Annotated in this window: 50 protein-coding genes, 1 tRNA gene and 1 pseudogene; 31 read left to right on the top strand and 21 right to left on the bottom strand. The window is 69.4% G+C overall.

The features are described 5' to 3' along the window. Positions 1 to 189: 189 nt before the first annotated feature. From HPT28_RS02645 to HPT28_RS02625, 5 genes are all read right to left on the bottom strand, one after another. Positions 190 to 492, bottom strand: coding sequence for a DUF427 domain-containing protein (locus HPT28_RS02645; RefSeq protein ID WP_257577944.1), 303 nt, complete (start codon positions 490 to 492; stop codon positions 190 to 192). Between the two features lie 644 nt (positions 493 to 1136). Next, positions 1137 to 1201: transfer RNA gene (locus tag HPT28_RS02640), tRNA-Ser, on the bottom strand. Positions 1202 to 1618: 417 nt separating this feature from the next. Continuing rightward, the gene (locus HPT28_RS02635) at positions 1619 to 2602 is read right to left on the bottom strand and encodes a hypothetical protein (RefSeq protein WP_219088779.1); all 984 of its coding nucleotides are present in this window, start codon (positions 2600 to 2602) and stop codon (positions 1619 to 1621) included. Positions 2603 to 3771: 1169 nt separating this feature from the next. Next, the gene (locus tag HPT28_RS02630; RefSeq protein WP_219088777.1) at positions 3772 to 4170 is read right to left on the bottom strand and encodes a hypothetical protein; all 399 of its coding nucleotides are present in this window, start codon (positions 4168 to 4170) and stop codon (positions 3772 to 3774) included. Between the two features lie 549 nt (positions 4171 to 4719). Further along, on the bottom strand, positions 4720 to 6546 hold the full coding sequence (locus HPT28_RS02625; protein WP_219088776.1) for a hypothetical protein: 1827 nt from the start codon (positions 6544 to 6546) through the stop codon (positions 4720 to 4722). 547 nt (positions 6547 to 7093) lie between these two features. Here HPT28_RS02625 and HPT28_RS02620 point away from each other — a divergent pair. Beyond that, positions 7094 to 8029, top strand: coding sequence for a DUF5655 domain-containing protein (locus HPT28_RS02620; protein ID WP_219088774.1), 936 nt, complete (start codon positions 7094 to 7096; stop codon positions 8027 to 8029). Between the two features lie 99 nt (positions 8030 to 8128). Here HPT28_RS02620 and HPT28_RS02615 read toward each other — a convergent pair whose 3' ends face one another. Continuing rightward, positions 8129 to 8875, bottom strand: a complete 747-nt coding sequence (locus HPT28_RS02615; RefSeq protein ID WP_219088772.1) for a site-specific DNA-methyltransferase — start codon at positions 8873 to 8875, stop codon at positions 8129 to 8131. 571 nt (positions 8876 to 9446) lie between these two features. Here HPT28_RS02615 and HPT28_RS02610 point away from each other — a divergent pair. The 25 genes and pseudogenes from HPT28_RS02610 to HPT28_RS02495 all read left to right on the top strand — a co-directional run bounded on the left by HPT28_RS02610 (position 9447) and on the right by HPT28_RS02495 (position 30986). After that, positions 9447 to 10592 (top strand): C40 family peptidase, encoded by a 1146-nt coding sequence (locus HPT28_RS02610; protein ID WP_219088770.1) that lies wholly within the window; start codon positions 9447 to 9449, stop codon positions 10590 to 10592. A gap of 86 nt (positions 10593 to 10678) precedes the next feature. Then, positions 10679 to 10987 (top strand): DUF6112 family protein, encoded by a 309-nt coding sequence (locus HPT28_RS02605; protein ID WP_023421641.1) that lies wholly within the window; start codon positions 10679 to 10681, stop codon positions 10985 to 10987. Then, complete coding sequence (locus HPT28_RS02600; protein ID WP_219088768.1) at positions 10987 to 11667, top strand: hypothetical protein; 681 nt, start codon at positions 10987 to 10989, stop codon at positions 11665 to 11667. The genes HPT28_RS02605 and HPT28_RS02600 overlap by 1 nt, the downstream gene beginning before the upstream one ends. A 28-nt stretch (positions 11668 to 11695) precedes the next feature. Next, positions 11696 to 13105, top strand: coding sequence for an ATP-binding protein (locus tag HPT28_RS02595; protein ID WP_219088766.1), 1410 nt, complete (start codon positions 11696 to 11698; stop codon positions 13103 to 13105). A gap of 137 nt (positions 13106 to 13242) precedes the next feature. After that, positions 13243 to 14709, top strand: a complete 1467-nt coding sequence (locus HPT28_RS02590) for an SCO6880 family protein (protein WP_219088764.1) — start codon at positions 13243 to 13245, stop codon at positions 14707 to 14709. Positions 14710 to 14734: 25 nt separating this feature from the next. Further along, positions 14735 to 15187, top strand: a complete 453-nt coding sequence (locus tag HPT28_RS02585) for a DUF6238 family protein (protein ID WP_219088763.1) — start codon at positions 14735 to 14737, stop codon at positions 15185 to 15187. A gap of 26 nt (positions 15188 to 15213) precedes the next feature. After that, the gene (locus HPT28_RS02580; RefSeq protein WP_219088761.1) at positions 15214 to 16719 is read left to right on the top strand and encodes an ATP-binding protein; all 1506 of its coding nucleotides are present in this window, start codon (positions 15214 to 15216) and stop codon (positions 16717 to 16719) included. Between the two features lie 95 nt (positions 16720 to 16814). Next, the gene (locus HPT28_RS02575) at positions 16815 to 17450 is read left to right on the top strand and encodes a hypothetical protein (protein ID WP_219088807.1); all 636 of its coding nucleotides are present in this window, start codon (positions 16815 to 16817) and stop codon (positions 17448 to 17450) included. Positions 17451 to 18269: 819 nt separating this feature from the next. Further along, the gene (locus HPT28_RS02570) at positions 18270 to 19034 is read left to right on the top strand and encodes a hypothetical protein (RefSeq protein WP_219088759.1); all 765 of its coding nucleotides are present in this window, start codon (positions 18270 to 18272) and stop codon (positions 19032 to 19034) included. Positions 19035 to 19059: 25 nt separating this feature from the next. Next, positions 19060 to 19557, top strand: a complete 498-nt coding sequence (locus tag HPT28_RS02565; RefSeq protein WP_219088757.1) for a hypothetical protein — start codon at positions 19060 to 19062, stop codon at positions 19555 to 19557. Positions 19558 to 19658: 101 nt separating this feature from the next. Then, entirely contained in the window at positions 19659 to 20168 is a 510-nt protein-coding gene (locus HPT28_RS02560) for a hypothetical protein (protein WP_257577943.1), read from the top strand. A 92-nt stretch (positions 20169 to 20260) separates the two neighbouring features. Next, the gene (locus tag HPT28_RS02555) at positions 20261 to 20701 is read left to right on the top strand and encodes a hypothetical protein (protein ID WP_219088756.1); all 441 of its coding nucleotides are present in this window, start codon (positions 20261 to 20263) and stop codon (positions 20699 to 20701) included. Between the two features lie 79 nt (positions 20702 to 20780). Beyond that, positions 20781 to 22049, top strand: coding sequence for a type IV secretory system conjugative DNA transfer family protein (locus HPT28_RS02550; protein WP_257577942.1), 1269 nt, complete (start codon positions 20781 to 20783; stop codon positions 22047 to 22049). A 232-nt stretch (positions 22050 to 22281) separates the two neighbouring features. Then, positions 22282 to 23475, top strand: a complete 1194-nt coding sequence (locus HPT28_RS02545) for a DnaB-like helicase N-terminal domain-containing protein (RefSeq protein ID WP_219088752.1) — start codon at positions 22282 to 22284, stop codon at positions 23473 to 23475. Positions 23476 to 23504: 29 nt separating this feature from the next. Then, positions 23505 to 24044, top strand: a complete 540-nt coding sequence (locus HPT28_RS02540; RefSeq protein ID WP_219088750.1) for a DUF2937 family protein — start codon at positions 23505 to 23507, stop codon at positions 24042 to 24044. Beyond that, positions 24044 to 24208 (top strand): annotated as a pseudogene (locus tag HPT28_RS26540) (DNA methyltransferase); the annotation flags it as partial. The gene HPT28_RS02540 and the pseudogene HPT28_RS26540, both read left to right, overlap by 1 nt. A gap of 121 nt (positions 24209 to 24329) precedes the next feature. Beyond that, positions 24330 to 25226 carry a DNA cytosine methyltransferase gene (locus HPT28_RS02535; protein WP_374226907.1) on the top strand — a complete coding sequence of 299 codons (897 nt, stop codon included), beginning with the start codon at positions 24330 to 24332 and terminating at the stop codon, positions 25224 to 25226. Between the two features lie 93 nt (positions 25227 to 25319). Next, positions 25320 to 25913 (top strand): DUF4913 domain-containing protein, encoded by a 594-nt coding sequence (locus tag HPT28_RS02530; RefSeq protein WP_219088806.1) that lies wholly within the window; start codon positions 25320 to 25322, stop codon positions 25911 to 25913. Next, complete coding sequence (locus HPT28_RS02525) at positions 25910 to 26680, top strand: glycosyl hydrolase (protein WP_219088748.1); 771 nt, start codon at positions 25910 to 25912, stop codon at positions 26678 to 26680. The genes HPT28_RS02530 and HPT28_RS02525 overlap by 4 nt, the downstream gene beginning before the upstream one ends. Continuing rightward, positions 26677 to 27153: a type II toxin-antitoxin system RelE/ParE family toxin gene (locus tag HPT28_RS02520; protein WP_219088746.1), complete on the top strand. Its 477-nt coding sequence runs from the start codon at positions 26677 to 26679 to the stop codon at positions 27151 to 27153. The genes HPT28_RS02525 and HPT28_RS02520 overlap by 4 nt, the downstream gene beginning before the upstream one ends. Further along, the gene (locus HPT28_RS02515; RefSeq protein ID WP_219088744.1) at positions 27150 to 27815 is read left to right on the top strand and encodes a hypothetical protein; all 666 of its coding nucleotides are present in this window, start codon (positions 27150 to 27152) and stop codon (positions 27813 to 27815) included. Before HPT28_RS02520 ends, HPT28_RS02515 begins: the two co-directional genes overlap by 4 nt. Continuing rightward, the gene (locus HPT28_RS02510) at positions 27812 to 28639 is read left to right on the top strand and encodes a large ATP-binding protein (protein ID WP_308119044.1); all 828 of its coding nucleotides are present in this window, start codon (positions 27812 to 27814) and stop codon (positions 28637 to 28639) included. Before HPT28_RS02515 ends, HPT28_RS02510 begins: the two co-directional genes overlap by 4 nt. A gap of 24 nt (positions 28640 to 28663) precedes the next feature. Further along, complete coding sequence (locus tag HPT28_RS02505) at positions 28664 to 29515, top strand: winged helix-turn-helix transcriptional regulator (protein ID WP_219088742.1); 852 nt, start codon at positions 28664 to 28666, stop codon at positions 29513 to 29515. Positions 29516 to 29630: 115 nt separating this feature from the next. After that, entirely contained in the window at positions 29631 to 30581 is a 951-nt protein-coding gene (locus HPT28_RS02500; RefSeq protein ID WP_219088740.1) for a DUF317 domain-containing protein, read from the top strand. A 57-nt stretch (positions 30582 to 30638) separates the two neighbouring features. Then, on the top strand, positions 30639 to 30986 hold the full coding sequence (locus HPT28_RS02495) for a hypothetical protein (protein WP_257577941.1): 348 nt from the start codon (positions 30639 to 30641) through the stop codon (positions 30984 to 30986). 142 nt (positions 30987 to 31128) lie between these two features. Here HPT28_RS02495 and HPT28_RS02490 read toward each other — a convergent pair whose 3' ends face one another. Then, positions 31129 to 31392, bottom strand: a complete 264-nt coding sequence (locus HPT28_RS02490; protein ID WP_219088739.1) for a hypothetical protein — start codon at positions 31390 to 31392, stop codon at positions 31129 to 31131. Between the two features lie 214 nt (positions 31393 to 31606). Here HPT28_RS02490 and HPT28_RS02485 point away from each other — a divergent pair, with 214 nt between their 5' ends. The 3 genes from HPT28_RS02485 to HPT28_RS02475 all read left to right on the top strand — a co-directional run bounded on the left by HPT28_RS02485 (position 31607) and on the right by HPT28_RS02475 (position 32686). Continuing rightward, complete coding sequence (locus HPT28_RS02485) at positions 31607 to 31954, top strand: DUF317 domain-containing protein (protein ID WP_219088737.1); 348 nt, start codon at positions 31607 to 31609, stop codon at positions 31952 to 31954. A gap of 100 nt (positions 31955 to 32054) precedes the next feature. Beyond that, positions 32055 to 32267 (top strand): hypothetical protein, encoded by a 213-nt coding sequence (locus HPT28_RS02480; protein ID WP_219088735.1) that lies wholly within the window; start codon positions 32055 to 32057, stop codon positions 32265 to 32267. Positions 32268 to 32368: 101 nt separating this feature from the next. Further along, positions 32369 to 32686, top strand: a complete 318-nt coding sequence (locus tag HPT28_RS02475) for an esterase (protein ID WP_308119043.1) — start codon at positions 32369 to 32371, stop codon at positions 32684 to 32686. A 300-nt stretch (positions 32687 to 32986) separates the two neighbouring features. On the opposite strand, the gene HPT28_RS02470 is transcribed toward HPT28_RS02475, so the two are convergent. The 13 genes from HPT28_RS02470 to HPT28_RS02410 all read right to left on the bottom strand — a co-directional run bounded on the left by HPT28_RS02470 (position 32987) and on the right by HPT28_RS02410 (position 45408). Continuing rightward, positions 32987 to 33763, bottom strand: coding sequence for a TatD family hydrolase (locus HPT28_RS02470; RefSeq protein WP_219088732.1), 777 nt, complete (start codon positions 33761 to 33763; stop codon positions 32987 to 32989). Then, positions 33760 to 35049 carry a 7-cyano-7-deazaguanine synthase gene (locus tag HPT28_RS02465; protein ID WP_219088730.1) on the bottom strand — a complete coding sequence of 430 codons (1290 nt, stop codon included), beginning with the start codon at positions 35047 to 35049 and terminating at the stop codon, positions 33760 to 33762. Before HPT28_RS02465 ends, HPT28_RS02470 begins: the two co-directional genes overlap by 4 nt. Then, positions 35049 to 35816 carry a hypothetical protein gene (locus HPT28_RS02460; protein WP_219088727.1) on the bottom strand — a complete coding sequence of 256 codons (768 nt, stop codon included), beginning with the start codon at positions 35814 to 35816 and terminating at the stop codon, positions 35049 to 35051. Before HPT28_RS02460 ends, HPT28_RS02465 begins: the two co-directional genes overlap by 1 nt. Beyond that, entirely contained in the window at positions 35816 to 37726 is a 1911-nt protein-coding gene (locus HPT28_RS02455; RefSeq protein ID WP_219088725.1) for a P-loop NTPase fold protein, read from the bottom strand. The genes HPT28_RS02460 and HPT28_RS02455 overlap by 1 nt, the downstream gene beginning before the upstream one ends. A 612-nt stretch (positions 37727 to 38338) precedes the next feature. Continuing rightward, on the bottom strand, positions 38339 to 38743 hold the full coding sequence (locus HPT28_RS02450; protein WP_219088724.1) for a hypothetical protein: 405 nt from the start codon (positions 38741 to 38743) through the stop codon (positions 38339 to 38341). Between the two features lie 106 nt (positions 38744 to 38849). Further along, entirely contained in the window at positions 38850 to 40622 is a 1773-nt protein-coding gene (locus HPT28_RS02445) for a relaxase/mobilization nuclease domain-containing protein (protein ID WP_219088802.1), read from the bottom strand. Continuing rightward, positions 40622 to 41287 (bottom strand): MobC family plasmid mobilization relaxosome protein, encoded by a 666-nt coding sequence (locus HPT28_RS02440; RefSeq protein WP_219088722.1) that lies wholly within the window; start codon positions 41285 to 41287, stop codon positions 40622 to 40624. Before HPT28_RS02440 ends, HPT28_RS02445 begins: the two co-directional genes overlap by 1 nt. Then, positions 41284 to 41508, bottom strand: coding sequence for a hypothetical protein (locus tag HPT28_RS02435; protein WP_219088720.1), 225 nt, complete (start codon positions 41506 to 41508; stop codon positions 41284 to 41286). The genes HPT28_RS02440 and HPT28_RS02435 overlap by 4 nt, the downstream gene beginning before the upstream one ends. 102 nt (positions 41509 to 41610) lie before the next feature. Further along, positions 41611 to 42678 (bottom strand): DUF2637 domain-containing protein, encoded by a 1068-nt coding sequence (locus tag HPT28_RS02430; protein WP_219088718.1) that lies wholly within the window; start codon positions 42676 to 42678, stop codon positions 41611 to 41613. Next, positions 42675 to 43241, bottom strand: a complete 567-nt coding sequence (locus HPT28_RS02425; RefSeq protein ID WP_219088716.1) for a WhiB family transcriptional regulator — start codon at positions 43239 to 43241, stop codon at positions 42675 to 42677. The genes HPT28_RS02430 and HPT28_RS02425 overlap by 4 nt, the downstream gene beginning before the upstream one ends. A gap of 115 nt (positions 43242 to 43356) precedes the next feature. Next, a complete protein-coding gene (locus HPT28_RS02420; protein WP_219088715.1) occupies positions 43357 to 44061 on the bottom strand; it encodes an ATP-binding protein in 705 nt (234 codons plus the stop codon). Continuing rightward, positions 44061 to 45080: a hypothetical protein gene (locus HPT28_RS02415; RefSeq protein ID WP_219088713.1), complete on the bottom strand. Its 1020-nt coding sequence runs from the start codon at positions 45078 to 45080 to the stop codon at positions 44061 to 44063. Before HPT28_RS02415 ends, HPT28_RS02420 begins: the two co-directional genes overlap by 1 nt. 1 nt (position 45081) lies before the next feature. After that, positions 45082 to 45408, bottom strand: coding sequence for a transcriptional regulator (locus HPT28_RS02410; RefSeq protein ID WP_219088711.1), 327 nt, complete (start codon positions 45406 to 45408; stop codon positions 45082 to 45084). Between the two features lie 554 nt (positions 45409 to 45962). Here HPT28_RS02410 and HPT28_RS02405 point away from each other — a divergent pair. Then, entirely contained in the window at positions 45963 to 46835 is an 873-nt protein-coding gene (locus HPT28_RS02405; RefSeq protein ID WP_219088709.1) for a helix-turn-helix transcriptional regulator, read from the top strand. 237 nt (positions 46836 to 47072) lie between these two features. Beyond that, positions 47073 to 47837 carry a cyclopropane-fatty-acyl-phospholipid synthase family protein gene (locus HPT28_RS02400; RefSeq protein ID WP_219088707.1) on the top strand — a complete coding sequence of 255 codons (765 nt, stop codon included), beginning with the start codon at positions 47073 to 47075 and terminating at the stop codon, positions 47835 to 47837. 173 nt (positions 47838 to 48010) lie between these two features. On the opposite strand, the gene HPT28_RS02395 is transcribed toward HPT28_RS02400, so the two are convergent. Beyond that, positions 48011 to 48640 carry an HAD-IA family hydrolase gene (locus HPT28_RS02395; protein WP_219088705.1) on the bottom strand — a complete coding sequence of 210 codons (630 nt, stop codon included), beginning with the start codon at positions 48638 to 48640 and terminating at the stop codon, positions 48011 to 48013. Positions 48641 to 48772: the final 132 nt, after the last annotated feature.

Below are 48772 nucleotides of genomic sequence, written 5' to 3'. Positions count from 1 at the left end.
GGCCTGCCACCCCGTCGAACACCGTCTCCCTCGGCGCCGCGATCTCCACGACGAGCGGCCCCAGGGCCCGGGTCCGCCGCCCCACACCCAGATCGACCGGGACAGCCCCGGTCACCAGCCCCAGATACCCGGCGGCCAGCGCGCCGCCCACCCCGGCACCCCAGACGGCACCCCGCAGCCCCCGGCCCCTCACCGGCCCTCCCTCGTCACAGCAGCCTCCACCGCGACACCCGGCCCGGGGAAGGCCACATGGCCCCTGATCCTCCTGGCCAGCGGACTGGGGTGCGGATGGTACCAGGCACCGTTCACCAGCGTCCGCCCGCCGACCGACACCGTGTGGTAGCGGGCCACCCCCTTCCGGAAGCACAGCGACCTGGCTCTGCTGTCCGTGAACCACTCCCCGTACAGCAACTCCGGTGGGAAGTGGTGATTCCCCTCGACGACGGTCCGTTCCGCTTCCGCGGGCACGGTGCCGTTCCACACAGCGCACATGATGACCCACCACCTCCGACGGCATCCTCGGAATCCACGCTCCCCACGCTACGCGCCGCCCACCGCCCCGACGGTGATCCCGCTTACGTCCGAGCCGAAAACGGACGGCGGCGCCAACACCATCGCCCTCGGCAGCACGAACGTCGCGATGCCGCCGGCGGCAGAGGACACGTCAGGACCGGGACCTGAGAAGTGGGGCGACGCCTGGCAGGACACCGGCAAGGTCTTCACGCAGGAGGACGGCTCCTGGCTGCGTCCAGAGACCATCTCCCGGAGCTCCGCCGCGTTCTCGCGCCGACCAGCCTGCCGCCCATCAAGCTCCGGGATCCCGCGGCTCGTCGCCGCGACCCTCACGCACGGCGGCGGTGGTGGTGACGTCCTCACCGTCAAGGAGACGCCGCGGCACTCGACCATCGCGCTCACGCGGACACCTACACACGAGCCTGTTGCCCGAACTCGACCGCGACATCGCCGAGAAGGCCACCGGACTCGTTCCCAGAAAGCAGCGGGAGACCCCTGAGGACGCGGAGGAGAGCACCTCCGGTCACCCAGGAGCCGGGAAACGGAGCAGCGCCCGAGTCGGCCGAGGCCGATCCGGACGCTGCGTAGCAGGTCAGCGGGGACTACCCCCGACCCACGGGCGGTAGGCCGTGTGGGACTCGAACCCACAACCAATGGATTAAAAGTCCTGGTCAGGACCGTCCGGCCCCGTCCGGACGGTCCTCGTCCATCCGGGGACGCGAGGTCAGCGAGGGGGCATGGTGCCGAGTGATCCATTCGGTGACGGGTCCTCGCGTACCGTCCGCTCACGCATCGACGCATGCTGGCAGACGAACGGTACTGAGGCCGCGCACCGACTTCACACCGACGGTGCTTGGGCACGCGGGTCAAGCCAGAGCTGCGTCCCGATGCCCCTGCTATGCCTCGGCATCTTCACGCAGATGACACTCCGCGAATGGCCTCTCCTGCGGATGCCGAGCAAGCCGGGCGAGCACCCATGCGGTACGCGCGTCCATCCCAGCACCGTACTTGACTGCCAATCGGCGAGCGCGCCACGTGGTTCCCGGAGCCAGCAGCCAGCGGGTCGCAGAGAATCTGGGGGCTCTTGGGCGGCGGAACATGCGATTCACTGTCCGGGCTCACCAGCACCTTCAGCAGCGCTGTCAGCGGTCGGAGCGCTCGGAGGCTTCCGAAGTGGGCAGTCAGAACGTGAGCACTCAAAGTGATTGCAGGCGCGGAGATTAGCGAGGGTGAGCCGGGCGTCGACAAGCGCCGGGTCTTCGTGCTCCGGACTCCCGTAGAGGAAGCGGGACATCGCATCCACCGGAGTATGGGCGTTGCGTACGTCCGTGAGGATCTTGAAGGTGAAATCTCGGTCAACCTGCCCTTCATGGACAGCTCGCGCCCACCCAAGCAGAACCCGGTGCGCCTGCTCCCGCACATCCGGCTGTTGTAGCGTCGCACTCCAGCCGCCAATCAGGAAGTCGAGAATCCTGGGCGTCGTCCGAGCGATATCGATCAGGTTAGCCAGGACGCGGTTGTCGCTCGCAGGTTCGATCAGAGCGAGGAAAGCCCGTGGGCCAGCAGGGCTGGTCTCGTACCGGTCGAGCCAAGACTCGATCGTGTCCACTACGCGCGTGAGTCCGTCGGTGGTACGCGCGGCGTATGCGACGAGAGCGCTCGCCGCAACCTCGGTAGCCGCATCATCGCGATCCAGGATGTGCCGCAGCCTGACCAGGGCTCTGTGCGGCCACCGCCGTCCGTAGCTCCCGCTGCATACGTGAGCAACGACCTCGCGCTGTTGAGCGTTAACGTTCTTCGCCCAGTCCAGAAGCTTCTTGTGCGCATCACGGGCAAGCTGATCATCCTGAGCGGCTTCCGTCAGGAGGTGGGCAACAGTGTGGATCCGGTCGGCACCAGCACTGGCCGAACCCGAAGTCCATTTGTCCAGGATGGGCCAGAAGGGCGGGTCTACAGCTGTTCGGGACAGCCCCAAGAGCCGCTTACCGACCTGCAGGGTCCATCCCTCTGCTACTCCTCCAGGCGCAGTGATGCGATCGATCCAGGCCCTGGTCTCATCACGCTCATGAGCCCAGTGGTGCCAGTCCATGCGGATGGCAGATGCCGCGAGACCCGGCCGACTCTCGAAACTGGCTCTGTCGTCTGGAGTAACGTCTACCCCGACGTGACCCATTCGACGCCGAGGGCTGCGGCCTTCTCGGTATCGACGTCGAGCAGTCGGCTCATCACCAGGGCCAAATTCGGCTGCTGCCCTAATACATAGTTCAAGGGGCGCATTTTCGAGATAAGCGGCAGCCAAGAGCATCACCCGGTCCTGGCCTCGGGTTCCATTATCGGCGAGGGTACTTTCCAGGAAATTCTCCCAGAGAAGCACTTCCTCCCTGATACCTTTCAACTCCCTAAGCCCTTGCAGTTGGGCACCGGAGTCGCTTGCGTTGTCGCGTTGGCCAATGGCCCTGGCCAGACGGTCCGGCTTGATGCTGCGGAGGCGCTCAGCAATCGCTACGGCGTCAGACGGGCTGACACTGCGGGTTATGAGGTCAGCAAGGGCGCCAGCAGTCGGATCAGGCGAAGCCGACCCACGCAAGAGGCCACGGACGGCGCCCCGGCCGGGCTCTGGCTGTAGCCACTGCGCCTGCGCCGGGCTAGCGAGCCTCTCGACAAGATGGTTCCGTGCGACCTGTACGGCATCCGGCCGCACGGCCCGCACTTCGAACCTGGTGTCTCCTTGCCAACCGTTCTGATCACATGTGACGACCGCACACGAGCCAACGTCACGGAGTTCTTCGGCCCATACGGTGAGAGCGCGAGCCACTGCCGCAGGCAGGGGGCGCGACGTCGCTTCGATCAAATAGCCGTGTCCCGATACTGGATCCGGCAGCGTTTCGCGGTCAGGCGTCTCGTCGTCGTCCCAGTCTGCGGCAAGGTCGATAAGTTTCGGAGACTGGGGAGTCACCGAAGCATGCGCGTGCAGGGCCCGGACGGCTGAGATTCGCCGACCACTGCCACGCTCTCCTGCGACGACGGCGAGGCCATGTTCCGATAGCGTCTCGGCCGCGCGCTGGGGTGTAGGCGAATGAGCCCAGAGCGGATCGGATGCAGCAACGACATCGGAAGTGGGCACGGGAGACGTCGGAAGCTTCGGGCGCCGCAGAATGTTGATGGGCGCCGAGTTATTGCCGCCGATCTGAACTGTGCTGCCGTGGTTTCCGTGAGACCACTGCCGTGCGTGCGGGACGGTGGGGTCCTGCGACATGATCAGCGTCCTTCGGTGTTGAGGCCGCCGAAGTTGTCCCTTCCGACTTGGATGACCGGGCCGGTGTTGCCGATCGCACTCTGCCCGCCACTCCTGTGCTCATCCTCCGAGTGACGACTCGCAAGAGCCTTCAAGTCATCGACCGCGTCCGGGTAGTCCTCGACCAATGTCATCAGGCGCCGACGCCACCGGTCCCGGAGTTCCCCCTGGTCGAGCGACTCCGCCTGGACCTGATCAGCATCCAGTCGGGCTAGCTGACGCTGCTCCTCGACTTCCCCTCCATGCCGGAAGAACCGAGCAGCGATCTTCCGCATCCCAGCCCAGGTCTCCTTTGTCATCTCCATGGCCAGGGCCGCTGCAGCAGCACCGGCAACCGCCCACAGTTGTGCGTTCTCAGTCACGCGCCTTCGTTCCTCTCATCGGACCACGGCAGGTACGACAGCGTGCTCAGCACGGTCGACGCAGGATTACAGAACGCATGCCTACGGAAGACCGGTTTCTTGATTCCTGGCTAAAAATCGCCGTATGAGGACCCGTGTTCGGTAGACGGAGCCCTACCAACTGGGTACGCCCAAACGGGCGCGTGTGGCCGCTCGTCCTGGGAGTCAACACAGAAGCAGGATGGAGTCCCAGGAGGTGGCTGGGAGGATGAGAGTTCCAGCGTGGCCGACAAGGGTGAGGGCTGTGCCGGCGAGGCCGTTGAGGAGCCCTGGGGCAGCCGAGTGCGGCTGGGGAATCGTGACGCGGTGGGCCAGTTGGGGGTTCTGACGGGTGGCGGCTTGGAGGATGCCGGCTGTGCCGTGGCAGAGGGTGGGGCCTTCGGCGTCCCACTGGTCGGGGTGGGTGGCGACGTGCTCTTGGGCGGCGTTGGCCCTGTCGAGCCTGCCTGCCCCCGCGCCACTCCCCGGCGTACGGCTGATTTGATCGCTACGGCTGCCCGCTACCGCCTCTTAGCCTCGGTGAACCGGTTGGCTCGGAGCGGGGGCCAGAATGTCGGCCAGCTCGTCAGCCTGCTTCCTGAGCTGGTCTGCCTCTGTGGGTTCCATCGGATCGAGCACAGTAGCCTGCCCGGAGCTGAGCCATTGGCGGGCGAGGATTGGTGTGCCGTAGCGAGCCAGATGGCGCTCGACCTCGCGGTCGTAGTCGTCAACCGGGGCACCGGTGGCTGAGAGGTCCGCATCCACCAGGACGACACCGGAGCAATTGGCGGCGATCTTGCCGGACAGCTCGCGTTCGTGCCACCGTGCTGCGGCCAGGTCCGGGCTCAGCGCGAGGGTCGTACCAGCAGGGCCAGCGACGTGTCGTTCGAAGGAGCGTGACCGGTTGAGGGCGAGCGTCTGATCGGTGCACGACGCCAGGCCGGCCTCCATGTACCGGGTCGCGTCCACGGCGATGACTCGCTCGCAGCGGTCACGAGCCTCCTGGATCGCGTCCTTGACGTCGATCTGGATCGTGTCGACTTCTACGCGCCACAGCTCACCCGGAAACGGCGCGAGGCGGCTACGATGCCACCGCACAGGAGGTTCGGCGCCGCGATACGGCAGCGTCGTCACCCTCTTGCCCCAGCGACGGTTGCTGATATGTACGTCGCAGAACTCCGACCGCTCATCGGCCACGATCACCGCCACGCGGTATCCGTCGGCGGCCCAGGCCGCTGCGGTCTGCCTGGCGAAGCCCGTCGCGTCCCAGGAGGCCAGCCCCAGCGCACTCACGGACCGGACGCCGACAACAACTTGGTCGGCGGGGCGCCGCATTCGTCGGATGCGAGGCGCGTTGGGGTGGCTCGTGGGCTGCTCACCGAGCGCGAGCAGTGCGCGGGGTCGGCTCGATGAGCCCGCTTGGTTCGACGCGTGACGGCTCGTGATGAGCAGGCTTCCTTCTGATCTGGCCTGCCCGCCGTAGCTAGGGCGAACGTAGGCGGCTGTGCACTCCGTGGCCGTGCACGCGTGGTGGACGGGCCTGAGTCCGGGGCCGACGAGCGGATCTGTCAGGATCGCGTGGAGCCGCGCGTCGTGGAGGAGCGCTCCTGGAGACATGGTGCGGCTGACGGTCCACTCGAGCCCGTGGTCGACCATGGCCGGCTGCACGGTGAGACTCTGCTGCCCCGCCAGTGAGTCCCACAGGTGTGAACGACGCAGGAGGCTGCTGGCCAAGCCGCCGCCGGCGGCGTGCTGCTCCGCGATGCACCGCTCGATGGGCGGACGGCGGCCGGGCACGTGGAGCGCAATGTTCGGGCTCCATACGGGGGTGCCGCCCGCCGTGGTGACCTGCATCGTCAGCTCGTCCAACAGCTGGGCACTACAGGTGGCGCCGAGCAGTTGGACGTGGATCCCTGCCGTGAGGTGCCGGTTTCCGGCATAGAAGGGGTGTGGACTCGGCACACCACGCAAGCCCAGGAGGACGTCTTTGCCAACGGCCTCAGCGCTCAGCTCCCGAACTCCGCGCCGCGTGCCGCGGCGGGCTTTGACTGGGAGCATCCCCAGGATGGCCTGAACTGCGGACACGTCCTCGACGCGGAGTCGGAGACGATTCTCGTCAAGCCGGATTTCTTCGACGCCGAGCATTCGGCGCCGGTTCTCGGAGCCAGGACGCCCGAGTGCGCTCAAGACCAGGGACTCCAAGAGCGCCTGCTGTACGCCGGCGTCAGGGATAAGACCTGTATAGGTGTCAAAGCCGTGGAGACGCTGGCGTGCGTGGGTGAGTCGCTCTCCACTGAGCTGCGAGGCCGCCGTGGCGGCGCGGTCGAGTCCGTCGCATCCGGCGAAGGGGGTGTTCATCGTGTGCTCCTGAGCGCGCCAGCACCCGTTGCGTCCGACCCTGCGCCAGCGCAGTGCATCACGATTCGAGAAGGGGTTCGGCTCTCGGAGAGCACAGGTGTGCCCGCACTGCGACGTGGATTCTCGTGCTCGGGCCGTCAGGGTCGGTGGACGGCCCGGCAGAGCTGGCCGCATCAGAAGCCAGTTCCCGGTACTCTCCCGCGCGGTGGTGCCGCCACGCAACATCACCATCCTTTCGTGGCGTGCCGCGTCGTTCGGTTGACATGATGGCAATGCCGAGCACGGCACATGCCCTCCAGGTCGTCTACGGCTGAATGTGCGCATTACGGTTCCAAGGATCATGGGAGTGACACCGCCCCCACAAGAGTCGGTTCTGGGCGCCCTGCGGCGCCCCGAAGAGGTCGCGCAGGTCCATCCTGGACGTCTTGGCGCGACAACCCGGATAGGGCCCGATCCCGGACCGCGAGGACCGGTGTCTCGACATCCGGGGAATAGACGACGGTCTCCGTTGATTGCCCTCCTGCAGAGATCGCAGGAGGGGGGACTCGTGGCCGAGCTGATGTTGTTCCGGCGGGACGCGGACGGGCGGGATGCCGAGCTGGCCGGTTCGACGGTGGCGCTGGAGGTGGAGCTGCAGCGGCGGGTCGAAGCCGGGCTGGAGCAGATGCTGGGTATCCGGTTCCTGGCGTCGGAGTACGCGACGGGTCCGTGGCACCGCGGGCGGATAGACACCCTGGGGCTGGACGAGAACGGCAGCCCGGTGGTGATCGAGTTCAAGAAGGGCTCGGACAGCGGGGTGATGTCCCAGGCGGTCTCCTACCTGTCCTGGCTGGAATCGGCACGGCACGAGTTCGAGGCGCTCGTCCGGACGGTGCTGGGCGCGGAGGCCGCAGAGTCCGTCGACTGGCGTCGTCCGCGGATGATCTGCATCGCAGCGGGCTTCTCGCACCACGACCGGGTGGCGGTGCAGAGGTTGCCCGAGCGGATCGACCTGGTCCGCTACCGGATCTTCGACGGTGGCCTGCTGGGGCTGCTGCTCGTGGACTCCGCGACCGGTTTCCCGAGCGCTGCCTCGTCTCGCCGGGGCCAGGAGTGGGCACCCGTGGCGGACAGCGTGCCGACGGCTTCGGCGATCTCTCCGCCTGCGGGTGGCGGAGTGGTACCGGAGTGCCTGCGGCATCTGTACGCGGAACTGGACGAGGCACTCACGGCATGGGGCGAGGTGGAGGTGGCGCCGCTGCGGCACTACATCGCCTACCGGCGGTTGGTGAACGTGGCGTCGGTGATCTTCCGTCCGAAGCACGAGGCGATCCTGGTATACCTCAGACTCGACCCGGACTCGGTCGAGCCGGAGGAGGGCTTCACCCGGGACATGCGCGGCATCGGACACCTCGGGACCGGCGACCTGGAGGTCCGCGTCGTCTCGGCAGCCGACCTGGAGAAGGCGGCGCCGCTGATCCGGCGGGCGTTCGAGGCAGCCTGACGCAACAGGAGGGGCGGCTGGTGCATCGCTTAGTCGATGCACCAGCCGCCCCTTTGGCGTCTGCGGGCCGCCGGCCCCGGCCTCTCTTCGCTCTCACGCTCACGCCTCCGGTCCGGCCAGCTCAAAGTCGTCCTTCCCCAGTTCCGCGCGCAGCCGCTCCTCGGCGACGTCGGCATAGTGCGCGGACAGCTCGACGCCCACGAAGCGGCGCCCCTCCCGCAGGGCCGCGACCCCCGTGGAGCCGCTGCCCGTGAAGGGGTCGAGGACCGTGCCGCCCTCGGGGCAGACCTGGACGAGCTGCTGCATGACCTCGACCGGCTTCTGGGTGATGTGAACCCGGCCCTTGCGGGGCTGGGAGGCGATGTAGTGCCCCGGCAGGTAGAGGTCGCGGGTGTTGTCGAGGGAGCCCTTGACGCCCCAGACGATGAACTCCGAGTCCTGCTTCGGCCCACCCTTGCGGGGCCGACTGGACGGCTTGATCCACGGAATCGTGCCGCTCCAAGTCCACCCCGCCATCTGCAGGGCGTCGGAGGTGGTCGGCTCCTGGCGCCAGTCGGTGAAAACCATCGCGACCGCGTGCTCGGTCGAGGCCCTGTACGCCTCGGTGAGAAGTTCGGTGAGCCAGGAGCGGTAGGAGCGCTGGTCACGGTTCTCACCCGGGAAGTTGGCGAGGTCGTGCGCCGAGTTGCTCGTGACGTACTTGGCACGTGCGGTGCGGCCGGTTCGATCGGAGCTGGTGCGGCCACCGGAGTTGTACGGCGGGTCAGTGATCACCGCTTGGACGCTCTCGTCCGGGAGGGACTTCAGGACGTTCAGGGCGTCGCCTCGGTGCAGCGTGTAGCTCATGGGGAGGGCCTCTCTTCGGGCTCGGCAGAGTTTGGACCCGCTCCGGACAGCGCTCAACGGCATGCACCCGGCGCGAGGTTGCAGCGGAGGTTAACGGCGAATTCCGGCCGCGCCTAACGAGGTGGCTCCCCTCTGGCGGCAGTCGTTTGGTGCGGCCGGAATCCCGGTCTACTGTCTCGCCGTGCCACCGGGAAGGAGCACTGCTCCACCCCCGTTGAGCTGTGCTTATCCGTGTTGTCTCGTCCAATCGAGCAGCGTCGGAAGCATGTTGCCCATCTGCCCGCGAGCGCCATGAGGAGGTCCCGATGCGCTGCCTGAGATTACGAGCGCGGCTGGCTGCCGCGCGTGACCTGAAACCGGCGTCCGGGAGCTACCAACTCCTCTGCCCCGGGTCCGGCGAAAGGCGGACGCACATCGGCGCGGTGCCGACGGCTTTGCACGAGAAGTCGGCACCGCGCCTCCTACGAACACATCGAGGAGCCGCTGCGATGCAGCATGCCCTGACACACCCGCGCCCCGACCCACCCCCGTCACCCGGTCGGCACCGCCGTCGTGCCGAACGGCGGCGGCGATGAAGAAGACGACCGGAGCCCTCGTCGGTCTCTGCGCGACCGGACCGCTGCTCCTGGCGCTCCCGATCCTTGCCATCGGTGCCGGAACCGCCTCGGCCTCGTGCTCGACCGACGGTGCACAGGGTGTGGACACCTCCGCCGTCGCCAAGCAGGTGAAGGCCATCCTGGACGGCGACGACAAGGGCTCGGTCTCCGTGCCGGGCCTGGAGGCACCTGCCGATCAGGTGCCCAACGCCAAGACGATCCAGGCCACGGGCGTCGCGATGAACATCCCCGCCCGAGGGCAAGTCGTCGCCCTAGCCACGGCTCTGCAGGAGAGCGGCCTGCGAAACTTGACCTACGGAGACCGCGATTCTCTGGGTCTCTTCCAGCAGCGGCCGTCCATGGGCTGGGGCACAGCCAGCCAAATCCTCGACCCGGTGCACGCCTCGACGAAGTTCTACGAGGGGCTCAAGAAGGTCTCCGGCTGGCAGTCTCTGTCGGTCACCCAGGCCGCCCAGGCGGTGCAGCGGTCGGGCTTCCCGGAGGCGTACGCAAAGTGGGAGCCTCTGGCCACCGCCCTGCAGAAGGCCATCGAGCCCCTACTGCAGAAGACCGGCGACCCGTCGCCGAACCCTTCGCCGTCCGACTCTGCCGATGTCGGCAGTTCTTCGCCCGAACCCGCGGGCGGTTGTTCGGCGGACGGCGACGGGACGGACTTCGGCACCATCCCGGCCGGCGCCCTGCCGGACGAGTACAAGATCCCCGCCACTGCTCCGCGAGAGGTGCAGACGGCGATCCGGTGGGCGCTCGGCCAGCTCGGCACCCCGTATCAGTGGGGCGGGAACTGCACCGACTCCCACGGTAAGAACCCGATGGGCCGATGCGACTGCTCCTCCCTGATGCAGCAGGCGTACAAGGCCGCCGGGGTCAGCCTGACGCGGACCACCTACACGCAGGTCAAGGACGGCAAGTCGGTGTCGGTCGACGCCCTGGCGCCGGGCGACCTCCTCTTCACCGAGGGGACGGCCGCCGTGCCCGAGCACGTCGGGATGGCGATCGGGCAGGGCTTGATCGTCCACGCCCCGCACACCGGTGACGTCGTACGGATCACCACCGTCGCGTCCTGGAAATCGCAGATTCTCGCGGCCCGCCGAGTCGTCTGACCGGCGCTCCCCCTCCTCCCCTCTCCTCGCACCGCTGGTTCGCCCCTCCGGGCTTTGGCGTGCACTCATTCGTACTGGAGTTCCCCATGTATCTCGCTGACCAGGTCATACAGCTCGCCTACGATCCCGGGATCAAGCCGAACGAGGGCGGGCTGCCGGGCCTCAACGTCCTCAAGCAGGTGATGGGCTCGATCAACCTCTTCGGGCTCATCGCCGTGGTGGGCGCCCTCGCCGTCAGCGCCGGCGTGTGGGCCTGGGGCCATCACTCGGGCGGCCACCAGGCCGAGGCAAACGGCAAGAAGGGCGTGCTGGTCAGCGCGGGCGCGGCCCTTCTGCTCGGTGCGGCCAACGGCGTCGTCGCCTTCTTCTCGACGCTCGGGACGCAGGTCCACTGATGGCTCAGCACTCCACCCACCCCGGCGGCGCATCTCGCGTGCGCCGCCGGGCGTTGCTCGGCACCGTTGTCCTGGCGGTGCTCGTCGCCCTCGCCGGCCTGGTCGCCTACCTCACCCGCGAGGGCCGAAGCCCCTCCGATACTGCGGCGCCACCGCCGAGTTCGTCCCCGGCGTCCACGTCGTCCGCGGCGCCGTCCGGACCGCCTACCCGGCCCCGCGCTCTCCCCGTTCCGCCGAAGACCCATGATCCGATCACGTACGGGAAGGCAGCCGCAGCAGCGCTGTGGTCGTACGACACCCGGGCGTACTCGCAGCCGGAGCTCCGGAAGGCGCTGCGCGGCTGGCTGACCACGGAGTCGAAGTACGCCGATTCGGCCTCCGTCGACAAGGTGATCCCTTCACCCGTGCTGTGGAAGGAGATGGCCGCCAACAAGCAGGTCGCCACCGCCAAGATCAATGAGGGGCACTTCCCGCACGCCTTCACGCAGGCCCTCCAGGACGACCCCGGGGCGATCACTCAGGCGTACGTCTACGCCGTCACGGTCTCCGGCAAGCAGTCGATTCGCTGGAAGGGCTCACCCGCCGGCGGCGCGGAGAGCCGTTCCACCACCCTCGCGGTCCAGTGCCGACCCGACCGCCCCTGCGCCCTGGTCGGCGTCATGCCGTCCGTCGCGCCCTGACCCTCGCCCCAGAACGGAGGTACGACCCATGGGAGTCTGCGACTTCCCGCTGATGGACAAGGTGTGCGGCGCCGTCGACTTCGCCACCAACCCCGCCGGCACCGTCACTGACGGCCTCGGCGCGTGGATCGCGAAGTCGGCGGGCGAGCTGGCGGCCAGCGCGGCCGATTTGGCCGCCAAGGCTGTCAACGAAACGACGGCCATCGACCTCAACGCCGGATGGTTCCGGGACAACTACGAGCTGCTGCTGCCCATCGGCCTCGCCCTCACCGTCGGCATCTTCTGCATCCAGCTCATGACCGCGGCCTGGCGCCGCGACGAACGCGCCCTCGCCAAGGCGGCGTTCGGCACCATGACCGGAGTCCTGTTCAGCTTCTCCGCCATCGCCTTCACCACCGTCGCCATCACCGTGGTCGACGCGCTGTCCGACGGCCTCTTCAAAGCCGCCAACACCTCGATCGACGACGCGATCCGCCGCGTGATCAAGGTCGACCAGATGGGGGCCATGTATGGCCTCGGCTGGGGCGTTCCCACGCTGGTCGCCTTCGGGTGCGCGATCGGCGCCTTCCTCTACTGGGGCGTGATGGTCGCCCGCAAGGTCGGCGTCCTGATCATGGTCGCGGTCGCGGTGTTCGCCGGGGCCGGCGGCGGCTGGGAGGTCGCCAAGCGGTGGCGGCGCGGCTGGATGGAGGCCACCGGCACCCTGATCGTCTCCAAGCTCCTGATGACCGTCGTCTTCCTCATCGGCGTCTCCGCCATGGGTAAGAGCGACGCCAGCGACGGAATGGCAGCCCTGTCCGACGCGATGGCCGGCATCGTCGTGATGGTCCTCGTCTTGCTCTGCCCCTACGCGACGTACAAGTTCGTCCACTGGGCGAGCGACGGCGGGGGCCACGACGACATGCACCGCACCGGCGTCGCCGGCATGGCGGTCGCCGCAGGAGCGGCGAAGACCGCAGGCAGCCTCGCACTGCGGTCCGGCACCGGTGCCCCCGCCCCGCAGGGCCCGAACCAGGTTCCTGGTGCAGGAACCGATGGCGTCGCCTCCGGCATCAACCCCTCCGGCGGCAACCTCAGCAAGGAGGGCATCGACGCCGGACCGCCCAAGCAGCAGACCCGCTTCCGGTACGGCGAAACCCCGAACGCGACCGGCGACAAGGGCCGCGCCCTGATCCAGCGCCCCGGAATCCCGCCGCTGATCACGCGACCCGGCAAGGACGAACCGGAAGGGTCCGAGGTGACGGTCCGGGGCGTTGCGGGCGGCTCCGGTCACCGGGCAGGCGCATCAGCTCCGCGCGGCGACATGACCTCCATGCCGCCAGCCGGTCCCGCCCCTTCGGCCTCTGGCACTCCGGTGTCCGCGTCCGGACCATCGGCCACCGGCTCTTCGACGCCGACCAACTGGGTGTACCGCACCCAGCCGCCGTCGGGTTCCTGACCCACCACGTCCCCGGGGGCGGGCAGCACTCCACGGCCCGCCCCCACTTCCCCCGAACAGTAGGAAGGCTTCGCATTGACGCCCAGAAGAGCGCCGCGCACCCCGCCCTCCGCCCGCTCCCACCGTCTGGAACCACCATGTCCGGCAAGCACCAGCCCTCTACGCCCACCGTGAAGTTCCCCCACCGCAGCAGGCGCGGCGTCCTGCTCGGCCTGACCGTTCCCCAGTTGGTCGTCGCCGGGCTCACCGGCCTTCTCCTTCTCGCCGTGATCCTCGCCCGTGGGGTGGTCGGCGCTCTCCAGCTCATTCCGCTGTGGGCGGTCATCGCCCTGCTCGTCTTCGTCCGCCACCGAGGCCGCGCGCTGGCGGACTGGGCCCCGATCGTCGTCCGATACGTGCTGCGCCGGATGCGAGGCCAGCTCGTCTGGCTCACCCGGCCCTCCCGCCGACCGACCCGCGAGGGACTGCTCCACCTTCCCGGCACCGCTGCCAGCCTGCGCGTGACCACCGCTCCCGACGGCAAGTACGGCGCGGTCCACAACCCCCACACCGGAACGCTGACCGCAGTGGCCAAGGTCTCCTCCCGCGCCTACGCCCTGCTCGACCCCGGCACCCAGCAGGCCAACGTCGGCAGCTGGGGACGCGCGCTGGCAGCCCTCGCCCGCACCGGACAGATCGCCCGCATCCAGGTGATCGAGCGCACCGTCCCCGACTCCGGCGACGCGCTGCGCCGCTACTGGGAAGAGCACGGCCGACCCGACACCCCGATGGCCGGCGCGATCTACAACGAGCTGATCCAGAGCGCCGGCCCCGCAGCCGCCCCGCACGAGGCGTACGTCGCGGTGTCCCTGGATACCAAGGCGGCTCGCCGGCTGATCAACCAGGCCGGTGGCGGTCTCACCGGTGCCTTCAGCGTCCTCGCCCAGCTCACCTCGACGTTCGACCAGGCGGCGCGGACCGCCGGGCTCACCCCGACCGGCTGGCTCACCGCCCGCGAGATCGCCGCCGTGGTGCGCACCTCCTACGACCCGAAGGCGCTCGCGACACTCGACCGCTGGTCCACGGCTGGCCGCCCCGAGGCCGAGCCCGCCGCCGCTGGCCCCGTCGTGGTCGTCGAAAAGGCGGACCACATCGCCACCGACTCCGCCGTGCACGCCACCTACTGGGTGGAGAACTGGCCGCGCACCGAGACCAGCGCCGGCTTCCTGCACCAGCTCCTGTTCACCGGCGGAGTCCGGCGCACGCTGTCGCTCTCCTACGAGCCGAAGAGCCTCGACGCCGCCCTGCGCGACGTACAGCGCAAGAAGTCCAGCGTGATCGCCGCCGCCGCCGAGCGCGCCCGGCGCGGCCAGGTCGACTCCGAGGCCGACTCGATCGAGTACCAGGACATCAAGTCCCGCGAACGCCAGCTCATCGCCGGGCATGCCGACGTCGCCCTGACCGGTCTGCTGACCGTCTCGGCCGACACCGAGGAAGACCTGCGCACCGCCTGTGCCGTCGTGGAGACCGCCGCCGTCGGCGCCCAGCTCGACCTCCGGCCCCTGACCTGGCAGCAGGCCGAGGCATTCACCGCCGCCGCCCTGCCGCTCGCGCTCGCTGCCTGATCCTCCCCTCCGAAAGAGCACCCTCATGTCCCGCACCGCCAGGCCGACCGCGCAGGACTTCGTGCCCTTCGCCACCGCCGCACTCGACTTCCACCGCGCACTCAACCTCCCGGGCGGCCCGCTGGTCACCACTCGCGCCGAGCTGGACGCCCTGCACGCCCACCTCGTCTCGCTGTACGGACTACTCGACGCCCACGCCGGTCGCACCGGGCAGCTCGTCGCCATCGAGGGCGACCAGCTTCGCACCGCCCGCACCCGCATCTGGCAGGCCGCCGAGCACCTCCACGCCGCCTACCACGCGGCGCCCCGGCCGGACTCCGGCGAGATCCCCGGACCGGAGGCATGCCAGGCCGGCCTTCCAGAGGGGGCACCGGTACTGACCATCTGCCAGCGCCACCAGCGCACCACGCATCTCGTGCGGCGGCGCGCCACCCCGACCGACCTGCACGCGCCGTTCACCGGCCTCGTCCGCCGCTGATCCACCCCTCACCTGGAGAAACGATCATGCCCCGCACCCGCGCCACCGCCTCACCGCTGTTCGTACCTCGCAAGACGACACGCACCGAGCAACGGGCCGCCCGAGCCGGTTTCGCCGAAGCCCGCCGCCAAGCACGCCTCGCGGGAGCCCTGCCCAAGCATCGCGCCGAGCAGTCTCTCGACCCGGATCTGCGGCCCACCTACCCGCTCGCTGGTCGCCCCGGTCCGGCCTCCGCCCGCGGCGGCAAGCTCGACCTGCCCGCCCACCGGATGACCACCGCCACAGCCAGCGGCGCCTACCCCTTCGTCGCCGAGGGCGGCCTGGGCGCCGAAGGGGTGTTCATCGGCCGCGACGTGCACGCGGAGGCGGCCTTCTGCTTCGACCCGTTCTCCCTCTACAACAGCGGCCGGATCGAGGGCTTCACCAACCCCAATGCGGTCCTGGCCGGGATCATCGGCATGGGCAAGTCGGCGCTGGCGAAATCCATCGCCACCCGGTCGATCGCCCACGGCTACCGGATCTACATCCCCTGCGATCCCAAGGGTGAGTGGACCGGTGTCTCGCAGGCCCTCGGCGGCTACAGCATCGCCCTGGGCCCGGGGCTCCCTGGCCGGTTGAACCCGCTGGACGCCCCGGCCCGGCCCGCCTCCGTTAGCGAGGAGGACTGGTTTACGGAGGTTCGCAAGCGGCGCCTGCTGCTGCTGGCCGGCCTCGCCCGCACCGTGCTGAAGCGCGATCTGCTGCCGATGGAGCACACCGCCCTCGATTTGGCCCTGGACCTGGTCGTCGCTGACACCGCCGCCCGGGGCACGGTGCCGCTGCTCGGCGAGATCGCGCACGTACTCAGCTCCCACGAGCGTCTTGACCAGGCCCTCGGCCACCAAGCGGGGCACCTCGGTTCGGCCGCCCAGGACCTCGCGCACGCCCTGCGGCGTCTCGTGCACGGCGATCTGAGCGGCATGTTCGACGCGCCGAGCACCGTGTCGTTCGATCCGAGCACACCGATGCTGTCCATCGACCTTTCCCGTCTCGGCGGCTCCGGTGACGACACGGCTTTGGTGCTCGCGATGACGTGTGCGAGCGCGTGGATGGAGTCAGCCTTGTCCGACCCCGACGGCGGACGTCGGTGGGTGATCTACGACGAGGCGTGGAGGTTGATGCGGCACGTCGGGCTGCTGGAGCGGATGCAGAGCCAGTGGAAGCTCTCCCGGGGGCTGGGCATCGCGAACCTGATGGTGATCCACCGGTTGTCGGACCTGCTCTCGGCGGGCGACGTCGGCTCGCGCGGCCGAGTCCTGGCCGAGGGCCTGCTGGCCGACTGCTCCACCCGCATCATCTACCGCCAGGAGCCCGACCAGCTCGCCGCCGCCGCGTCGCTGCTCGGCCTGACCGGCGTCGAGACCCAGGCTGTGTCCGCCCTGACCAAGGGCCGAGGTCTGTGGAAGGTCGCCGGCCGCTCCTTCATCACTCAGCACATCCTCCACCCGGCCGAGCGGGAGCTGTTCGACACCGACGCCCGTATGGCGGCATAGCCCAACGACCGGCACAGCAAGAAGGATCGATCATGTCTGCTCCTGCCACTCCTCCCTCCTCCGGTGACAACCAGCCGTCGCGGGCCACCGACCCCTTGGCTTGGCGACGGCACCTCCCGGCACTGGCCTCGGCCGCCGCCGGCATCAACGAGGCGTCCAACGCCTGGGACGCGGTCTCGGACTCCCTCTGCGACGCGGAAGGCTGGCCGCTGGACGACAAGGTCTACGGGGACGGCAAGGCAAAGCGGGACGCCGAAGCGTGGAAGCACGCCGAAGTTTTCCTCGACCACGGACCCGAGGTGCTGGGCGGGGTCCGCGCCGCCGCCGACGGCCCCGACTATATCGAGGGACCGATCAGTGACGACCTCCGCCGGCTGCGCGGGATCGACACCACCCTGCTCCGGGCGGAGGAGCTGAGGCACGAATGGGACGGCGTCATGGCGCTCATGGACGGTTCGCAGCCGAGCGTGCTCCACCTCTACCAGGAGCGCGCCGAGGAGCACCGCAACACCGAAGGCTGGCACCACGCACACGAACTGGGCTACCAAGGTGCGGCCTTGGTGCGCGCCGGTGAATACCTGGCCCACCGGGCGGACACCGAACGGCTGGCGCAGACCGAACGGGCGCGCGTCGCCCTGACCCGGTCCACTCACAACACCCATGCTGTGCCGCCCACTTCACCCCCGTTCCCCCCGGCATCGCATCCGCCGACCCCCGGTCGCTCACGCTGACCCATAGCACGGAGTCACGGCAGCACCAAGCCGCCCGATAACCGGATCCTCATGGACCACCACACCCCTTCAAGCTCCACGCTCCCGGGGGCTCGCGCCGTCGGGCCGGGGCGTTCGGCAACGGAGAACCTCATGCACCACGAAAGCCTGCAAGCCCTCGCCGGGACCAGTGCCTGGGCCCCAGCTTCCTCGTCCGATCCGGGCCATTATCACGCCGCCCTCCGTTCCGCGCTCGGGCAGCGCGGCCTGGAGTGCACCATCGAGTACGGCCTCAGCGACTACATCGTCCACGCCGAGCTTCCCGACGGCAGTTCACTGATCATCTCGCCCCGCAGGAGCCGCCCTCCCAGACCCCCGAGTACCCCGAGAGCTGGATGGCTACCCGCCACTGGTCCACCGAGCCTGCCGTGTACGAAGTGATCTACGACTCCGAGCCCGACGGTCCGCATGCGCACCGCGGCGGCAGCGTGCCGGATCTCCTCACCGCCGTCGACGCCCGCCTGGACCAGCTTGGCGTTCCGCCACGCCAGGAGCAGGAACCATCCGCCCAGGAGCGCGCCGCCAACTTACTCTCGCCCGCCTCCGCTCCATCTCGGGCGAGTATCGCTCTCACCCCTTCGCTGTCGGTCGGGCAACACGTGCTCCCGACCGGTCCGCAGATGGAGTCCCCCGCGCGTGCCGCGCCGCCGCCTGCGCGACCCTCACCCGCCCTCGGCCGCTGACCAACCACCGCCCAGGAGCCCTCCATGTACCGCACCGCCAGAACTGATCCGCCTGTCGCCCGCACCTGCAACCGCACCCACCCCGGACGGATCCGCCATGCCCAGCCACTACGCCGTGCTGCCCGACCTGGCCTTCGGCCACCACCCCCTCTACGGCATCGTCGCCGCGAATCCGAAGAACCTCGCGGCCAGCACCTGGATGCTGAAGGGATTCGGCTTCCATCCCGTCCCCGACCAGCCGACCTTGTACGCGCTGGCCGACCAGAACCGTGACGGACAAGCCCGTACGACCCGAGCAGTCGCGCTGCTACGCCAGGCCGGATACCGGGTCGACGTGGACGCCGCACTCGACCCCGCGCTGGCGCCCGGGACGACACCCGTCCGCGACCGCGGTCCGCTCAGTGACCCCGACGTCGCCTTCGCCGATCACCCAAAGCTCGGCATCGTCGCGGCCCTCGACGACCGTGTCTCCGGCCTCAACGCGCTTGCACTGGAGGAGCACGGCTGGCGGCACAACGCAAGCCTGGACATCTACACACTCCCCACGACCACCGATCGCGTCGATGCGCTGGGGAAAGTGGCCGACGCCACGCTGACCCTGCACCGTTCGGGGCTCCAAGTCGCAGTGCAGCCCCGCCTCGCTCAAGAGGTGACAGCCCGGCCCCGCCCTGCTGCCACGCCGGCAGCTGGCCGTGAGCGCGGCCACGTTCCCGCTCGTGCGTCTCCGATGTGCGCCGCCGCGCTCACCGCCAGCCCGGCCCGTGCCTGTATTCCGGGCAAGGCACCGGACCCCGCCTCCGCCGTCACCACTGCGGCGGTCCGGCCCGTTGACCCCCGAATCGCCTACTCCCGCGACCGCTGATCCAACTCCTTGAGGATGCCCTCCCATGGCCGTGAAGACGATCTGGCCTATCGACCACATCTGCGGTCACCATGCCGACCGCGACCTGTCCGACCGACCGGCCGACCGCCGCGCCGGCTTCGCCGAATGGCTTGCCAGGCAGGTCTGCACCGACTGCTGGCGCGCCTCGAACGAGGGCGACCAGCGGGACAAGGCCGCCTGGCTCAAGGCGAAGCGCGCCGAGGAGCAGGCCGCGTCCGAAGCCTGGTCCGAGCAGTACCAGATGCCTCCCCTGGAGGGGACCGAGCGGGCCATTCCCTGGGGCGTGCGCTGCCGTCACCAGATTCTGGCCAACGCCTACACCGCACTGGTCACCGAAGGCACGACCAGCGAAGCGGAGTGGGCGGGGATCGAGGAGAGCGCTCGTACGGTGACCCGCGCCGGGTGGTGGATAGAGCAGAGGTCGTCCGAGCCCGAGGACCTCACCGAACTGCTCCGAGCCGCCACCGGGGCCGACCGACCCACAGAGAATCCTTTCTTCTGACCTACCGGATGCCCTGCTGCGGCGGGGCACCCAGCTCTGACAAGCCGCTGCAGGTCCGGCACCTGCCCAGTGCTTCCGCCGATCCGCACTCCGCCCGCGGGATGATCGCTCGTCTCCACGAGGACGCCACGCCCGAAAAAGTGGCCGGCATCATCAAGGAGGTCAACGGCGCACTGGTCGGGGCTCTGCCCGAGCTGACCGAACTCGTCGCCTCTGCCGCCGACTGGACTCGCGCCTGTCTCGGCTTCGACGACACGCTCCATAACCCGGCTTTCGAGACGTGGACGCACCTGGCCGCCGCTTACGGAATGCTCCAAGACGTCCGTGAGCAGTTGGAGGTCGCCGAGGACGGTGTCGCTGCCTGTCCTGCAGAGCGCACAGACCCCCGGCACCACCGAATGGTCAACGTCCTGCGCAGCCGGAAGTTGCTCGGCGATGTCCTCGGTGCCGAAGCTGCTCCTGCGCCGTCCACTGCCCGGAGTTCCGATTCAGACCGGCAGCGGGCCGCCCGCGCCTCCTCGCCGTGCGCCGGAACATCGCCGTCGACTGGCAGTCCGTCGGCCACCGCACCGCCGCCGCCGGCGTCTCGTCCTGTCGGCCAACCCCGCTGAAACGTTCCGCTTCACTCCCAGGAGTCTCCCCATGAGCTGCACGAGAGCCGGCGCGCCCCGCCCCCGCCCGCTCGCACACCCAAGGAACCGCCGTGGCATCCCCGCGCACCAACGCGCCCTCGACCACCACCGGGTCGGACGCGCTCCTCTACCTCCTGATCGGCGGCCTCGGCGCCGCCATAACCTTCGGCTCCCTCGCCTGGCTCACCGGCAACCTCACCAATGTTCTTGTCGGGAGCGGGACATGGGCCCCCTTCCGCGTCACGGAAGCGCTGCTGCACCCGGAGGTGCTGTGGCCGTCCTTGAGCACCAGCATGCTGATGGTCGGGGCCCGCGTCGTCCCCGGCTTGTTCACCGTGGCTCTGGTCGTCACGGCTGCGGTGCTGTGGATGCGCTGCCGTTCTGGGTCCAGGTCCGGCCTCGCCCGCAAGGCGGATCTGGCGCCGCTGCTGGACAAGGAGATCGTCGCCAAGGCGAAGAACCTGCGCCCGAGCCTGGGCGGCCGGGAGAGTAAAAGAGGTCCTGCCCGCTGACCGCGGCATCCTGCTCGGCACCCTCGATCCCGGTCGCGCGGAGGTCCGCGCGTCCTGGGAGGACGTGATCGTCGCGATCATGGCCCCGCGTTCCGGCAAGACGTCCGGGCTGGCGATCCCCGCGATCCTCTCGGCACCGGGTCCGGTCCTGCTCACCAGTAACAAGGCTGCGAACGACGCCTTCACCGCTACGGTGGACGCTCGCGCCGAGATCGGCACGATCTGGACCCTCGACCCGCAGCAGATCGCCCATCACCCGCGCGAGATGTGGTGGGACATCCTCGCTGACGCCCGCGATCTCGCCGGGGCGAAGAGGTTGGCGGGGCATTTCGTCACCGCGAGCGTGGACGAGTCCAGCGGTTCCGACTTCTGGTCCACCGCCGCGACCAACACCCTCGGAGCCCTCTTCCTCGCCGCCGCGTCCCACCGGCGGCCGATTACCGACGTCCTGGCCTGGCTCGCCATGCCGGCCGACCGCACCCCGGTGGACCTCCTCACCGACGCCGGGCACCACGCGGTCGCCGCCCAGCTCCAGGGCACCGTCTCCGGCGCGACCGAAACGCGCGATGGCATCTACGAGACAGCGAGGCAGTACGCGAGCTGCCTGCTCGACCCGGCCGTCGCCGCCTGGGTCACCCCGAACGAGGACCTCCCTGAGTTCCAGCCGTTGGCCTTCGCCACCTCCCGCGACACCCTGTACCTGCTGAGCAAGGACGGCGGCGGCAGCGCGAGCGCGATCATCGCGGCGGCGGCCGACGCCGTGATGCGCGCGGCCGTGATCGTCGCCGAGCGCTCCGGCGGACGACTCGACCCGCCCGCCCTGTGCGTCCTCGACGAGGCGGCGAACGTGTGCCGCATCTCGGATCTCCCCGACCTGTACTCGCACCTGGGCAGCCGGGGCGTCATCCCGATGACGATCTTGCAGTCGTACCGTCAGGGCCAGCGGTGCTGGGGCGAGGCAGGCATGGACGCTCTGTACTCCGCTGCCACCGTCAAGATCATCGGATCGGGCATCGACGATGCCGACTTCGCCGACCGCCTCAGCAGGCAGGTCGGTGACCACGATGTCCAGACCACCTCGGTGTCGAGGAGCGAGGGCGGCAAGTCCACCTCGGTAAGCATGCGCACCGAGCGGATCCTGCCGCCGGACGCCATCCGTGCCTTGCCCAAGGGCAAGGTGCTGCTGCTGGCCACCGGGATCCGGGTCGCCATGCTCAACCTCAAGCCCTGGTACAAGGAGCCCTCCGCCAAGGTGATCGGGCCGGACGCCGCTCGCGCCACGAAGGCGATCACCGAGCGGGCCCTCGCGAAGAGCATCGGCCAGGACGACCTGGGGCTGTCGGCATGAGCGCGCCCACACCGCCCACACCGCGCCCCCGACGGTTGGCCCACTCTCCGGTCATTCTGCGGGGCGGCCAGTGGTGGCTGGATGGCGGAGCCGGCTCGGTCCCAGCCTCCGATCCCGCCTTCACCGCCGTCCTGGACGACTTCGCCCAAGCGATGGCCGCTGCGGACCGGGCAGTCGCCAACCTCCGTATCCAGCAGGTTGAGCCCTCCACTCCTGACCCAGGAGGCCGTCTGTGGACCCGCTAACGAGCGCCGAGCAGGCGGTCCTCGGCGCCGTGTTCCTCGACCCCGACCAGCTCACGCACCTGGAGTGGCTCGCCCCTGACCACTTCTATCGACCCGTCCACCAGGCGCTGTTCGGCGCGCTCCGCAAGCTCCGCAACGACGGCCACCCCGCACTCTCGGCTCACGGTCCGTTGCCGCTGTCGTGGGTGACCGACGCGGTCGACGAGGCCGGACTGCACGTGCGAGGTCTGACCGCGGCGTACGCCCACACCGTGATCCAGGCGTGTCCCCGAACCGAGCACGCCCGGGTGTACGGCCGCATGGTGCTGGAGGGGGCGATTCACCGCACCGTCGCCCAGCACGCGATCCGTCTCCACCAGGCGGCGCGGGCCGACGCCACCCAGGGTGAGGTCGAGGAAGCGCTGCACACGGCGGACGTCCTGACCGGCGTGCTCACCGATCTAGCGCGGCGCTGGGGAACCGATCCACGTCCGGTCCCACCCGCCACTGCGCACGGTGCCGCCGCAGACGTCCCACCGTTGGCGCAATCCGACCAGGTCACCGAGGACGAGCGGTTTCTCCTGGCCGTCCTCACCGAACAGCCGGGGGCCATGGAGGAGGTGGTGACCTGGCTACGGCCGGGAGACTTCGCCGACCCGACCCACGGGCAGCTCTACCGGTGCCTGGGCGCGCTGCACCACCGCGGCGAACCCATCGACCGGATCACCCTCCTCTGGGAGGCCCAGCGGCGCGGCCTCCTGGCCGACGGCACCCTGTCGAGCGAGCAACTGACCGCCGTCTGCGAGGGCATGGTCCCGGGCACCGCCGACTGGTTCGGGAACCGGGTGGTGCGCTCCTCTCTCACCCGCACTGCAGCCGCCTCCGCGCGTGCCATCCGGGCTCTGGCCCAGGACGAGGTACTGGGCCCCGGCCGGCTGATCAACCACGCCTTGCACGCGCTCGGCCCGCTCGACGAGGTGCGCACCCGCTGGGAGACCGCGAATGGCTACTCCGCCCCAACCCGAACAGCCCCCACTGCACCACCCGCCGGACGGGCCCATGCCGCTCTCGCTCGCAGCACGTCTCATCTCGGCTCATCCAACAGCAGCACCCGGCTCGGACCGTCTACTCACACGCCGGATGACCACATCCCGCTTCCGATGCCACGTCCGTTCACGCCTGGCCGGCCCTCCCGCACCTAGAAGCCCGTTACGACTCCTTGGAGACGATCATGTCCCAGCTCCCTCACCCGAACAACTACCTGCATCGCACGGCACAGCAGTTGGAGGATCTCGCCAGTCAGGTTCCTCAAGCGGCCGACCAGTGCCAGCAGCCGGACCCTCACGCGACCCTCCGACTGGCTGGCCACATCGCGGAAGCGGCACAGCACATCACCGCCTTCGCGCAGCAAGGGATCCAAGAAACGAGCCGAGCATCGGAGGCTCTCGCCGCCGCGCTGGAGAATACAGGGGAGGCACTCTCCGCCCTGGGCAACGCCAGCCACCTACTCATCCAGCTCACCGACCCAGACGGATGCGATCCCGGCTTCCGCGAGATCGCGTCCGAAGGATTGGACAACACGCTCCGATACTCACGAACGAATCTGCAACACGCGGCGACCGACCTGCGCACAGCAGCCCGCGCCGCAGAAGTACAAGTCCGGTCCGATGCCGCGCTGCTGCGGACCACGACAGATCTGCAGCCCTCCGACTCCTCATCGCCTCCCCAAGCACCGTTGTCCTCCTTCCGCCGACTTCTCGGACGACGCTGATGCCGCACACCATCGGCTCGGTGTGCTCCGGGTACGGCGGCCTTGACCTGGGCGTGCAGGCCGCCCTCGGCGGCACGCTCGCCTGGCACGCGGAGGTCGATCCGAACGCCTCGCGCATCCTGGCCCGCCACTGGCCCGGCGTCCCCAACCTGGGCGACATCACGACCGTCGACTGGTCCACCGTGCCCCGGGTGTGCGTCCTGACGGCCGGCTTTCCCTGTCAAAGACGTCTCGGTCGCCGGCCGCCGGGCCGGACTCAACGCCCAGACCCGCTCCGGGCTCTGGCTGCACGTCGCCCGTGCGGTCGAGGCCCTCCGACCCTGCCTGGTTGTGATCGAGAATGTGCGCGGCCTCCTCACCTCCCCCGCCGGTTCCCCTGGCGACGTGGAACTCTGTCCGTGGTGTCTGGGAGACACCGCAGGTCAGCCTGCTCTGCGGGCACTCGGTGCCGTACTCGGATCCCTGGCCGACCTCGGGTACGACGCGAAGTGGCTCGTGCTTCGCGCCTCCGACGTCGGGGCCCCGCACCGCCGCGAGCGGACCTTCCTCGCCGCATGGCCCGCCGGGCACCCTGCTGAAGACGCCGACCAGCAACATCGGGAAGAACGGCGGCTCGCAGCATCCGTCGAAGCGGAAGAGCGGGGGGCACGGCCCGAACCTGGCCGACGAGGTCGAGTGGCTGCTGCTGCCGACCCCGAAGGCGTCGGACGGGATCAAGGGTTCGCCGAACCAGCGGCATGGCAATGGCGACATGACCCTGCCCAGTGCGGCGGCGTCTCTGTTGCCCACGCCGAGGGCCAGCGATACGGGCACCCCGGGCCGCCGACCCGGGAAGGGATGGCGGCCTCCCTTGTCGGCGGTGGTCCTGCCCCTCTGGGCGGAGGAGACGCCGGAGGCAGGAGTGCGGACCGGCGATGGGGAGCGTACGGACCCGCCATCACCCGATGGGAGAGGCTCACCCGTCCTGCCCCGGCCCCCACGGACGCGGCCGGTCGGCTCCGCTCGGACTTCGTGGAGTGGATGCAGGGCCTCGACGCCGGCTGGGTCACCGCGACTCCGGGGCTCGGCCGTCCAGCGCAGCTCACCGCGCTCGGCAACGGTGTCGTCCCACAACAGGCTGCGCGCGCCTTGAATTTGCTGGCACCACCCTTTCCCCACTGTCCCCACCGCGCCGACCCGTAGCGCTCCACTACCGCGTTCTTCCGGCCGGACCAAACCGCTGTTTCTCCGGATCCTCTCGGGCATGTCGCCGTCTCACAGATGGAGCACACCCTCATGGCCGACAACAGCTTTACCTTCCCCGACCCCGAGCCGTACCGCGTCCCCGACGCAGACCTTGACGACCTCGCCAGCACACTCGCCAAGACCATGGCCGAGGTCAGGCAGCACGGCGTCATCCTTGACCGCCTCGGCTCCGAGCCCGAGTCCGCCGCCGGCCAGTCGGCGGACGGCGCTCCGGAAGCCGAGGCGGCTGACGGCAAGAAGACCGACGGCCCCGCCTCGGTGTTCATCCTCGCCCTGGGCGGCGAGGCGTACGCCGTCGAACTCGCTGCCCTCAGCGACTGGGTGCACCACCTCTTCTTGCCGGTGTACGGCCGGGAGATCAGCACGAGCCGTCCCTGGTGCGCGCACTGGCACGAACACCCCGAGGCCGTCGCCCGGCTCCACGCACTCTGGCTCGCTTGGCAGCAGTTCACCGACACAGAGGCCGGCCTGTCCGGCCCGTCGACCTGGCACCGCGACCACTTGGACCAGACCCTGGCGCACCTACGTGCACCCGACGGACCCTTCGCGGCCTGCACGACCAGCACAACTCGCCCCAACCACCGGGTGCTGGCCACCCCGGCGCCCGAGCAGGCGGCGGCGTGATCGACACCCTCGACTTCGACCTCGACGACCTCTCGCCGACCGACGGTGCCTCCGAGGAGGCGATGGAGGCTCTCCGTGCTGGCGACTTGACGGTGCTGTCCCAACACCACACCACGCCCGCCGGTTCGCACAGCTTCGTCCTCGCCCACGACCGATCGGTCACGTGGGGGATCCCCGGCGAGCCGCAGCTCGTTGCGATCGCGGTCGCTCGGGATCTGCGGCAGTCCACGTTCACGTTCGAGACGAGCCGCCACGCCACGGCGTCCTTCGCCCAGAACTGGCTGGCAGAACGCGGCTGCCCCCTCGAAGAGCTCGCACTTCGCGGTGGCGACTTCATCGAGCCCGCCGACGACCTCACCGTCCAGGTGGAACACCAGATCCAGAAGTCGGGCACCCGCTACGAGGTCCTCGACACCTACACCTCGGACTACGACCCCAGCGAGGCGTGGGCACTCGTCCGCGACTCCCAGGTTACCCAGGCACCGATTCGCCTCTTCTACGAGGAGTGGAACCACGATGCCGGCACGTACACGATGCGCGAGGGCGCCTTCCCCGACGACGCCGTCGCCCAGACCTGGCTCGACAAGCGCAGCGAACCGCTGCCCGAGCCTCCGGAGTACAGCGACCACAACGGTGCTGCTGTCCGGTCCCGCGTCGCCCTCTCCCGGTCAGCCCGTACCTCTCCGACACCGCAGGCCCGTCTCCACGCGCCCCGCGCGACAGCGGCGGCACCGTTCCCGTGCCCGGTCCAGGGGAGGCTGCTGTGAGCCGCGCCCGCTTCGCCTTCGCCGCGCACCCTGACGCCATCGCCGATCTGCGGAAACTCCCCGATGGGATACGCGACTTGGCCTTGCTGGAGCTGCAGAACCTGGTCCACGGAAGCGACGACTGCCTGCCGTTGAAGGGCCGTCTCGCCGGCTTCCACAAGGTGTACGTCGACCCGGAGGTCTCTTACCGGCTGGTCATCCAGTTTCGCCAGGCGCCACCGACCTCGACCCACAAGCGCGAGATCTACCTCGTGGCGGCTGGCAGCCGGAAGGACTACGCGGTCTACCGCGCGGCCCACCTGCGGACCGGCCCCCAGCAAGAGGTCGGACCGGACTCCGCCACGGAGGCCCGCGTCCAGGCCGCCCGGTCCCGCTCGACGCTCACCGCCGAACGGCCGACAGCGGGCCGCGCGACTGCCCCGCCAACAGCGCCGCCCTCGGCCACTGCCCCCCGAAAGGCCGCCCAGCGATGACCACCGACCCTACTGCGCTGACCCGTTCAGAGCTGGCGGATCTCCTCACCGAGGCCGCTCAAAACGTCGTCGGCATCCCTGCCGCTGAATACCCGACGGCTGCCGCCCGCTCCTACCTGCATCCCGTCTTGGGTCCGCTGGCCGCTGGGCCCCGCGTGATCACCGGGCTGAACGACCGGTTCGAGGGCTTCGTGGCCGCCGAGCCACGCCCCGCTGGTTCGGCGGGCCTGTTCGCTCTGGCCTCCTACGCCTCCGCGCTGGGGTGGCTCACCGAGTCGTTCGCCGAGCTGACCTCCTCGGTCGACGAGATCTGTACCCGCGTGGGCATCCCTACGGAGCCCTGCGCCCCGATCGTCGCCGCGTCCGGCGGAACCGAGCAGGACGACGAGTTCGACTTCGCGTTCAGCGCGCTTGAGTTGGAGGCGGTCCGCAACGCAGCCGAGGCCGCCGGCCTCGCGCCGGAGGACTACATGGAGGTTCTCTCCCAGTCGCTGCTCGCCGCCGCCCGGATCACCGACGCCTGCATGGAGATCTCCAGCGGTCTGCTCGATGACGCCGATCTCCTCCGCGAAGCGACCAACCGCCCTCGGCTGGGCGACGACCCCGGGAGCCTGCCCGCTCTGGTCCGCTCCCTGCTCGCCCGGATGGAGGCGACGGAGTGAACCCGTACGACGCAGACACACACCCTGGGCCCTATCTCGTCGTCGAAGAGCTCGGTGCCGAGGATGCCAGCGTGCCCGCCCTCGCGCATGGTCCGGGGGAGCCGCTGCACCAGGCCGCTACGCGCGTCATCGGAGCCGCAGCGGCGTTGGACGAGCGACACGAGAGCGTGCTCGACGCGGTCCAGCGGACTCAGCGGCTGCTCGAAGGCATCGGTCGCGGTGAAGTCGGCCGCGCCCAGGTGTCGTACGTGTTGCTGCGGACCGCACTCCCCGAACTCGAAGACGTTCTGGCGCAGCAAGACCGGGCATACGGCCAGCTCGTCGAGTCCCTGTCCGCCTACCGTCGGCTTCTTTCCTCGCCTGAGCCTGCTCAACGCGCGACCAACAAGAGCCACAGGCAGGGCCAGAAGACGAGGCCCGACCGGGACGACGACTGGGCCGTCGCCGGGGAGCGCGGGCTGGTAGCCCTCGAAGCCGTTGCGGCCGGAGGCGTTCGCTTTCGTCGCAACGCGATCGGCGAGGACCCGTACATCTCGCGGGAGAAGGCCCAGCGGCAGGACCCGGCGGTCTTCCCGCAGACCGTGCAGCGGCTGGTCGCAGACGGGCTATTGCATCAGGACACCATCGAGAACGTGTATCGGCCCGGCCAGCTCCTCTCGCTCACTTCGCAGGGGGAAGCCGCCCTGCGTGATGGTCGCGCGACGACGTCACGGGTGTCCGCCGCCCTCGGCCGCACCACGACGCAGACGAAGTCAGGCGCGCTCGCCGACTCAGCCGACGTGCTCGTCGCCAGGACCTCCCTCGCGGCGCCCCGCTCCCGCTGACCCCCTCCCGACAAGGACGCCACCATGCCCACCCCCGGCCTGCCTCCCACCTTCTCCATCGCTTCCATCGATGCCCAGCGCGTCGAGGAGGCTCTCGCCCGGATCGGGCCCAAGTGGACCACCTGGACCGCGATGACCCTGGCCCAGGTGAACGGCCCCATACGCATCCGCGATGTTGCTGCGCAGCTGCCCTTCGTGAGCGAGCAGTTCGTCGGCAAACGGCTGGCCACGATGCTCGCTGACGGACTGGTCATCCGCGATGACGACCGGCGGGGAGCGCCGTACCGACTCAGCGCGCTCGGCACGTCTCTGGCCCCCGTACTCCGCACGGTGTCGGACTGGTCCCGCACCCACCTGACACAGGAGCCGATGGCCGAAGCCGAGCGTGTCGAGCATGCGCTGCGCCGCCTGCACCTTCGGCACTCGACTGCCGTGATCCAGGCCCTCGACTCGGCTGACGGCCCGATGCGGTTCGTTCACATTGCCGAGGCGGCCCGCCTGGACAACGGCCTCGCGCGGCAGCGACTCCTCCGGCTTCAGGCCGATGGCCTGGTCGCGCGGACGGGCTCCCGGCATGGAGACCCTTACGTGCTCACCGATGCCGGCCAGGCGTTGGGGGCCGTCTACGCGAGTGTCGAGCACTGGAGCCAGCCGTTCGCGCTACGAAGTGGAGCAGCGGCACCGCGTCCGGCAGCGGCAGCCACGCGCACCCCCGCCGGCATTCCGCTCGGGGCGGGGGTCAACGGCGCTCGGACCGCTGCGGCCCTGCGGCGGAGCGCCGCCGCGTCCAACGTCATGTTCAGCCACGCGCCTGAGCCGGAACCGCGGGTGCCGGCGGCCGTGACCGCTCAGTCGACACCGGGCCGGGGCCGGTGAGGGGAGTGAGAACCAGACACCAGTCGCCGCCGCCACGGCATCCAGGTGCGCTCCGCCGGCTCCCGCCGCTACTCACGCGGATCCGTTCCCCTCCTTCGCCTCCGGAGACTCGACCATGTACGCCCCTGATGACCCGAACCGATACCAAGAGGTGCTGGTCAGCCCCATGTATCTGGCTGGTTCCAACGGGACCGGTGAGGCTGGCTTCGCACCCGTCGCCCACTGGCCACACCAGTACCTCGATGAGGGCCCCTGCCAGCTCCTCGTAACCTCTCCCGACCAACGGATTCGGATCGGCTGGTTCGGCGACGACTTCGAACTGTGGAAGATCAGCGCAGCCGAGGACGCCTTCTCAGCGCCTCGCTGGACGGCAACGTTCAACCACGTCACCCCGGCCGAGATGGTCGCCGGCCTCACCACCGCACTGGTCCAGGACTACGACGAAGCGATCGCTACCGACACCCCCGGCCGCTTCTTGACAGGGCCAACCGTCCCTTGGAGGGACACCGTCCGGCCGCTGACCGATGCCGGCTGGAACCTTGACGGAGCTGCTGAACTCGGCACCGTCGAGATCATCGCTCCTGACGACCAAGCGGGCATCCATATCGATCGGCGCGGCTTCGGCTCCGACCGCAGGACCGTCGAGCTGTGGGCTGGCCCGCCGGGCTGGGGCACTCGTGCCGAAGCGACCTTTACGGCCTGCACCCCGTCCCATTTGATCGCCGCAACCGCCGCTGTGATGGCCAAGTCGACCCCGGTGGTCCGCGAACGCCACCAAATCGACCGGCGTATGCAGCACCTGGTCACGATGACCCCTGTCGCTTCGGTCACGCCGATCGCCGAGGCTCAGGTCTCCCGTGCTCCGACTCCGCTGGACGTACGACGCACCGCGGTCACCCAGGCCGTACACCGTGCCGCGCGGACACCACGCACAGCAGCCGACCTCCGGGTGATGGCCGCCCAGAGCCGCTCCACGGGTGCGGCGCAGAAACGGACGGGCCACCCCGCGCCCGCGACCTCTTCCCGGCTGCCAGCCAGCTCGCCGGCGCCACAGCGCGGGCGCTGACTCCCACCCCAAGCCGCGCTTCAATCGCGACCGTCCCTGCACAACAGGAGTTCCACCATGCCCACCACCACCATGCTCGACCAGGCCACAGCCATGATCGAGAACGCCTGGGGCCAGCCCATCAAAGCTCTTGAGGTCCTCGGGGTCCGCCGCCCCAGTGAGGACCCGCTCCTGCGCTGCGCCATGCACACCCGGACGGCCCTGGCCATCACGGACAACGCGGTAACCGTCCACCAGGACCGTCTTCACGCCCTGTCCCGGCATGGGTACGTGCCTGACTTCTACGAACTCGACCGGATCACCGACACGGCGGTCAGCCTCCGCGTCGCCACGCAGAGAGTCGTGCGTACCTCCAGGCGATCCGGCGCGTGGTGGAAGCTCGTGAGGCCGCCGCACCCGAGGTGAGGCGCCAACGGTTCGGCTGGCACAGCCCGCTGTCGCCCGCTCCGGACAGACGCGGCACGCCCCGGGGGCCGTGCCCGAACCGCCCTCTCCGGCGGCTGCCGTCGGGCCCCGGCGCCCGCAACGGGGTTCCGACGTTGAGCGGTTAGCTCTGATTCTCGTCGCAGTGGCCCTCTTCGGCGCGAGGGCCCACCATGCGGGCCAGCTCCTCCATCGTCAGCTCCACGCGCCGGCCTTCGGCGACCCGGCGCTCCACCGTCTCCTCGTCCGGCCACTGGTCGGGCTGTGCGCCGACTCCCCACTGGCCGTCGGCGACCATCGCGATGTCACCCACGGTCCACCGCCGCCCGGCCGCGCGGATCTTGCGCTCCAACCCGGCGCCGTCCCAGCGTCTGCTCGTCTCGGCCATCGCTGTCCCCCTTCTCTCACCTGCCCGTCACCGCAACCCATGCAGGACAACCGCGGCGGCCTGTCCATTCCCCGGTCTCCCGTGACCTGCCGACGACCCCCAGTTCGCCCACGGCAGACGTCCTTGCCGGGAAACAACTACGCACTTCGGCATGCCGCATGCCAACGTACGGGTGTCGGGAAAACCGCAGGTCAACGAAGGGATTCATCTAACCGTGAGCACCGCTGCCACCCTCCTTCCGGCCGTTGTCCGCCCCACGGCGGATGCTCTCCACTGGCTCTCCGCCGACCACGGTGCGGGCCCGGTGCTCGATCTCCTGGACGCACTCGGGTGGGCGATCGTCGACACCCCCGAGGCCAACGTCCACGCGACCAGCCCCGACGGCTGCGTCTACGTCGGCTGGCTCCCCGAGGACCCGTCGGCCTGGCAGCGCAACATCGTCTGGCACGTTCGGGTGCAGCCCGCCGATGGCGACGCATGGGTCCAGGAGTTCGGTCTCCACACCCCCTCCGAGGCCGTTACCGCATTCCTCGCCGCCCTGGTCGCCAACTTCTCGTGCTGACTGCCGATCAGGCTCCGCTCATACATCCACCGACGGCTCGACGACTCCCCGTCGTCGGGCCGACCAGCCCCGTCAATGTCCACCGTTCACGGAGACTCCCTTGCCCCAGTACCTGACCGTCGGCCACCTGCTCCGCCAGCTCCAGGAACTCGACCCCAACCTGCCGGTCCGTCTCGCCGTCAACCCCGACTTCCCCTTCGCTCACTTCGTGGGGGCCGAGGTCGTCGTCCGCGACGACAAGGCGTACATCGCCGACGACGGCCAGGAGGACTACCTCCCGGTGGGGGCGCGCGACGCCCTCACCTGGGCCTGATCGCTTCCCTACCATCACGGAGGCTTCCCATCTCGTCACTCTCGCGCCCCGCACCCCGCCTCGCACTGCACACTGTCGCGGCGCGCCCCATGCCGCACGGCGTGCACAGCGCGCTTGTCCAGCGCATCTCCACCCGTCCCGACGGCCCTCTCGACATCACCTGGCTCGCTACCGAAACTCCCAGACTCCCCCTCGGGCGCATCCGACTGCGCTGGGAGCCCGCATCGCGCAGCGGCTGGGACGTCACGGTGCATCTGGGCCTGACCTCTGCCGACGTGCTCCTCGGTTCCTGGCCCGCCGTCCCAGACGACTGGCCGCGCCTGATCCGTCCGACCCTCTACGAGGTGACCGGCCTGTGCGCCGCCCTCGCTTTCGCCACGGACGCCCTCGACCTCTCGAACCGTCTCGCCGGAGTCTGATTAGCCACCGAACGCGTAGGCCGCTGACCTGTACCGCGGCTGGGGCTCGTCAGTGATGTCCTACGGCGTGCTGACTGTGATCGACGCTGATGAGCTTGCCACTGACTCTCAGCCGCTCCCACGCCTCTGTGGCATCGAAATCGTTGTACATGTCCGGCGACGCTATCGGCTGATGGGCAGGGCCGCTCCTGGAATGACAAGACCGCATGCTGTAGGGAACTCCAGGCCTGGATCCCGGAGGGACCTTCCCCGCTACGTGGCAGCACTCTCCGGCGGCTCAGGCACCCACCCGCTGAGGGCTCAACGAGGCGGGAGCGATGCAAGATGAGACCGCACGTGCCGGCTGAAGTGTGCTGCGCAACGCGTGTCTCTCACGAGTGCAGCCAGGTTGTGCCATACGGTCTGGCGAATATCCCTGGGCGTTGTCCGATGATGGCGTGCCAGGGTCTGCTCCACGGCGGCGACGTTGCCGGGCAGTGGCTGAGCGGAGCTGCGGTCGCCGAAGGGGTGGTCGGTCTCGGTCAGCACACGATCGAGCGGGATGGTCTGCAGCAGAGCCGTCTTGCGTGCGGCGGAGACGTTGACGGAGAAGTAACAGCCCAGGCGGACGGCACGGGCGGTCTGTTCCGGGGCGCCAAGCCACCAGTGGAGGACCATGCCAGGGACCGGGGCACGTTCGAGTTCGTCGAGCACCTGCTCGCAGGCGCCGTAGCTGTGGATGCTGGCGATGCGCGGGGTGCGCTCCAGAACGCCGAGCACACTGCGGAGAGTGGTCTGCTGGCGCTCGAGCGGGACGCGGCTCTTGCCGTCGAGTCCGATCTCGCTGACCAGGGGCGTGTGGGCGATCAGCTGGGTGAAGGTGTCGGGGTCGAATGCGGTGTGGCTGCGGGCGAGTCCGGGATGAGCGCCGACTCCCCAGATGATCCGGTCGTCGTGCCGCTGGACGGCCTCAGTGGCCTCGGTCAGGGAGCGGGTGGCGGCGAAGATGACGGCGCCCAGGCCTGCGAGGTCGTCGGCCGGGACGCTGGTGTCGATGTGTGCGTGCAGGTCCAGCGGCGGCAGTGCGCTCGTCCTCATGGATACAGCAACTCCAGTTCTGCGACGCCCCGCGTGCACAGGTCGTAGGCCTGGCGGGTGGAGTAGTCGGAGGGCAGGTTCAGGGTCGTGATGTCGGCCGGGCGCAGCCCGCGAGCGAGGAAGGTGCGCAGGGAGGGTTCGACCGACTTGCCGGTCAGGTAGGCGCTGAGGTTCTCGGCGTGGCGGGTGTGAAGGTAGTCGGTCGTGTCCTCGATCTGGGCGGCGCGGAAGGAGGCGCGGCGCAGCAGGCAGCCGAAGCACACGCCGCAGTGGGTGCGTACGGGGATGCGGTGGGTGCGGTGTCCGGTGTGGGCGCAGGAGTGGGTGTTGCTGAGCAGCCGGGTGGCTGCGGCAGGGCCGACCAGTTCGGCGGCCCGCATGAACATTTCGCCTTTGGTGTGGGCGGCGAAGGGGTTGTGGATGTGTGCGTGAGCTCCGGCGTCGTGCGCGATGGCTGCCAGGGACTGCAGGAAGAGTGGGTGGGTGGTGCGGGTGGATACGGCGCCGCGCTGGTCGGCGGTGAGCGGCACGTTGAGGGAAGCGAAGCCGTTCTCCGGGATCCACAGCGGGACCTCTTCCACTGCTGCGGCCGCCAGGCCGAGGGCGAGGAAGAGCAGGGAGCGGGTGCGGGTGGAGTACTCGTTGGGCAGTTTCGTGCCGGTGGGCTGATGGCTTTTGCGGGAGAAGCGCAGGGCCTGGTGGGGCTGTGAGGGGCCGTCGATGAGGTGGGCAATGGTGTCGGCGACAGTTCGCTGGATGGGGGCGAGGGTGGTGGCGCCAACATGGGAGAGCAGCAGATGCTGCTCGGAGGCGAGGTCGTGGCGGGAGTGCAGGGCGCCGACGGCAGAGTCGGCGCCGCCGCTGAGCAGGACCACGCGCCGGATCCCGAGGTGTGGTGTGTCGTGAACGGCTTCGTGCGGGGCACCGGCGGTGTGGAAGCGGATTGACCATCGGTCTCCGGACAGGAAAGCCAAGAGGGCTTCGAGGCGTTCGCGCACCGCGGTCCAACGGGCCGGGTCGTAGACAGGGACGTCCAGTTCGAAGGTGCGCTGGTTCCAGTTGGAGCGGGCGGCGCGGCGGGGCGCGGTACGGTCGGCGGCGTAGACCAGGGTGGCCAGGCGGACCAGTTCGATATTGGGTTCGGGGACGGGGCCCAGGGCTCCCAGGGACGGTCCGAGGGTGGAGACGAAAGAGCCGCCGGCCCCGGCGGGCCACCAGAACACGGTGGTGTCGTCAGGCATGGGGTGGGTGGTGTCTGCGTCCAAGCGCAGGATGTAGGCGGGCATCAGGGCTCCATCCAGATGGACCGCATCGCGGTGATGCCCTCTTCGACGGCCTGGGTGATCTCGGTGGTGCTGGGGCCAGTGGTCGTGAGGAAGGCACGGTCCGCCAAGGCGCGTGCGGTCTCACGCAGTTGGCGTTCGCCGTTGGCAGTGGCCCAGGCAGGGCGGGAGCCGTCATTCATCGTCGCCGCGGTCTCGCTGATGACCGCCTCGAAGATGATCAGTGCCAGGGTTTCCCGGACGACTTCGTCGGGGCTGGGGGGTGTGCTGTCGCTGCCGGCTTCCAGGACCCATTGGGCCACTTCGCTGGCGACGAAGCGGCGTTCCTGGTCTTCGATGGTGCCGTCGGCGAGTGGCCCGCAGGCCGCGTCCACGATCCGGCGGGTCCAGTCGATCGGGTCGTCGGCGGCGGCCTGCAGTTGTGCGTAGTCGAGGCCGAGTTCCTGCAGAGCCTGCGCGTTGCCGGTGCGGTAGGCGTAGGCCGCGGCCGCGGCGCGGCCTGCGGTGCGTGAGGACCGGGCGATGCTGCGCTGTGCCCCTCCCCCGCTACGGCCTCCCCCGGCTCCCGCACCTCCGCCGCCGGGGCCGTCGGCGTGGCCGCCGGAGGGGCGGAACAGACCGAGGGCAGGGATCAACTGATCCGTGTTGAGCTGGGGTGAGGGCGCGCCGGGGCCGGAGCCGGCCAGAACGTCGAGCCACTGGGTGACGTTGTGCTGCAGTTGTTTGCTGGCCGGTGTGCCGTTTCCGGTGTAGGAGCCTTTGGTGCCCATCAGCGGCTGCTTCCTGTGCCCAGGGCGTGGTCGAGGGTGCGCCCGATTTGGTCCTGGCCGGCCGGGACATGGCTCTTCCAGTGCTCCAGCACGCCGCGGAAGACGGGGACGGCGGACGGGAGAACCAGGATGGTGGCCGGTTGCAATTCTCGGGCAGGAATGGACTGCAGGAGGCGGGTGGCCCGCTCGGTGCTGGCCGGGTAGGCAGTGGTGATGCGAACCAGGCTGCGCACGGCTGCGGTCTGTTCGGTAGGCCGGTCTCGGCCGGCCCGGCCGAGGTATTCGACCAGGCTCAGGGCGTCGTCCTCGCCGAGTGCGGTGATGTCGGCTTCGGTGACCCGGCGCTGGTCGAAGCGCACGCTGGACAGCAGGTTGGCCGCGATGTCGCGCAGCCGACCGGGCAGTCCGGCGTCGAGGAGTTGCTCGCCGGTGAACGCGGCTGCCAGGTAAAGGTAAGGGGCCAGGTCCACGGGGCCGAGGTCGGGGGGAAGTTTGGCCCATCGGATCAGGTCGTCGTCGAAGGTGACCGGCTCGCTCTCGCATTCGTCCGGCGTCGGTTGCTGTTCCGGGGAAGCGGCGTCGTCGGGAGCGGGGTCGGCGGCGATGTGGGGTTCGGGGGCGGGCCGGCCGGCGGTTGTTTCCAGTTTGGCCATGCGGGAGCGCAGTTCGCCGCGGGCCAGCCATCCCAGGACGGTGGCGAAGGCGTTGGGCAGCAGCTTCTCCAGAACCATGAGCTTGGCCACGATGTCCGGCTCGAGTTCGATGCCGCGATGGCCGGCGACGGACTGGCGCACCCGCAGGTCGTTGAGGAAGCGCTTGATGCGGCGGGGGCTGCCTTGGAGCTTCTCGTAGAGGATGGGTGTCATCCGTGAGGCAAAGGCCATTTCGGCGAAGATGTCGTTGCCGTTCACGGCCTCGGCCAGGTCGTCCAGCAGGCCCTTCTCCAGCCGCAGGTGTACGCAGGCCTCGATGTAGGGGGTGAGTTCCTCGACGGTCAGGCGCTGAGAGAGCTGCAGCAGGACGAGGAATGCCTCGGTGTCGAAGCGGCTCAGGGTGGGCAGCGGCACCGTGGTCTGCACGATCTTGTGCAGGTAGAGGCTGGCCGGTTCCTCGAAGTATCTCTCTTGTGCTGACTGATGTCCGCTGCCGGGGTCGGGGAAGCGGGCTCGCAGGGCGTCGGCAACCCGGTGCTCGTCGGCGGCGACGACGAAGGCCATCTTCGGCACGGCCAGGAACAGCCGGATGGTCTCCAGCGTGTCCACGACCGTGTCGGGCAGGCAGCGGTCGAGATCGTCGACCAGCACGACCACGCGCCTGAGGTGGCTGAGTTCGGCGGACTCCATCAGTGTGCGGAACTCACTGCGGAATTCGCCGAGTCCGCGTGAGGGCGGGTCGCCTGCGTCGGCATCATCGTTGCCGGGCTCGGTGTTGATCAGGCTGGTGAGGTCGTCGACGGAGGGCAGCTGCAGGGTCAGGGACGTCTTGGCCGCCACTTGCAGGGCCTTGGCCCAGTCGACTCGCTGGCGCAGCTTGGTCAGCATCGTCCGGGCGCGGCTGATGCGGCCCTCTGGCTGTTCCTTCTTGGCGAGCTCGGCGGCGACGGCGCTGAGCACCTCGCCGATCAGGGTTTCCTTGGCGCCCACACCGGGGTCGTAGCGCCACGGGTCTGTGCTGATCACGAGAATGGTCGTGTCCGTTGCGGGCGGCTGGGGGGCGAGTTCGTCCTCGATGAGGCGGAGCACGGTGGTCTTGCCGCTCCCCCAGGCGCCCGAGACTCCGACGGTCACCGGGTCAAGGGCGTCGTCGAGGACGGCCTGGACCACGGTTTTGGCCACCGCGTCAAAAGACAGAAGATCCAGGTGGGTCGGCTCGTCCGACCACAGCTGTGCAGACATATTGCTCTTGCCCATCCCCAGGGCCTGTGACTATCTCGTCTCAGGCGGTACCCGCACCAGCACTGCGCATACGGGCACTCCCGAGTGTGCAGCAAACACACACAATAGCGCTCGTTTCATCCTCAACAACAGAAACAGGCGCATCCATTGCGGCCGCCGACGTGGCCGATGCCGACCCGGGGCGGGCGGCGGATGACTGCATCCTCGGTCTGCCCGTGCCGACGCGATTCGGCCATTGCGGGCGTGAAGCCGGGCGCGCGCCACAGCCGAGAGAGTAGCCGCCAGCCCGCACCCAGTACGCCAATGCGTCGATCAACTACCGCCGCGGAAGCTTGCGTGGGCGCTCACCCGGCATCGCGGGCGGCACCAGCGGTTCGAGCACCGCCCACTCGACATCGGAAAGATCCGTAGGATACCTCCCGCCGTTCGGCCACACGCGCCTCCCCATGGTGCAGGGCCTGCTAGCTCGCCTGCCCTTACCGGGACTTAGCAGATACCTACTAACTCCATTGCTGTTACGGTCCGTTACGCGACAACGTTCAAGGTGCAGCGCCAGTCTGTCGGCAAAACGGCACGGTGGGTTAGGCGCCACTGTCACCCCGGTGGCGCCTCCAGCCCGTTACCTGCCTACTCCAGGTAGATGCCGGCGAGTACGCCGTCGAACCCGAGGGCGGTCAAGCCCGCCTCGACACTCGGGTAGGTCGTCCCGTGCGGGCCGCCGACAAGGGCGTCGAAGTCGGCGCGGCTGATCTCGGGCTCGGGCCACTGGTTGCCGCACCGGCAGCGGACCCAGACGTTGCGCCCGTGGTTGATGAGCAGCCAGTCGCGTCGGGCACGGCAGGCGGAGCACATCACGGGGATGCCGCCGAGAGCGAGTTCGGGTGAGTGGCCGACGCAGCGAATTGCGCCGGGTCCGTCGGCCGGCCGGGTCTCGGCCTGGAGCTGCAGCAGGGGGTCGGTACCAGTGGGGAGGACGGGCAGGACGGGTGCCGACTCCGTGGTGCGGGGGGTGGTTCTGAGCACGAGCGTCAACTCCCGGTTGTCGGTCCTGTTTTCATCCGTAACAGCCGGTGGAACCGGCTGTCCATACCTTTCGCAGCGTCCGCTCGGTTAGTGACCGGCTGCCGGTTCGACCTGGTCAGCGACGTGGCGAGCGGCGGCTGGGGTCTTGCATGGTCCCGAGCGGCGCGGTTGCCGTCGCGTTCCGTTCACCGGTGCGGCTGCTCGACGTCTTGGCATGGCGGGTGGCGGCCTGCGGGCGGCGCGCAGCGTCACCCGGGTGTGCCGGGAGCTGGGCGATGCGCCGCAGGCGCCAGACCAGGACGTCGTTCACGTCATCGGCGCTTTCGAGTTCACGCATGTCGATGGCCTGGCGCAGGAGAGCTTCGGAGTCGTGGCCCGCCCGCTCGGCCTGGGCGAGGGTGGCGACCAAGGCGTCGCTCCTCGCTTCCATGCCTCCTGCCTGTACGACCTTCTCCGGCAGGACGGCGCGAAGGGTGGCTTCGTGCGTGCGGCGCTGGGCTTCTGGAAGGGCCCGACCTTCGTCGTGCAGCACTCGCATCGGGGTGGCAGCGGCCTGCCGGTAGGCGGTGCGCAGGTGCGCCGCGGCTTGTCGGGAGGCGTGGGCCTGCTGAGCGTGTCCGCGTGCGGAGTGCCAGCGGGCGGCGGCGAGGGTGACCAGGACAAGGGTGGAGACAAGCATGGCGGTGGTGCCGCCGTCCTCGCCTCGGCCGAGCGCCCCGCCGGCCTGGACAATGCCCCGGGCGGCTGAGCGGAGAGCCCGGGTGTCGGCGCGTTCGGCACGGACATGACTGCGGGTCGCCCGCTCGAAGGCGCGAGCTGCGGCAGCCAGCTCCGCGCGGGTGGTGGCCGGTGAGGTCTGGGCCACCGCGTCGAGGAGTTCTCCGACGCCGACAAGCTGGGGGGCGGCCTCGCCGTCCTCGTCGCGTTCCAGAAGCGTGGCCGAGCGCTCGGCGATGACGGTCGCGTCGCGTCGTTGACGGGCGGGCGGTGACCAGTTCGTCCGGTCAGCGCCGACCGCGGGAGCGCTCGGCTCGGCGGCCCCGTCGGTGAGGCGTAGGCGGATCTTCGGAAGGGAGAGGTCGGGGGCCAGCTTGGAGCCGGGGTACCAGACCGGGTCTCCGTCGCGGTTGCGGTCGCCGGGCAGGGCCACGTTGTAGCCGAGCGCGTCACCGGACGGAGCGTGCCGCAGCTTCACCCGCACCCCCGCCTCGCGGAGCCGCGTGAAGAACTCCTCCTCCGAATCCGCTCCCGCCACGGCTCGACGAACGGCCTCACGGAGCGTCTCGCGCGAGGTCTCCGGACGGCCGGTGCGCTCGGCCTTGAACTTCTCGGCGCTGCTGGGATTCTTTGCTGCGGTTCCGTCGCCGGCGTTCAGGCGCCGCAGGCCCATCTCCTTCTCGATGCGGCGGCATTCGGCCTGGGCCTTGTTGAAGTCGTAGTTCAGGCGCGGGTTGCGCAGGTCGCCGCGTACGAGGGTGGCAACGATGTGGATGTGGTCCTCCGCGTGGCGGACGGCGATCCACCGGCAGCCGTCGGGGTCTCCGGCCGGGACGATGCCGGTGGCGTGGACGATGCGCTGGGCGACGGCGTTCCACTCCTCGTCGTCCAGCCGCCGGTCCCCCGGGGCGGTGCGGACCGAGCAGTGCCAGACGTGCTTGGCGGGCGCGCGGTCGCCGGCCTGCTTGACCCGCAGGTCCAGGGCGGCGGTGAGCCGGGCGAGGGTGACCTTCGGGTCGGGGTCGAGGCCGGGGTCGCGGCCGGGGTCGGGGGCGAAGCCGTCCCAGGAGCCGACAAGGTGCGCGTCGGTGTGCTCCTCGCGCCGTCCGGGGCCGTACAGGTAGACGAGGAGGCCGTGGGTGCGGGAGCCGCGTCCGATGTCGGGAACCATCACAGCCGCCGGGTCACCAGGTCATTCGCCGCGTCATCGACGCGGGCGAGAAGTCCGGTCAGCGCGCCCAGCGCGTGTTCGAGTTCACCGGCGCGCGGCTGGCCACCACTGTTGAGGACGAAGGCGATCTGGTTGATGTTGTTGCCGATCCGGGCCAGCGCGGTGCGTAGAGCGGCGAGTTCGTCGATGGCGGTGTCGAGCTGGTCGTTGCTGTGCATGGCGGCGCGTCCGCGGGCGGCGCTCAGGCCGGCGGTGGCGAGGAAGCGGGCGACGGTAACGCCGCGCTGGGTGGCGGCGTCGGTGATCTCGGCTTTCTCGGTGTCGGAGAGGCGGGTGGTCGTCTTGCGGGCGCGCTCGCTCGCGTTGCGGGTGCGGCGGCGCGGGGTGCGGTCGGGAAAGGCGGGCGTGCTCGGGCTCGGCTGCTCGCGGTGGTCGTCGTGGTCAGCGTCTCCCCCGGTGACCGGCGCCCCCTGGTGCCGGTTGCCCGGCTGGTCCTCGTGCGCCCTCGCTCGGGGACCAGCCGGGCTTCCCTCGCCCTCCTGGGCGGGGGCAAGTGCGTACGACGGGCCGTAGGACCGTCGTACGCGATAGCTTGCTCCGCCAGGAGCCGTGGTGGAGTCACGCTGCTGTCCAGCGGGGGTGGCCACCGGGTCGTTGGTGTTCACCGACTCGTCTCCGGGTCCTGCTGCTGGATTTCGCGGACGAGTTCCTCGATCCAGTCCATGGCCAGGACCGGGTGGTGCAGGGTCCAGGGGCGGTCGTGCTGCTCTCGTTGCACGATCCAGGTGGTGTCGGGGCCGGACCGGGCGCGGTGGAGGTGTCCGTGCTGGTGCAGGACGGTCAGCCAGGAGTCGACTTCGGCGGGCGTGGCCGGGTGAGTGCGCATCGGGTGCTCTCCGCTTCTGCTGTGGCGGGGTATCTCGGAGACATGCGGAGCGGGTGACCGGCCGGGGTAACCGGCTTGGTCACCCGCTCCGTGGAGGTTCGGTCAGGGCCGGGAGGAGGTGACCGGCTGGCGGTGCTGCTCGCGCAGCTGCGCCATCAGCGCGGTCAGGGTGTCGCTGGACAGCGGGATCTGCTGACCTCGGATCGCCTGTGCGACCACCTTGCGGGTCAGTTTGTCCTCGGCCCTGACCGCCGACCGGGCGATCCTCAGCAGTTTCTCGGTGTCCGGGTCAGGACGCCGGTCACCGGTCGGCCGGGCGGCCCGGTCAGTGACCGGCGGCGAGGTGACCGGCGGGGCAGTGACCGCCGCCGGGCTGCCCTGGTCATCACCGACCGGGGCCGCGCTGTCGGGGCGGTCAGAAACCGTCCGCCCCTTGTCCGTCTGTCCCTGCAGGTCAGGGGCACCGTGGCTCCGGTCGCGGTGGTCGGTGGCCGACTGGCCGCTGTCCGCCGGGGTCGAGTCTCCGGTCAGTGACTGGGTGGCGGTGTCTTCGTCGGTCAGGGGCGGCGGCAGCCGGTCGGTCGGAGAGGTGACTGGCTGACCGGACTTGACCTGACCGGCCGCTGGCCGCTGCTGACCGGCTCGGTTGGTCCGGGTGACCTCGATGGCGTCGCCCCGGTCGGTCTTACCGAGGTGGCCGGGCTGACCGCGGTTCTGCCGGTCAGTGTCCTTGACCGGGCCCCGGGCGATGAGAATGTAGAGGTGGACCGCTCCGGCCAGTGCGAGCGGGGCGATGGTGGAGAGCACCGCGACCACCGCGTCACCGAGCCGGAGTCCGGTGCCGGCGACCGCGTCCTGGTTGATGCGGACCGCGTGGAGCGCGTTGGCCCAGATGCTGGCTGCGGTGGCCGTGCCGAAGAGCGTCCAGACGTAGAGCCGGGCGCGCAGGGGTGCGTTGCGCAGAACCAGGAGGGCTCGGATGCCGTAGGCGATGAACCCGTCGATCACCAGGGGGAAGAGGTAGGTGAGGAAGCCCCGGATGTGGATGGCGACGGCCATCTGCTGCAGGGCGTCGTACGACAGCGCGCATCCCGCGCCCCCGAGGGCGACGACGGCCGCGCGGTCCCACCCGGATATGTGCGCCGTCTTCGGCGCGCTCGCGGTGTTCATGCCGCCGTCCCGAAGTCGTCGCGGATCAGGCGCTCGCCGCTGGTCTCGGGGGGCGGAGTGTTCGTGGTGGGCTGGTTGAGGGTTCGGTTGCGCTCGGCTCGGCGGATCTCGCGGTAGCGCTTTTTGGCGTGCTCTTCGGTGACCTTCAGAAGCCAGGCCAGGCGCTGCTCGGTCACCCCGTGGCGGTAGGCCGCGTGCTCGACCGCGCGGCGCTCCGCATGGGTGAGGTGCACGTCGCGCCCGGCGATGGTGGCGTTGACGCGGCTGTAGTCGAGGCGGCTGGCGAGCTTCTCGTGCAGCGGCCCGCGCTCCTCCTCCGTCAGGCCGCCCCGGATCCCGTCGGTGTCGCCCCCTTCGAGAGCGGCGTCCAGGCAGGTGCGGCGGACCGGGCACTGGCCGCACAGGGCCTTGGCCGTGGCGATCTTGGCGATCTCATCGGGTTCGGGGAAGAAGACTTCGGGGTCCACCGGGTTGTACTCGGTGCTCTGGCAGACGGCGTCGGCCTGCCAGGTGTGGTCGCCGAGCTGACGGTGGTGGGCGGGGCCGTTCATCGTGCTGGTCATGCGGGGTGCTCCGATCGCTCTCCGCGCGCAGGGGCGTCGGCGGAGAGGTGCGCTGGCGGTAGGCGCCCGGGACGGCGCTTCGGGGGCGCGGTCCGGCGGGGTGGCCTGTGGAGGGTCAGGCGGCGGCGCTGTGGCGTCTCCGGTCGACGGCCTCGAACTCGACTCGGGTAGTCATCTGCGCGAGCCTGCTGGCGACGCGGTCGCCGAGGTAGGAGCGCAGGTCCTTGATCGCCAGGTTGGTGGTGATCAGCGTGGGGAGTTCGTAGTTGTACCGCCGGTTGATCAGCCGGTACGTCACTTCCTCGACCCACTCGCTGGCCTTGGCCGCGCCGAGGTCGTCGATGATCAGCAGCGGGCAGCGGCTGACGGCTGCCAGCTCTCGCTCGCTGTCGACCCCGGGCCGGGGTCGGAGATCGGCGTAGAGGTCGGCTGCGGTGGTGGCGCGCCAGCGAACACCGACGCCGCTCTGCACCAGCGCTCGGACCGCACCGTACGCCTGGTGTGTCTTGCCCGCGCCGACGACTCCGGCCATCAGCAGGCTGGGCCCGGTGGTGACCTGTCGTCGGGCTCCTCGGCTGGGGGCGACGGCCGCCTCGGTGACCTTCCCGACCCAGTCCAGGACCGTGGGGTGATCGGCGACAGCCGCCTGGTAGCGCGGGGGCATCCCGGTCAGGAGGGCGTCGAGCGGGGAGACCGGCTCGGCGACGTCGGGGAGCGTGGCGTCGGCCGGGTCGATGTTGCGGGCGGCCAGGATCCTCGCCATGCGCTCCAGGATGGCTTCGTTGCTGAGGAGCTGCGGTTCGCGGCGGCGGGTGTGCATCACAGCTCCTCGGCGTAGGCGGCAGAAGCGTTGGCCGGGTTGGTCCACGCCTGGTGGGCGGGCACGTTAGGCCGGATTCCCGGCCGTGCCAAACCGCAGGGGCGAGCGTTCATCGCCTCGTTGACCATGCTGGTCAGCACGCTCGGGTGCTTCGGATTGGCCGCGAAGTTCGCCAGCCCGGCTCGGATGTGCTCCGGTGCGATGCCCTCGTCCAGGAGCTTCTTGGTGATCCGCCCGAGGTGCCCGATCACGTCGCTCGGGGGGCGCTGGTCGCACCCGGCGACGTACTCCCCGACGAGGTCCTTGGCTGAGATGCCGACTGCGGGCGCTGTGCGCCCCGTAGGGACAAGAGATCCAGGATCCAGGATCCTAGATCCAGGCGCCGAGCCTTCGGGGAGGCTTCGGAGAAGGCTCGGGGAGCCTTCCGAGACAATCCTCTGACCTGCGCTTTTTTCGTCGGCCCGCCCGGGTGCGCTGATGGCTCCGTCGGCAGCCTCCTGCCGGTAAGCGGCTGGCCCGTCTGCCTGGTCCGGCACCGTCGAGGCGGGTACGGCAGGCAGATCGAGGGCTCGGTGTGCCCTCGCCGAGGTCTCGGCGAGTCCTCGGGGAGAAGTGGGCGAGCCCTCCGCCCTCCGGGTGCAGGAGCCCTTGCACGGTGCGCACCGGTCGGCAGCCTGGTGCTGCGGGCACGAGGGCAGGCGCGACTGGCTCGGCTTGTCGATCTTTTGGTGCTCGGACCAGGTCACGATGTGGAGGTAGCGGCGGCCGTCGCATCCGGTATACCGGCAGATCAGTCCGGCGTTCGCGAGCTGGTGGAGGTCGTCCTCGACGTGGACCGAGGTGTGCTCGGCGCGCAGGGGCCAGAGAAGCCCTGCGATGATCGCGGCGTTGTCCCGGTGGCGGCCGTGGTCGTCTGCCTGGGTAAGCAGGCCGAAGAAGGTCCTCTCGGCCGCTACGGTCACTTCGGCGAGTGATTCGGAGGTGAACGCCTCCGGCTTGACGGTTCGGATCCGGGCCATGTCAGCGGCCCCGCTCGGCGGCGACCAGGTCACTGCGGGTGAGGGTGGCGTCGGCCCGGCGGAAGGTGTGCGGGCGCATCCAGTCCACCTCTGGCCAGACCCGCAGGATCCAGCGAGCTGCGACCCTGGCGGTGGGGCGGCCCAGCTCTACGGTCCTCCCGGCCTCGTCCTTGACGACGGAATGGAGGTGAGGCCACGTCTGTGTCGGGTCGGTGAGACTGACCCGGATGGTGGCCGCGCCCGGGATCATGTCGGCGAGCTGGGCGGCGAGGCGGCGTGGACGGACGTCGTCCGCGCAGGCCGGGCTTCCGCTCGGCGTGGCGAGCATGCGATACTCCGTTGTTCGTAGGAGCGCGGTGCGACGGTCTCGTGCAAGAAGCCCTGCCGCCCGCGTGATGTGCAATTGGCGCCCTTCGGGGTGCCAGCCCGGCGCCTGGGAAGTTGGTAGCTCCTCGGCGCCGGTTTCAGTTCCGGACCAGGTCACGGGTCGTATGCCGGCATCCGTCCCGCCTCCTTTCCGCTGGTCATCGGCCCTTCTCCGGGGCCCTGCCCGGCGTGGGACGACGAACATACGTAGACCCCGCGGACAAGTCCATCCCGTTGCCGAAAAGATCGTTTGCGGTCGGCTCACCCGGTGTCGGCTGGTTTCGCGCAGGCGATGTCGACATGGATCCGCGCCGCCTGGACGCTGTCCAGGCGCTTGCTGCGCGAGCAGTCATGACAGAGGAATAGGCATAGGGGTTCCCAGAGGCTGGCATCGTAGAATCGGCCCTGATCAACAGGTGCGGTACGGAAACGTACGTCAGTTTCGAAAATGCATCAACCCTGGCTTACAGTTGACCCCGACACCGAGCCCATCGCCACCACGCAGCAGGAGTGCCAGTGCCCCCTCGTCAGTTCGACGGCAGCCTCGTGCGGGCTGTCCGCCGGCGCAGGGACATGCACCAGAGGCAGCTGGGCGAGCTGGTAGGCGTCAGCGGCGCCACCGTCGCACGATGGGAATCCGGGAAGGATTTCCCCAAGGGCGAGAAGCTGCCGGCGATCGCAACAGCGCTCGATGAGCCGCTCGACGAACTGTTCCCCCACGAGGGCCCGCCGGACCTACAGCTTCTGCGGTGCGACGCCGGTCTCAGCGTGGCGGAGGCCACCGAAATCATCGGGGCAAGCCGGGGACCGGTGGGCAATGCCGAGTCCGGGCGGCGCAGGCTCAACGCCAGCTACGTGACGCCGCTGGCGGCGGCGTACGGGGTGACCGAGGATGAGCTGCTCGCGGCGCAGGATCGGTCGTTCGGCATTCGCACCACCTCCCCGCGTGACGATCAAGAAGCCGCGCCTCGCACAATCGGAGAAAAAATCAACTTTCTCCTGCAGTACGGCTCCACCGGCGAGAAGGCGCTCTCCGACGCGGAGATTGCGCAGCTCGTCAATCAGCATGCGCCGACGGCAGCCGTCACCGCCGAGGGCATCGGCGAACTGCGCGAAGGTACGGCAACCGAGGCATCGGATGAGGTGCGCGCCGGCCTGGCCCATGCCTTCCAGGTTCCCCCCTGGCTGTTCGGCGACGACGCCGAGCTGAGCCCCATGATCCAGGAGTTCCTGGAGGCTGTCCGTTTCATCAGCTCGATCCACCAGGGACAGGTCCTCGGCCTGGCGGCACGCGGCAGCGAGATCTTGTCCTTGAAGACGATGGCCGACATCAACAGACTCGTGGGAGAACTGAGGCACAAATTGTCCGAGGTTCAGGACAAGGAGTGACCCCGCCGGTATAGGCGGGGTCAGATGGCTGGCGGCGCTACTGCCTTGCAGGCGTGTCCGATATGACAAGCGCGGATACGTCTTCCTCGGCACTGTCACCGCCGCCGCACTCCTCATCTGGCTCCGCTTGTGACCGCAGCGACGAACTGATTGTTGCTGCATCGTGCCCCGCCGCCGGGGCCGAGGTGAGCGAAAACGGGTTGTGCCTGAGTAGATGATCAGCTTGGGTTCGTGCTCGTGACTGACTTGAACGATCTCATACGTCCGGACCGCTATCCGCGCTCCTCTCGATATGACCCCGCCTGGTTGCTCAGCCTCGACATGGGACCGAACCCGCTGTGGCTGCTGGAAGACCTCACCCGGGATCTTGATCTGCGCCCGGGGATGCGGATTCTCGACCTCGGCTCCGGCAAGGGCGCCACGTCGGTGTTCCTGGCCCGCGAGTACGGCGCCCAGGTCGTTGCGGCCGACTTGTGGATCGCTCCCGAGGACGCGGCAGCCGTCTTCGCCGAGGCGGGTGTCGGTGACCGGGTGAAGGCCGTGCGAGCTGAGGCGCACACTCTGCCGTTCGACGAGGAGAGCTTCGACGCCATCGTGAGCGTGGACGCGTTCGAGTACTTCGGGACGGCGGACAGCTACCTGCCCTACCTGACGCGGTTCCTCCGCCCTGGCGGACATCTGGCGATGGCGACTCCCGCCATGACCCGGGAGGTCCGTGAGCTCGGAGCCATCCCACCTCACATCAAGAAGGTGGTCGGCTGGGAGGCGATCGCCTGGCACACGGCGGAGTGGTGGCGCTTTCAGTGGGCGATCACCGAGCTCGTTGAAGTCACCTCCGCGCGGTTGCCGCAAGACGCCTGGCGGGACTGGCTGCTGTGGGCCCAGGCCGCAGCCGAGCACACGCCCAATGGCCGGAGCGCGAACCAGCCCGTCATCGACATGCTCACCATAGACGGCGGAGAATTCCTCTCCTTCGCTCTGATAACTGCACGTAAGAACTGAGCAGACTTACACCGTCGGCAATTCTGTCTCTCCGATCGTAATCGGAGAGACAGAATCTAATCGGCCCTGGCTGGGCCACCACAAACCTCGGACCGGAAACGCGAAGGGACTACGGCTCGGCCTCTGAAGAGGCCCAGCCGTAGTCCCTCTGCGCGGACGAAGATCGACGCCGCTCAGGAAGCGGCCAGGTCGACTCCGAAAAGCTCGGACAGCGTTGCGACCGTCTGCTTGGGGTCCTGGTTGTGCACTCCGGCAAGGCCGAGCTGCTCCGCCGCCTGTACGTACGCCTCGGTGTCATCGACGAAGATGCACTCTTCGGCAGGCAGACCCATGAGCTTGAGCGTGGTCTCGAAGAGCTGGGGGTCAGGCTTGCGCATCATGTGGTGCTCGCTGATCACGACGACGTCGTACAGCTTCCCCAGGTCGTAGCCCTCATACAGGTCCCACGGTGCCAAGCCCACCGAGTTGGACAGGATGCCGACCTTGATCCCGGCTCGGCGTGCTGCGGCGGCTGCGTCGATCAGCAGCGGCTCGGGACGGAGGTCACCGAAGATCCTTCCCATCAGTCCGTCCGCCGGCACGTTCAGCATCCTGCCGGCGAACTCGTTCCACTCCTTCTGGGACACCACACCACGCTCCAGATCACTGGTGATCCGGACGCCCTCCGGATCCTTGTACAGAGCCGTTAGGCAGGCGCCCCGGGGAAGCCCTTCACGCTCCTCGAACGCCAGCACAGCGGGCAGCAGGGGGGTGGTGAGGACGCCGCCAAAATCAAGAATGAGGCCGGTACGGCGGTTGGACATGCGGGGAACTCCGTTGCTGAGATTTCGGACGCCCATCCAGACCGGACAGCGTCGCGGACCCGGCGGTCGCAGAAGCTGCGCATCGCAGACCAGGAAGTGCACTGACAAGGCGAGGCCAAAACCTCTTTGTCC

It is taken from the genome of Streptomyces sp. JJ38, assembly GCF_019303475.1.
Classification (GTDB): Bacteria; Actinomycetota; Actinomycetes; order Streptomycetales; family Streptomycetaceae; genus Streptomyces.
Note: the sequence above shows the minus strand (reverse complement) of the source record. Positions and strands in the feature narration are given on the sequence as shown.

Bases quoted from the DNA above. Each gene is read 5' to 3' on its own strand.
- HPT28_RS02410 (WP_219088711.1), bottom strand. From the start codon at position 45,408: ATGCTCGCCACGCCGAGCGGAAGCCCGGCCTGCGCGGACGACGTCCGT.
- HPT28_RS02530 (WP_219088806.1), top strand. From the start codon at position 25,320: ATGGCCGACAACAGCTTTACCTTCCCCGACCCCGAGCCGTACCGCGTC.
- HPT28_RS02600 (WP_219088768.1), top strand. From the start codon at position 10,987: ATGGCTCAGCACTCCACCCACCCCGGCGGCGCATCTCGCGTGCGCCGC.
- HPT28_RS02445 (WP_219088802.1), bottom strand. From the start codon at position 40,622: ATGGTTCCCGACATCGGACGCGGCTCCCGCACCCACGGCCTCCTCGTC.
- HPT28_RS02490 (WP_219088739.1), bottom strand. From the start codon at position 31,392: ATGGCCGAGACGAGCAGACGCTGGGACGGCGCCGGGTTGGAGCGCAAG.
- HPT28_RS02635 (WP_219088779.1), bottom strand. From the start codon at position 2,602: ATGGACTGGCACCACTGGGCTCATGAGCGTGATGAGACCAGGGCCTGG.
- HPT28_RS02625 (WP_219088776.1), bottom strand. From the start codon at position 6,546: ATGAACACCCCCTTCGCCGGATGCGACGGACTCGACCGCGCCGCCACG.
- HPT28_RS02590 (WP_219088764.1), top strand. From the start codon at position 13,243: ATGTCCGGCAAGCACCAGCCCTCTACGCCCACCGTGAAGTTCCCCCAC.
- HPT28_RS02505 (WP_219088742.1), top strand. From the start codon at position 28,664: ATGCCCACCCCCGGCCTGCCTCCCACCTTCTCCATCGCTTCCATCGAT.
- HPT28_RS02610 (WP_219088770.1), top strand. From the start codon at position 9,447: ATGAAGAAGACGACCGGAGCCCTCGTCGGTCTCTGCGCGACCGGACCG.
- HPT28_RS02415 (WP_219088713.1), bottom strand. From the start codon at position 45,080: ATGGCCCGGATCCGAACCGTCAAGCCGGAGGCGTTCACCTCCGAATCA.
- HPT28_RS02470 (WP_219088732.1), bottom strand. From the start codon at position 33,763: ATGAGGACGAGCGCACTGCCGCCGCTGGACCTGCACGCACACATCGAC.
- HPT28_RS02435 (WP_219088720.1), bottom strand. From the start codon at position 41,508: ATGCGCACTCACCCGGCCACGCCCGCCGAAGTCGACTCCTGGCTGACC.
- HPT28_RS02495 (WP_257577941.1), top strand. From the start codon at position 30,639: ATGCCCACCACCACCATGCTCGACCAGGCCACAGCCATGATCGAGAAC.
- HPT28_RS02565 (WP_219088757.1), top strand. From the start codon at position 19,060: ATGGCCGTGAAGACGATCTGGCCTATCGACCACATCTGCGGTCACCAT.
- HPT28_RS02465 (WP_219088730.1), bottom strand. From the start codon at position 35,049: ATGCCCGCCTACATCCTGCGCTTGGACGCAGACACCACCCACCCCATG.
- HPT28_RS02430 (WP_219088718.1), bottom strand. From the start codon at position 42,678: ATGAACACCGCGAGCGCGCCGAAGACGGCGCACATATCCGGGTGGGAC.
- HPT28_RS02550 (WP_257577942.1), top strand. From the start codon at position 20,781: ATGGCCCCGCGTTCCGGCAAGACGTCCGGGCTGGCGATCCCCGCGATC.
- HPT28_RS02395 (WP_219088705.1), bottom strand. From the start codon at position 48,640: ATGTCCAACCGCCGTACCGGCCTCATTCTTGATTTTGGCGGCGTCCTC.
- HPT28_RS02540 (WP_219088750.1), top strand. From the start codon at position 23,505: ATGTCCCAGCTCCCTCACCCGAACAACTACCTGCATCGCACGGCACAG.
- HPT28_RS02515 (WP_219088744.1), top strand. From the start codon at position 27,150: ATGACCACCGACCCTACTGCGCTGACCCGTTCAGAGCTGGCGGATCTC.
- HPT28_RS02500 (WP_219088740.1), top strand. From the start codon at position 29,631: ATGTACGCCCCTGATGACCCGAACCGATACCAAGAGGTGCTGGTCAGC.
- HPT28_RS02460 (WP_219088727.1), bottom strand. From the start codon at position 35,816: ATGGGCACCAAAGGCTCCTACACCGGAAACGGCACACCGGCCAGCAAA.
- HPT28_RS02570 (WP_219088759.1), top strand. From the start codon at position 18,270: ATGCCCAGCCACTACGCCGTGCTGCCCGACCTGGCCTTCGGCCACCAC.
- HPT28_RS02595 (WP_219088766.1), top strand. From the start codon at position 11,696: ATGGGAGTCTGCGACTTCCCGCTGATGGACAAGGTGTGCGGCGCCGTC.
- HPT28_RS02580 (WP_219088761.1), top strand. From the start codon at position 15,214: ATGCCCCGCACCCGCGCCACCGCCTCACCGCTGTTCGTACCTCGCAAG.
- HPT28_RS02560 (WP_257577943.1), top strand. From the start codon at position 19,659: ATGATCGCTCGTCTCCACGAGGACGCCACGCCCGAAAAAGTGGCCGGC.
- HPT28_RS02455 (WP_219088725.1), bottom strand. From the start codon at position 37,726: ATGGGCAAGAGCAATATGTCTGCACAGCTGTGGTCGGACGAGCCGACC.
- HPT28_RS02605 (WP_023421641.1), top strand. From the start codon at position 10,679: ATGTATCTCGCTGACCAGGTCATACAGCTCGCCTACGATCCCGGGATC.
- HPT28_RS02645 (WP_257577944.1), bottom strand. From the start codon at position 492: ATGTGCGCTGTGTGGAACGGCACCGTGCCCGCGGAAGCGGAACGGACC.
- HPT28_RS02420 (WP_219088715.1), bottom strand. From the start codon at position 44,061: ATGCACACCCGCCGCCGCGAACCGCAGCTCCTCAGCAACGAAGCCATC.
- HPT28_RS02615 (WP_219088772.1), bottom strand. From the start codon at position 8,875: ATGAGCTACACGCTGCACCGAGGCGACGCCCTGAACGTCCTGAAGTCC.
- HPT28_RS02425 (WP_219088716.1), bottom strand. From the start codon at position 43,241: ATGACCAGCACGATGAACGGCCCCGCCCACCACCGTCAGCTCGGCGAC.
- HPT28_RS02585 (WP_219088763.1), top strand. From the start codon at position 14,735: ATGTCCCGCACCGCCAGGCCGACCGCGCAGGACTTCGTGCCCTTCGCC.